Origin of the sequence: Serratia sp. CY81684, assembly GCF_052166595.1 — a bacterium.
GTDB classification, from domain to species: domain Bacteria; phylum Pseudomonadota; class Gammaproteobacteria; order Enterobacterales; family Enterobacteriaceae; genus Serratia; species Serratia nematodiphila.
The window spans coordinates 1-55,844 of the sequence record NZ_JBJNOO010000002.1 but is presented as its reverse complement, the minus strand read 5'-3'; the positions used below and the strand labels follow the sequence as shown (position 1 = coordinate 55,844).

Sequence of the window (55,844 nt, the reverse complement as noted above, 5' to 3'; positions counted from 1 at the left end):
TATCATCGCCGAAGGCGTGGAAACCGAGCAGCAGCGCCAAACGCTGTGCGAAGCCGGTTTCCATATCGGCCAGGGTTTTCTGTTCAGCCCGGCGGTGGAGTCCCAGCAGGTGCCGACGCTGCTGCAGGCGATACTTCAGCCTGCCGAAGGCGGCATGGCGAATCGTTAAATCGGCATCGCATGCCCCACATTCGGGGGGTTGATCCCCCCTCTTTTCCTCTGCTTGTTTCACGCCTCCCGCACCGGAATATTTGTGAGAGCCCTCACAAAGCATAAACGTATCTTTACATTTTTGAACGGTTAAGCTTCCGTTCTGTCAGATTTGAGTGTATTCCAGAGCGTCAAAACGATTCTTTTTCCACTCAATTGGGAACGTTACCGGAGACTTGTTAAGAAATAGTTAATTTAAATCAATGCACTACAAATAATAGCAGGAGGTACTGCGATGCACGAAAGGCAAGAGAAGAATGCAATGTTCATTTCGTTCGATGCCGTCTCGGTCTCGGGGATCACGGTGGAAGCAATGAAGATTGCCAAACGACTGCAAGCCTGTGGATTTCGCTCTTATCTTGATCTGGGATACGACATCAAGATTGATAAGGGAAACTTTAATAAACCCTATCAGCATGAGCATGACATCTACCGCGATGTCTTTACGCTGGTCCGCCTGGACGACATCACGTCGATTCCAGATTACCACCCCGCCTTTCTCGACTACGCACACGCGGCGTTGATCGGCCAGAAAACGCCCATTGACGAGCAAGAAAAAGCCGCTTTGTTGCATACCATCGCGTTGACGGCGCGGCAGCTGGCGGATCGCCTCGTCGCCCAATGGGAAGCGCTCGCAGTCAGCCATGTGGTGGTGGAAAACGGCACGCTGCCGGAAAACATCATCTATACCAAAGCGCTGTATCTGGCGATCGAAGATTATGGCCGACGTTATCGACTGACGCGTTTCGTCATCTGGCGCGATCATGACCTGATGTGGAACAGCGAAAAAAAGGTGCTCAAATACGGCCCGCCACCTTATTCTCACGCCATCAAACCTATCCCTTCAAAATACATTACCTATGTCACGCTCAATCACGATCTGAAGCAAAAGCTGGAGGCCTGGTGCAATCATGATGTCCATGTCGAGGTAAAGAAAAATACCTATGACTTCTCGGACAGTCACGAAAGAACGAATGTCAGAAAGCAGATGAATATTCGCGATAATGATCTTCTCATTGCCAGAACCACCCGCATCATCCCTCAGAAAAGATTGGACCGCGATATTATGCTGATCAGCCGGCTTAATGATTTATTTATCCGCGACCACAACACTCGACGCGCCTATTTGGCGATCGCCGGCAATGAATATGAAAACCCGTCATGTTATCTGCAACTCGCCAAATTGGCGCAGGAACTGAATGTTCTCCCCTATGTCAAATTCGTCGGCATGCTTCCCCATGTCGATATGCGCTCGGAAAACGACGCGTTTTGCATAGAGGACCTCTATCACTCTTGCGACCTGGTCTCTTTTCTCACCTCGTATGATTATGATAGCTATGGCAATCCTATCGGTGAAGCGATCAGTTGCCGCCGTTGCTATATCACCACTCGCTACGAATATTATCACGAAGTCTACGGCCGGCATGGGTTTGAAGCGCCCGTCATGCCGATCTCCGAGTTACAGGATGGGCCGCCGAACGACGAATTCATCCAGGAAGTCTACCGGTTCATTAATAACAAGGAGCAGATGAAGCGCGTGGCGGAAAAGAATTACGCGCTGGGCAAGCGAATTTTATCCAACAACGTCATGGAGTTCTTAAATATCAGCTAATCATCGAATAACGTGACATTTCATTTTCAGACAAGCCATTTCTAACTGTGGACTTTTATTAGCCCTTGGAGGATCTATGCGTGATACTGTTTTTGTGTCTGTCGTACTACCCGTTTATAATGAAAGCGACCGTATTGAGGCGGTTTTACTTTCGCTGTTCAATCAGCACACCAAGAATGAATTAATCACCCACGACACTTACGAACTGATTGTCGTTGATAACAACTCCACCGATGATTCCGTCGCTAAAATAAACGCGTTTAGTGAAAGGCATCCGGCTATGGCCATTCATGTTATCGCCGAAACGGTGCAGGGTGTCTCCTCGGCCAGAAAACGCGGCATGGACTATGCGTCGCTGCGTTCTAAAGCCCGCGACAGCCGGCTGGGAAATAAACGCAAGCACTATATCGTTTCCGCCGATGCCGATTGCACCGTGGATGCATTTTGGCTTTACGAGCTGGTGAATACCATGATCGAGCAACAAGGCGACCTGGGCACCTGCAACTATTACTACCCTCCCGCAGAGTTTGAGCACCGCCCCAACCTGTTCCGCGAGATCCAAAAAACGCTGCGTCTGCGCGAATTTTCGTTCTCCCTGTTCGGCGGCTTCCCCGATGGCAAAGGGTTCGGGGTGGAGCGCAGCCTGTATGACGCGGTAGGCGGCATCGAAATCTTCTACCAGCTCAACCATGGCCGCTTTGTCGAACACCTGTCCGACGACTGGGACTTCGGCATTAAGGTCATCGCCTACGGCGGCAAGCCGGTTTACGCTCGCCATGCTTACGTTGAGATCAACAGCCGCCGGGTGGACACCATTCTCGATGAGGTGATCAACGGCATCGCCTACGGCAAGGACGGCATCATTATCATGAAGGACGTCCGGCCGGACGTTGAGCGGCAGAAAACCGCGCTGGCGGACGCCACACCGGCGGAGGCGAAACTGGCCTGGGACTACTCGGTCAAGGATTACACGCCAAAGAATATCTTACTGCCGGTGCTGCTCAATCCGTATCTGCTGTTGGAAAACAGCGAAGTGCGCGATTTCTTCTCCGGTTCGCTGGCCGACAGCCTCTACCGCCGCATTCACGAGCTGAAACACGAGATGCGCATCATCGATTTCAAACCGATCCATGCCTACAAAACCCCCGCCTATCGGCTCTACCTCGAATTTCGCGATGCGCTGTTTGCCGCCATGCGGCGCGCCGTCGGTGACGATATCGGCTTCCCGCCCGCATTGCCGGCCTGCTTCGATACGATCAAAGACGAGGATTTCACCCGCTTTGTTTATTACTTCTGTGAAGACCGCGAGTCCGGCGAAGCCCACAACTATTTCGGCAACGGAGGGGTATTCTGATGAACGACGAAGCTTTGCACTCATTGCTGGATATCGATGAAAACTATCCCACGCCGCGGGTGAACGCGTTCCTGGCGCAACCGGAAAACCGGGCCTTTCTGGAGTACGTCCATAAGGATCCGTTCGGCTGTCACGTGTTCCCCGGCGATCTCGTCGACTACCCGCTGGCCGCGTTTTTTGCCGATATGGAGGCCGACATTCGCCAGGCGGGCAAAATCCACCTCTGGGCCTATATCCCGACCTGCCGCTATCGCTGCCATTTTTGTCAGTACCCCACGGTGATCCTCAATCCCAAGGCGCCCGCCTCTCAGGCGGTATTCCGCGATTTGGTCGATTTCAACATCAAGGAGGCGCAAATGTGGCTGGCGCGCGTGCCCAGCCTGGCCGAAGTGGAAATCGGTGAATTCAACGTCTTTGGCGGCACGCCGTCCTTGCTGCCGGAGCCGGAACTGCGCCGCATGATGGCCTTCTACTTCAGCCACTTTAACTTCGCCAACGCCACCCTGCGCTTCGAAGGGGAGCCCGGCACCCTGAACAAAGCCTATCTGGCGCTGCTGAAAGAGCTCGGCTTCAGCAAAATCAGTTTCGGCACCCAATCCTTCAATGACGACATCATCACCGCCTGCGGGCGCATGCACTCGGCCGAAGAGTGTGTGGAGACCATTCATCACGCGCGCGCGCTCGGCATTGATTGGGTCAGCGTGGATCTCATTTACGGCATGCTGGGCCAAAGCGTGGACGACGTGAAATACGACATGGAAAAAGCCCTCGAGCTGAATCTGTCGCACGTCGTCTGCACCAAGCTGCACATGGATGAGTTTATTAAAAATCGCACCGGCGTCTCGGGCGAGCGCGAAAGCCTGTGGCAGAAAAAGGGGCTGATCAGCATCAACAACCTGCGCTTCCCTGGGCTGGGCAAACAGTACCAAATGCGCGAGCTGGTCGAGAACTACCTGAATGGCGGCTATACCGAACACCCCACCATGTACTTTCACCGCAATGACCAACAGCCGGAAAAGTGGAAAGCGCTCATCACCGATCTCGACAAGCAGTATCCGGAAGTGGCGATCGGTTTGGGCGGCAGCTCCAAATCGACGCGATCCGAAGCCATCAACATCACCGGCTACAAGAAGTACAAGGAAGCGCTCAACCAAGACCGCCTGCCCATCGAGGAAAGCCGCGGCTTCTCCCCGATCCAGCGTGAAGTGAACGCCTTCAAAATGGCGCTCTCCACCTTGCTGCCGGTGGACGATCGGGTGTTTAAACGGCGCTTTGACGGCAACAGCCTGTTTGCCAACCCGGTCATCCGCCGCACGTTGAAAATCCTGGTAGATAAAGCGCTGGTCACCGTCGATGGTCCGTGCGTGACGCTCACGCCCATCGGCGTCACGCTGGTCGAAGCCATTATCAATACCCAATTTTCCGCCGCATTCGCCAATCAGGAGTGAAAGATGACGACGATAGTCTCCGATCCCAAACCGGTATTCAGCTTCTATTACATCGGCATCGATACCGAAGCCGGCGTCACGCCACAACAGTTTGAAACCTTCGTGCGCGAACAAGGCGTGCATATCCCCTGTTATCCCGGCTGGCGCTGGACGTTGCTACGCGGCCTGCGCGGCGAACGCGTCGGGCAATACCTGATGCTGTACGAGATTGACAGCGCCGAGCAGCGCGATCGTTACGTCACCGCCACCGGGCAGCGAACGGCGCACGCGCACGAATTCTGGCGGCGGCATGCCGCCGCGCAGGAAATCCTCGCCGAGTGGCGAAAACTGGGCACCTACAGCCTGCTGCCGACGCTGTTCAGCGATTATCGCCTGCTGGCTGAGAACAGAAAAAGCGACGTGCCGCCCGGCCCGCGCTACCGGGAACGGCCGGGCGAACCGCCCGAGGCGCGCATTATCGGCATCCACAATCTGGCGCTGCGCGAAGGCGTGACCCCGGCGCAATTCGAACGCTTTATCGCCGAAAATCACCATCGCATTGAGGATTATCCGGGTTGGAAGTTTCACTTGCTGAAGGGAGAGCGCGGCAATCGGCTCGACCAGTACGCGGTGATGATGGAAATCGTCAGCCTGGCGGCGCTGGACGTGTTCTATCCGGAGCCCGATATCGCCACCGCCGAAGCGGCAACCTTCGCCAAAGCGCATCGCGACACCAAGCAAATGTATGAAGAGTGGAAGCAACTGGCGTCATTTTCCGGTTCACCGCAGATTTATACCGATTATCTGTCCGTCGCACAGAGCCGATCGTCATGATGCTGCCTTGGCTAACCGGCGAGGCCGCAGAGAATCATCGCCGGCAAATCGCCACCCGAGCGATCTTCTTCCTCGCCGGGTTGGGCATGGCTGCCTGGGCGCCGTTGATCCCTTTCGTGAAAGCGCGATTGGGCATCGATGACGGCGCGCTCGGTTTGCTGCTGTTTTGCCTCGCCGCCGGCTCCATGGCGATCATGCCCTTCGCCGGTTATCTGATCGCCAAACTGGGGTGCCGCGCCGTGTTGCTGGGCGCTGGCGCCTTGCTGTGCATCGACTTGCCGCTGTTGGCGTTACTCGATGCTCCGCTGTTGATGGGGGCGGCATTGGGGGTATTTGGCGCCGTCAACGGCATCATGGATGTGGCGATGAACTCACAGGCGATAATCGTCGAGCGGGAGAGCGGCCAGGCGAAAATGTCCGGTTTTCATGGCTTCTACAGCCTTGGCGGCATTGCCGGCGCCGGCGGCGTCAGTCTGTTGCTGCTGGCGGGCCTCGCCCCGGCCCAGGCCATCGGCCTGATCGCCCTCCTCATCGCGATCCTGCTGCTGATCGTCGCCGGCGATTTACTGGCGCACGGCGGCATCGGCGAGCGGCGACGGGGCGGCGCGCGGTGGGCGCTGGCCCACGGCAAGATCCTGTTTATCGCCCTGCTCTGTTTCTTCGTGTTCCTGACCGAGGGGGCGATGCTCGACTGGTCGGCATTATTCCTGCATGCCGAGCGCGGCGTGGCCAAATCGCAGGCGGGGATCGGGTTCACGCTGTACGCCGTCGCCGTGGCCTGCGGGCGGCTGTATGGCGACAGGCTGATCGGCGCCGTCGGGCGCTTCCGCACTCTGCTGCTCGGCAGCCTGTGCGCTGCGGCAGGCGTGCTGTTGACCGTCACCGTCCCTCTGGCATCGGCCGCCTTTGGCGGGTTGATGCTCGCCGGCCTGGGCATCGCCAACATCGTTCCCATTCTGTTCAACGCCGTCGGCAATCAAAAACAGGTGCCGCCTGGCCAGGCGTTTCCGGCCGTGACGCTGGTCGGCTATCTCGGCTTATTAACCGGCCCGGCGCTGATCGGTTTTATCGCCAATTACACCAGCCTGGCCCTGGCGTTCGGCTGCACGCTGCTGTGCCTGTTGCTGGTCAGCATCAGCGCCAAAGCCGTGACGAACACATCTCACTAACTTAACTTGCGAGGATCGTTTAATGCATGCATCAACCACGCCGGTTTTCTCCCTGCACTACGTGGGAATCAACCTGAAACGGGGCGTCGCCTCGGATCGTTTCGAAGCGTTCGTTCGCCGTAAAGGCGTCGCCATCCCGGCCTATCCCGGCTGGCGATGGACGCTGCTGCGCGGCCTGCGCGGCGAGCGTGAAAATCAGTACCTGATGGTTTATCAGGCTAAAGACGCCGCCACCTACGCGCGCTATATCGACGGCAACGGCGAGCTGACCGACGAGGCGCACGCCTTTTGGCGGCAGCGTCCGGAGGCCGCCGCGCTGATTGAGGAGTGGAAAACCTTCGCGACCTTCGCCGAACTGCCGACCCTTTACACCTGTTACCGCCTGGTGGCCGAGAATAGCCGCAGTTCATTGCCGCCCGGCCCCAATTACCGCAGCGAACCGGGGAAGGAAAACATTCAGCGAGTCATCGGCATTCATAACCTGGCGCTTAAAGCGGGCGTCTCGCCCGAGCAGTTTGAACGGTTCATTATCGACAACATCCACCGCGTGGAAGACTACCCGGGCTGGAAGTTTCACCTGCTGAAGGGCCAGAGCGGCAATCGGCTGGACCAATACGCGGTGATGCTGATCATTGAAAGTCTGGCGTCGCTCAACGCGTTCCATCCGGAGCTCGATGTCTCAACCGAGCAAGCGCTCAGGTTCGTGGCCGAGCATCAGGACACCGAACGCATGTACGACGAGTGGAAAACACTGGCGTCGTTCTCCGGCGCGCCGCAAATCTACACGGATTACCTGGCGATTGGCGGCAACGAGAATGACGCCCATCCGGCGTAAACCGCGCGGCGGCGTTGAGCGCCGCCGCTTTCACGGCCGCCGTTCGCCGAACGGCGCCAGCTTCATGCCGACCAGCGTCACCACGCAGATGATCGCCCCGGCGTAAAAGGTGGAGGCGGAACCGAACAGTTCCCACAGGGTTCCGGCCCCGAGACTCGCCAGCAGCAATGCCACGCCGCTGATCAGATTGAACATGCCGAACGCGGTGCCGCGCAGGTGCGCCGGCGCAGTGTGCGCCACCATCGCCGCCAACAGTCCCTGCGTCATGCCCATGTGCACGCCCCACAGCGCCACGCCAAACAGCACGCCCGCCCAATGATCGCTCAGCGCCAATACCAGGTCGGCGGCGATCAGCACCAGCAGCCCGGCTTTCAGCAATCCTTCATGGCTCATGCGGTCGGACAATTTACCGAACGGATAGGCCGAGCAGGCGTAGACCAGATTCATGGCGACCATCACCAGCGGGATCAGCGCCAGCGGCGTGCCGCCCTGCTGCGCCTTCAACACCAGGAACGCTTCACTGAAGCGCGCCAGCGTAAAGATCGCGCCGATGCTCACCACCCACCAATAGCTGCGCCCCAACAGCCGCAGGTTGGCGCGGGTAATCGGGTTGGTGCGCTTGTGGGTTATCGCGGCGGCCGGCTCTTTCAGGCCGAAAAACAGCAGCGCAATCGCCAGCGCCGCCGGGATCGCCGCCACCCAGAAGATGGCGCGAAAATCGTTGTGCCACAGCAGCATCAGGCCGACGGCCAGCAGCGGCCCTAAAAAGGCGCCGACGGTATCCAGCGACTGGCGCAGCCCGAAAGCCGCGCCGCGGATCTCCGGCGGCGTCACGTCGGCCACCAGGGCATCGCGCGGCGCCCCGCGGATGCCTTTGCCCACGCGATCCAGCAGGCGCGCGCTCATCACCATGCCGGACGACGACGCGATGGCGAAAAACGGTTTGCTGATGGCGCCCAGCCCATAGCCCAGCAGCGCCAGCCCCTTGCGTTTGCCGAGGTAATCGCTGAGCACGCCGGAGAACACCTTGACGATTAACGCCGTCGCCTCCGCCAGCCCTTCGATCAGACCGATGACAATCACGCTGGCACCGAGCGTCGTCGCCATAAACAGCGGCAACAGGCTATGGATCATCTCCGAGGAAACGTCCATCAGCAGGCTCACGCCACCCAATACCCACACGCCGCGCGGTATGCGGCCCAACGTAGCGAAACGCGACGACATGGTTCATCCTCGATCGATTCAGCGCCGCCAGAGGCGCCTCATGATTTTTCCAAGATTGGTTAGTTGATTTTGTTCGTTCACAGATCTGCCGCCTTTAGAGATAGTGCAACGACCGTGTGACACCCATAATAATGAAGGTAATTAACATAATGATATATAGCAAAAAGATGATAGTGATTGCGGCGCTGCTGAGTTTTTCCGCCGCCGCCGCACCAGGCGTGGATCTCGTCGCCAACGAAACGCCGATCCACACGGTGAAGAGCGCCGAAGCCGTGGCCAAAATCCCCGCCGGCTTCCGGTTCGTGGAACCCGGCACGCTGACGGTTGCCATTTCTCTGCTGGGCAGCGGCCCGCCGTTCGGCCTGTACGCCCGCGACAATAAAACGGTGATCGGCAGCGAGGCGGACATTGCGCGCCTGGTGGCCGACGGTTTGGGGTTGAAACTCAAGCTGGTGCCCACCTCGTGGGAAGACTGGCCGCTGGGGGTGGCCTCCGGCAAATATGACGCCGCGGTTTACAACATCACCGTGACCAACGAACGCAAGACCAAATTCGATTTCGCCACCTATCGGCAGGATACGCTGGGTTTCTACGTCAAGTCCGACAGTAAAATCACCCAGATCAAAACCGCGCCGGATATCGCCGGTAAAAAGATCATCGTCGACTCCGGCACCAATCAGGAAGCGGTGCTGCTGGCCTGGGACAAAGAGAACCGCGCCAAGGGGCTCGCGCCGCTGCAGCCGGTGTATGTCACCGACAAGGCCGCCTCCACGCTGGCTATTCAGTCCGGCCGCGCCGACGCCACCTTCGGGCCCAACGTTTCCGGCGCTTATCAGGCGCGGCTGACCGGCAAAACCCGGCTGGTGGGTATCGTGCCCGGCGGCTGGCCGAAGACCGCCAACATCGCCGTCACGCTGAAGAAAGGCAACGGCCTGGTGGACGCGGTGCAGGCTTCGCTCAACAGCGCCATCGCCAACGGCAGCTATCTGCAGGTGCTGGATCGCTGGGCGGAGAGCGACGAGAAGATTGCCCATTCCGAGATTAACCCGCCGGGGCTGGGGGATTGAGAGAGCAACAGGCCCCGCGCAGCGGGGCCTTATCGCCGCTCAATCGCGCCGCCTTATTCCGCCGCCGTTTTCTACCTCCCCAGCTTGCGGTACAGCGTGCTGCGTGAAACGCCGAGCGCCTTCGCCGCCCGGCTGAGATTGCCGCCCGCCCTGTCGATCGCCGCCTGCAGCGCCCCCAGATCGGTATCGGCGTTCTCTTGCCGCGGCGCCAGCACCGCGATGGACTGAGGAAGATCGTCCAGGGTAAGCACCGCATGATCGTCCGCCAGCGCCAGCAGCACCTTGAGCGTACTCAACAGTTGCCGCACGTTGCCGGGCCACGGATAGCGCGCCAGCATCGCCAGCGCCTCCGGCAACAGACGAATGTCGCGCCGCTCGCCGCCCAGCTCTCGCCACAGCTGCAAAATGAAGGCCTCCAGCTGCGCCCGCTCTCTGAGCGGCGGAATGCGCAGGCTGTATTCCTGTATGCGGTACAGCAAATCCTCGCGAAACGCCCCCGCCTCTACCTGCCGATGCAGATCGTGGTGCGTGGCGCAGACCAGCGCAAATTCGACCGGATAAGCGCTGCGGCTGCCGAGCGGGGTGACCGTTTTTTCCTGTAACACCCGCAGCAGGCGCGTTTGCACGCCCGCCGGCATGTCGCCGATTTCATCGAGAAACAGCACGCCGCCGTCCGCCTCGCGGATCTTGCCGATGTAGCCTTTCGGATTGGCGCCGGTAAACGCCCCCGGCGCATAGCCAAACAGTTCGGATTCGATCAGCGGCTCAGGCAGCGCCGCGCAGTTGATCGCCACGAAGTTGCCATTACGCCAGCGGCTCTCTTGAAACAGGCGGCGGCTGAAATGCTCTTTACCGCAGCCGGTTTCGCCGGTCACGCACAGCGAAAGGCCGGCGTTGAGAATGCGCAGCGCTTTCTGATGCTGCTCGTCGTGCCGTTCCGCCGGCGGCGCAGAACGCAAAGCGCTGACGCGGCGCTGCGGCGCCTCAAGCAACGAATAATAGTGCTGTTGATTGCCGGCCAGCGTCTGGCGCGGTGCCCCGGAAGGCTGTCGCAACAGGTCGGGAAACAGCTGGGTGAACTCAACGGAGCCGAATGAGGCCGATGAGAGCTGGAACTCCATCATCGCCAGTCGATTGGCGGCGATCAGCACTTCGTCGTGAAACACCAGCAGCAGCTCTTGCGCGCTGCCCAGGCAGCGGGCATCGGCGTGCAGACGCAGCGTCCAGTGGCGGTCGGCGATCGCGCTTCTGACCCAGCGGTGTTCGATATGCCGCACCGCCTGCATGATCAGGCGCTGTGCATCGCGGTACGGGCGCTGCGCGGGTGCGGAGAGATCCAGTATGCCGGCAATGCGGCCATCCGGCCGATAGATCGGTGCGGCGGTGCAGTTCAATCCGGCATTTTGGTTGAGAAAATGCTGGTCGCCGCGCACTTCGCAGAACGCGCCCAGCGCCAGCGCGGTGCCGATGGCGTTGGTGCCCCGCTCCGCTTCTCCCCACTGGTTGCCCGGCGCCAGCGCAAAGCGCGACGCCTTATGCAGAAAGTCGGTATTGCCGCGGGTTTCCAGCACCAGCCCGGCGGCGTCGGCGATCACCACAATGGCGGGCTGGCGCGTAATTTGCGCGCCCAGCTGCTCGATCAGCGGCTGTACCCGCTGCGGCACCCAATCGTTGCGGCTGCGCAGCTCTTCGAGCAATCCGGCTTTGATAAACGGGATATGTTGATCGGTGCGCGTCAAGCCATAACCCTGGCTGCGTTGCCAGGATTCCGCCAACGGCTGGGTCAGCAAGCTGGTGCCCTCTGCGGGCAAGCGGTCGTCAGACAACATGCGTTTCTCCCCCGTTCGCGAGTGTTGCAAATGTGTATCATAAATGTGTATCAAGCGTTGCGACACGGGACACAAAAAATCATCGGCGACGGCGGCGCCGCCCGAAGTTCTCAGCCCTCTCAATGCTTAAGGTTTTAATAACTCGTTCTTTTTTTACGGATGCTACTTCTGTCGCTAATCTGGCACGCGCCGTGCTTCTCTGTGCTGCGGCGACAGGCCGCATTCACAGGCGCAGCCCAATAGCGCCGCTTTTCATCTGCAGAGAGGTGCTTAACATGAAATATGTCCACCCCGGTTTGCCTGGCTCGCTGGTTTCGTTCCGCAAACGCTATGGCAACTACATTGGCGGCAAATTCGTCGAACCGGTATCCGGCAACTACTTCACCAACACCTCGCCGGTGACCGGCCAGCCGATCGCCGAATTCCCGCGTTCCGACGCCAAAGACATCGAGCTGGCGCTTGACGCGGCGCATGCGGCGGCGGACGCCTGGGGTAAAACCAGCGTGCAGGAGCGTTCCAACGTGCTGCTGGCGATCGCCGATCGCATCGAATCGCGGCTGGAGATGCTGGCGCTGACCGAAACCTGGGACAACGGCAAACCGATCCGCGAAACCCTGAATGCCGATCTGCCGTTGGCGGTCGACCATTTCCGTTACTTTGCCGGTTGCCTGCGCGCGCAGGAAGGCACCGCGGCGGAGATCGACCAGAACACCGTGGCCTACCATATCTATGAACCGCTGGGCGTGGTCGGCCAGATCATTCCGTGGAATTTCCCGCTGCTGATGGCCGCCTGGAAACTGGCGCCAGCGCTGGCGGGCGGTAACTGCGTGGTGCTGAAACCGGCGGAACAAACGCCGCTCGGCATCAGCGTGCTGATGGAAGAGATCGGCGATCTGCTGCCGCCGGGCGTGCTCAACGTGGTACAAGGTTTCGGCGCCGAGGCCGGCGAAGCGCTGGCGCGCAGCAAACGCATCGAAAAAATCGCCTTCACCGGCTCCACGCCGGTCGGCCGCCACATCCTCGCCTGTGCGGCGGAGAACATCATCCCCAGCACCGTCGAGCTGGGCGGAAAATCGCCGAACATTTATTTTGAAGACATCATGCAGGCGGAACCGGAGTTTATCGACAAAGCGGTTGAGGGGCTGGTGCTGGGCTTCTTCAACCAGGGGGAGGTGTGCACCTGCCCTTCACGCGCGCTGATCCAGGAATCCATCTACCCGCAGTTTATGGAGAAAGTGCTGGCGCGTATCGCTACCATCCGCCAGGGCGATCCCTTCGACACCGAGACCATGATCGGCGCCCAGGCGTCAAAACAGCAGTACGACAAGATCCTGTCCTATATCGAGATCGCTAAAAACGAGGGAGGCAAAATCGTTGCGGGCGGCGAGCCCGCCCAGCGCGGCGACGAAGTGCAAAACGGTTTCTACCTGCAGCCGACGCTGATTACCGGCAACAACAGCATGCGTTTCTTCCGCGAGGAGATCTTCGGGCCGGTGATTGGCGTCACCACCTTCAAGGATGAGGCCGAAGCCCTGGCGCTGGCCAACGACACCGAGTTTGGGCTGGGCGCCGGGCTGTGGACCCGCGACATCAACCGCGCTTACCGCATGGGCCGCGCGATCAAGGCCGGCCGCGTGTGGACCAACTGCTACCACCTGTACCCGGCGCACGCCGCGTTCGGCGGCTACAAGAACTCCGGCATCGGACGCGAAACCCACAAGGCGGCGCTGTCGCACTATCAACAGGTGAAAAACCTGCTGGTCAGCTACGACGCCAAGCCGCTGGGCCTGTTCTGAATCCGGCGTAATGACAAGAAGGCCACCCGCAGGTGGCCTTCTTTTTTCGCGTGGCCTACTTCGCCATGCCGAGATCGATCACCATGCGACCGCGAATGGTGCCCGCCTTCATCTCGTCGAAGATGGCGTTGATATCCCCCAGCGGCCGCTTGGTCACTTTCGGCGTCACCTTGCCTTCGGCGGCGAACTGGAACGCCTCCTTCAGATCTTCGCGCGTGCCCACCAGCGAACCCACCACCTGAATGCCGTCCAGCACCAGGCGCGGAATGCTCAGATCCATGCTCTCCGGCGGCAGCCCCACGGCCACCACTTTACCGCCGGCGCGCACCGCATTCACCGCCGAGTTGAAGGCGGCTTTCGCCACCGCCGTCACCACCGCCGCGTGAGCGCCGCCGGTTTGCTGCTGAATGATCTCCTCCGCGTTTTGCGTTTTGGAGTTGATGGTCAGATCGGCGCCGATCTGTTTGGCGAACTCCAGCTGACCGTCGTTGACGTCGATGGCGACCACTTTGGCGTTAAACACGTTCTTGGCATACTGCAGCGCCAGGTTGCCCAGCCCGCCCAAGCCGTAGATGGCGATCCACTGCCCCGGTTTGATATCGGAAATCTTCACCGCCTTGTAGGTGGTGACGCCGGCGCAGGTGATGCTGCTGGCGGCGAAAGAATCGAGCCCATCCGGCACTTTCACCGCGTAGTCCGCCACCACGATGCACTCTTCCGCCATGCCGCCGTCAACGCTATAGCCGGCGTTTTTCACCGAGCGGCACAGGGTCTCGTTGCCGCTGACGCAGTATTCGCAATGGCCGCACCCCTGGTAAAACCAGGCGACGCTGGCGCGGTCACCCACTTTTAACGAGGTGACGCCCTCACCGACGGCGGAGACCACGCCGATGCCCTCATGCCCCAACGTAATGCCCGGCACCTCACCGAAATCGCCATTTTTCACGTGCAAATCGGTGTGGCACACCCCGCAACACTCCATTTTCAACGCCGCTTCGCCGTGCTTCAGCGGGCGCAGCACTTTATCCTGAATGTCTACGGTATGGTTTTTCGTCACTACGGCAGCTTTCATGGTGTTTTCCTTAGCAGAGTGGGAAGTACAGTTGTTAATGTAGTGACTGTATTCGGTGAGGGCAAGTACCACCTGTTTTGTGTAAAAACAAATAATTAAATATGAATCAGTCTGCTTATTTCATAAAAAACCATTAACAGACGGCGCGATCGTTTTGAGATTGGCAGCCGTGAACGATCGCGCCTCCACGGCTTGATTTATCCCTTGAAGCGATTAACTGGGATTTTGAGGTAGTGCCGCCCATCATCTTCGCAATCTGGCAGAACGCCGCCGCGAATATTGACCTGCAGCGCCATCAGCATCAATTCCGGATGCGGCAACGTGGCGTCTCGCTGCTTTCTTTGCGCGATAAATTGGGCCTTATCCATGTTGGCCACCCAGGGGTTGTTCTCGCGCTGCTCTCGCACGGTGCTTTCCCAGCGGGCCTCACGCCCCGCTGGGCGATAATCATGGCCGGTAAACAGGCGGGTATCCGCAGGCAGGCTCAAGATCCGCTGCAACGAATCCCACAGGGCTTCCGCATTTCCGCCGGGGAAATCGGCCCTTGCGGTGCCGCTGTCCGGCATGAAAAACGTATCGTGAATAAACGCCGCATCGGCGATGTGATAAGTGACGGACGCCAAGGTGTGGCCAGGAGACAGCAAGACTTCAGCACGCAGGTTGCCGATAAAAAAGACGTCCCCATCCGCAAACAGCGCATCCCACAGGGTCTCGGCGGGAGGCAGTTCCTTCAAATTATAAATGTCTTGCCACAGCCCCTGCACGGCGGTAATTTTTTCGCCTATGCCGGTGAGGGCGCCGGTTTTCTGCGCCAGCCAGGTGGCGGCAGAAAAATGGTCGGCATGCGGGTGCGTATCCAACACCCAGGCCACTCCCCATCCTTGCTGCTGGATAAAGCTTAAAATGGTGCGGGCCTGCTGATGCGAGACCGTGCCCGATCGGCGATCAAAATCCAGCACCGGGTCGATGATGGCGCAGCGACGCGCTGCGGGATCGGCGATGACATACTGCAGGCTGCCGCTTTCCGGCTCATAAAACGCGTGCACTTGCGCGTGAGGCTGAACGGCCTGATGCCGGCCATACCAGCCCAGCGCCTTATCGGCATCGGCGCCATACTCTGCACACTGGCTGCGAAATTGCGCTTCGTCTATCTGGCCTTCGCGCAGCGCATACAGCAGGGAAAGGCAGGCAGAACGCGCTCCGCTCCTGCAATGCGCCAGGGTCTTCTCACCCCGCCGCAACAGGTAATGGAAGATATAAACGGTCTCCCAGGTCAGCGTGTCGAATGTGTAAGGCAGATAGACGTAGCCCATTCCCCATTGCTCAGCCAACGCTTTTTCTTGTTGATGGTTAAGGTACTCGCCCGGCTCTTCATCTGGCCGATTGTTGACGATAAACCGATAGCCTTGTTGATGCAGGATGGCGAAATCATTCGCTGCGGGCGCCCCCGAAAAGGAGAGCTGATGATGGTAAGTACGGATGTGCATATTTTTTCCTTTTGTTTTATAGGCTTTTAAAAAGCATATAAAGGGCCAGCACCAACAACATGCCGGCATAGAGCACACGGATAATGTCCTCGCGTTTTTTCAGGCGCTCGGTGAGCGCCACCCCCACGACGCCCCCCAGAACGCCGCCGACGATGAGCCAGCAGGTAATGACCAGCGACACCTTGCCGGACATGGCATAGCTTGCGCTTGTCGATAATCCCATGGCGGAAACCACGACCAGTGAGGTCGCCACCGCTTCAACCAGCGAAAAGCGGAAGAACCAGAGCAGCGCCGGCACCACCAAAAATCCGCCGCCGATGCCCAAAAAACCGGCCACCGCGCCCAGCGCCAGCACGCTGGGCCACACGATGGCGGGATGAAATGTCGGATGGGAGGACGGTAATCCGTTGCCTGCCCGATGATTTTTTTTCAGCGTCAATCCGGCGACAACCAGCATCAGCAGAGAGAAAGGCAGGGTTAAATGGTGCCCGTCCGTCATTTTTCCCACCTGAGAGCCCGCCAGCGTTCCCACCACCGCCACCAGCGAAACGGTAACGCCGGTTTGCCACCGGACGTTTCCTTTGGCGGCATGAACAAAAAGATTGATCAGCGCGCTAATGGCAACGGACATGGCACTGGTGCCTATAACCAAGTGCGTATCCGGGATTTTCACCATATACAGCAGCAAGGGCACGCAGACGATGGATCCGCCTCCCCCGGTCAGAGCCAGGAGAAATCCGACTATTCCCCCGGTTATCACCAACAGCATCAGGGTATAAAAAGTAAAATGGAAAAAATCCAATGCATTAATTCCCTTTCGATATTTATGGCATTTATTAACGATCAGTTTGCGTTGATTGTCAAATAACTTATTACATTTAGCTATTACATATAACTAAATCGAATATGTGATTTTTAATATAACCATAAGTTCTATAAATTATCTTTAAATCTGAGCCACAACCCCCTACTTTCTTATGAAAGGAGACCTGCATGAAACCAGAAAAAATAAACACCCTGAAGAAAGTTGTTGTTATTGGCGGTGGTTCATCTGGCATCGGCGTCATCGCAAGCATAAGGAAGCGAGTTAAAGATGCGGATATAACTGTCGTTGAACCCAATGACTGTCATTATTACCAGCCGGCATGGACCCTGGTGGGCGGCGGGCTCTTTGATATCAATAAAACGCAGCGCGCCATGCGCGATGTTATTCCTTCTGGCGTCTCATGGCTCCAGGACAGCGTTGTCAGGGTTGATCCCAGTGAAAAATATATCGAGACCCGTCAGGGTAAACGCGTAAGCTATGATTTCCTTATTGTTGCCTGCGGCCTTGTTTTACGTTGGGATAAAATAGAAGGCCTTGAAGAGACGTTAGGATTTAACGGCGTCACCTCTAATTATCGTTTTGATCTTGCAGAATACACCTGGCAACTGGTCCGGGAGATGCAAGGCGGCAAGGCGATATTTTCCCAACCCACGCTTCCCATAAAATGCGCCGGCGCGCCGCAAAAAGCCTTATATCTTTCATGCGATCATTGGCGGCGGCAAGGCGTTCTGAATAATATTAACGTCAATTTCTGCCTTGCGGGCACGGTGGTTTTCGGCATTCCGCAATTTGTCCCCCCGCTGAGCGGCTATTTGGAAAAATACCGTGCACAGGTCAACTTCAATCATAATTTAATCCGTATAGATGGCGAAAATCGGCAAGCGATATTTGCCGTGGAGACAAATGAAGAAGAAAAACGCGAGTTAACCCTGCCCTTCGATATGCTTCACGTGGTGCCGCCTCAATCAGCCCCGGCGTTTATTTCGCAAAGCGGACTCGCGGATGGCGCCGGCTGGTGCGATGTGGATAAATTGACGCTGCAACATAAGCATTGGCCGGATATTTTTGCGGTAGGCGACTGTTGCTCAACGCCAAACGCCAAAACCCTGGCGGCAGCGCGAAAGCAGGTGGTAGTGGTGGCGGAAAACGTCGCGGCACGTATTCATGGCACGCCTCTCACAGCCCATTATGATGGTTATGGTTCCTGTCCATTGACGGTCGAGAAAGGCAAAGTTGTGCTGGCGGAGTTTGGCTATGATGGTAAATTGCTGCCCACGTTTCCACTGCTCGACGCAACCCAGCCCAGCCGTATGGCCTGGTGGCTGAAAGCCTGGTTTTTACCCCGGTTTTACTGGGCGGGCATGCTGCGCGGGGTTGAATGGTTTGCCGGAAGCAAGCGGCCGTGATGCACACTCGGCTCCCCTTGTCGCTCTGGCCGCAGCAGGCGCTTGACTATTTGGCGATACACAGCCACCATCGCTTGCGAGCCAGCAGGCTGATTGCAAGCCGTCACCACTAACCGGTCGATCAACGATGAAAAACGCACCCGCCGTTACGATTCACTACTGTTCACAATGCAACTGGCTGCTGCGCGCCGGCTGGATGGCGCAAGAGCTGCTGAACACCTTCGGCGACGATCTCGCCTCCGTCACCCTGATGCCGGGCACCGGCGGGGTCTACCAAATCAGCGTCGATGGCGTGATGATTTGGGATCGCAAGATTGACGGCGGCTTCCCCGATGCGGCGCAGTTAAAGCAGCGGCTGCGCGATCACAGCTTCCCCGATCGTTCACTCGGCCACAGCGACGGTAAAAAAGCCAGACACTGAAGGCCGTCAGCGCCCCGTCGGCGGCTGCGCGCCGAGAATGCGCGGCATTGTTTCTTTCATCATTTCCATGAATTTGCGTAAACGCGCGGGATAATAGCTGGCGTAGGGATACAACAGGTAAATAGGCAGTGGCTCAGCTCGCCACAGGGGTAACAGCGTCTGCAGAGCGCCTTGCGCCAATTCTTCTTTCACCACCCAAGACGACACTATCGCGACGCCCAGCCCTTCCAGCGCCGCCTTGCGCGCCGCATAAAGGCTGTCGGTGCTCAACCTCGGCGCGATGTCGAAACGCCGCTGTTCACCGCTGGTCGCGTGGGTCAAGACGACCTCATTACGATAAAAACTGTTTACCGCCAGCCACGGCAATGAGGCCAAATCGTCGAGATCGACGATCGCCGGTCGTTCAGCCAACAGCGCCGGTGACGCCACCGTGCTGCGCGGCACCTCCGCCAGCAACACCGCCACGACCGACGGATCGGTCACCGCACCGACGTGAATGGCGCAATCCACGCCTTCGGGAATAAAGTCCGGAGAATGATCGTTCAGCGTCCACTCAACGTAAGTTTGCGGGTAGCGCCGCAAATACTCGCCCAACGGACCGATCAGCTGATCCTGGCCGAATGCGTGCGGCGCCCGCACGCGCAACACGCCGACCGGTTCGTCGCGCGCGCCGCCAAGCCCTTCTTCCAGGCTTTGCCATTGTTCAATCAGCCCCCGCGCCTGGCGGTAACAGCGCTCGCCGTCGTCGGTCAGTTTGAGGGCGTGGGTGGTCCGCTGGATCAGTTTGGCGCCCAGCAGCTGTTCCAATGCCTGCAGACGCCGGCTAATCGTCGGCTGCGAAGTGCCCAGCTGCTGCGCCGCCGCCGACAGGCTGCCGCTTTTGACGATGCGCACCAGCGTATGCAGCAAAGTTATGCGGTCGCCGTTAGGTAAGTTAATTTTATTCATACGTTGAGTGTATAACAGTTTTACCTGCGAGGGGGCTACAGCGGCATGAAGCAAGCGGTAAAAATGGCCACACATTCACCTTGCAGGAATTTTTGCCATGAGCACCGCCACCACCCACGGCGCACCGTCCGCCAACGTCGTATTTCTGCTGGCCGCCGGCGCCGGCCTCAGCGTCGCATCAATCTATTACAGCCAGCCCATGCTTGGCATGATGGGCGCCGATTTCCACGCCGGCGTCGCCGATGCCGGCATGGTGCCGACGCTGACTCAGTTAGGCTATGCGCTGGGCATTTTACTGTTGGCACCGCTCGGCGACCGGTACGATCGCCGGCGGATCATTCTGGTAAAAGGCGCGCTGCTGACGCTGACGCTGTTACTCTGCGCTTTTGCTGCCTCGTTCCCGCTGTTGTTGCTCAGCAGCCTGGCGATAGGCCTGACCGCCACCGTCGCGCAGGACATTATCCCCGCCGCCGCCACGCTGGCGCCAGAGGCCAGCCGCGGCAAAACCGTCGGCGCAGTGATGACCGGGCTATTGGCCGGCATTTTGCTGTCGCGGGTGTTCAGCGGCGCGCTCGCCGAGTACGCCGGCTGGCGCAGCGTCTACGCACTCGCGGCGCTGGGCGTTTTGCCGATCACGCTGGCGATCTGGCGCATGTTGCCGCGTCTTCGCCCTCATAACGCGCTGAGTTACCCCGCGCTGCTGCGCTCGCTGGGACATCTGTGGGCCGAGTATCCCGCGCTGCGGCGCGCAACGCTGGCGCAAGGCTTTCTGTCATTGGGCTTCAGCGCTTTCTGGTCAACGCTGGCGTTGATGCTGGCGGAGCGCTACCAGATCGGCAGCGCGGCCGCCGGCGCGTTTGGCCTGGCGGGGGCGGCGGGTGCGCTGGCGGCGCCGTTGGCGGGCAGTCTGGCCGATCGGCACGGCCCTGACGTCGTGACCCGTATCGGCGCGGGACTGGTTCTGGCCTCCTTCGCCTTGATGTTTCTGCTGCCGCTGTTGCCGCTCCCGGCGCAACTGGCGCTCATTGCGCTGAGCGCCGTCGGATTCGACCTGGGCATCCAGGCTACGCTGATCGCGCACCAAACCATCGTTTACGGTCTCGATCCGGCAGCCCGCAGCCGATTGAACGCCCTCTTGTTCACCGGCGTGTTCATCGGTATGGCGACCGGCGCCGCCCTCGGCAGCCGCATTCTGGCAAGCACGGGCTGGCCGGGCGTCGTGGCGCTGGCGACGGCGGCGGGGGCCGTGGCGCTGTGGATCCGCAGCGGGCGCAAAACGGCGCGCGTAGTGGCCTGATAGCGCCCTCTGCTGGCGCAAGCGGTTGATTTCACCCAGGCCTCTTGCGCTATACTGAGCGCCCTTTTTGCTACGCATTTAAAACAATTTTATGATGGAACGCTTGCTAGAAAACGCGATGTACGCCTCCCGCTGGCTGCTCGCGCCGGTTTATTTCGGCCTTTCGCTCACTCTGGTCGCCCTGTCGATCAAGTTTTTTCAGGAAATTCTCCACGTCCTGCCAAATATTTTTGCCGTTACCGAAGCCGATCTGGTGTTGACCTTGCTGTCGCTGATCGACATGGCGCTGGTCGGCGGTCTGTTGGTGATGGTGATGTTCTCCGGCTATGAAAACTTCGTCTCGCAATTGGATATCACCGAAGGGAAAGAGAAACTGAGCTGGCTGGGCAAAATGGACGCCACCTCGCTGAAAAACAAGGTCGCCGCATCTATCGTCGCCATCTCCTCCATTCACCTGCTGCGGGTGTTTATGGACGCCAAGAACGTGCCCGACAACAAGCTGATGTGGTATGTGATCATCCACCTCACCTTTGTGCTCTCCGCCTTCGTGATGGGTTATTTGGACAAGGTGACCCGCTCCAAGCACTAAACGCGCCACCACGCCCGATCGTCAGGATCGGGTGTCTTCCCCTCCTTCACTGTTCCCCAACCGTCACCGCCGTCATGTCTTTCATCTGGCACATCTGATGATAATTTTATTATAATATCATTACACTCATTATGGACCGAACGCCGGCCACGCACCGGATTCGCCGCAGACAGGATCACGCACTTCCATGCCATTAAACGGTCACCCCCTGCAATTCAACGATATTCAGGCGATTCTGCCTCATCGTTATCCCTGCCTGTTGGTCGATCGCGTGCTGCCCGCCGGCACCTGCATTGCCGAAGGCCGGCTGAGCGCCATCAAGAACATCACCGCCAATGAGCCGACGTTCTGGAACGGCCATGCGCACTTCGCCGGTTTTCCCGGCGTGCTGTTGGTGGAAGCGCTGGCGCAAAGCACCGGGCTGCTGGCGCATTATTATCTCGGGGCGTTGAATGAAGGGGAACATTACTACTTCGCTTCCATTCAGCGGGCGCGGTTTTATCGCGCCGCCCGTCCCGGCGACCAGGTGTTGATGGAGGTCGCCTTTGTACGCCGGCGGGGCGCGATCGCCCGCTTCACCGGCCGCGCCAGCATCGATGGCCGGCGCATTTGCACCGCCGATTTCATGTGCGCCCGTAAATAGGCCGCTTGCCAAAGGAAACCTGCGAATACCATGTCTCTGGTTGACAGCTTACTCAGAACCCTCGATTTTTCCCCGCGCGGCCAGGTGATCGCTCGCGAAACCGACGCCTGGGGCGAAATCATCGTTTCCGATCACAAGGACTACCGCACGCTGCGGTTTGACGGCATCTGCGAGCAAAGCAAGATGAGCCTCAGCAACCCCGCGCAGCCGATCCACAACTACATCAAAGCGATGCTGATGGCGGTGGCCTGGCAGCCGCCGACCTCGGCGCTGATCCTGGGGTTAGGCGGCGGCAGCTTGCTGCGTGCGCTGCACGCGCTCGATCCGGCCATGCGTCTGGACGTGGTTGAACTGCGCGCCGCGGTGATCGCCGTCGCGCGCCGCTATTTTACGCTGCCGGCCACCGACACCATCAGCCTGCGTACCGCCGACGCCATGGACTTTGTGCGCCCGCCCGCCGAGACGCGTTACGATCTGATTTTCTCCGATCTCTATTCGGCGTTCGCCATGGATCCGCAGCAAGGCACCCAGACATTCCTGGAAAACTGCGCCGCGCGGCTGAACGACGGGGGCTGGCTGGTGCTCAATTACCACGATCTGCCCGATGAAAACAGCCTGCTGTACCACAGCCTGCACCGGATATTCGGCACCGTATTATTTTGCGTCGCCCCCAGCGGCAACGTGATCATTTACGCCACGCCGGCGCAGGTGACGTTGCCGCTCAGCACGCTGCGCACGCTGGCCGCCGGCAGCGGCAGGCTGTTCAACTGCGAACTCGGCTACCTGTCACGCAAAATAGAACGGCTGCATTTCCGCTAAGAACGAGCGACGACGCGGTCTGGCTGGCCGCTTCGTCCACATGGTATTATCATTCAGTCATCATTCTCTGGAGGATCCTGATGGAAAAGAAAACGGCGCGGCTAACGGTGCTGATTGACCCGGACAAGAAGAAAGCCCTGGAAGAGCTGTGCCTGCAGCAGGACGTCACCCCTTCTCAGGTGGTGCGTCAGCTGATCCGCGATTATCTGCACAAGCATCAGGTGGATTATCCCAGCCAGCCGACCCACGCCAATCCGCGCGTCGAGAGCAATTGAACGGCAGCCTGCCCCGCGAACCGTGAAGCGCGCTACACCTGCGCGCGTCCCTAATCCGAATCCTCCACGGCGGTCTGTCCATCCTGCGATATCGCTGCTACTGTTTTAGGCGTTCATTATTCTCTCTTGGGGAAGGAAACGCGCCATGTTCAGCCATATTACCGTCGGCGTCAGCGATCTGGATGCCGCCGCCGCGTTCTACGACGCCATTCTGTTGCCATTGGGCTTACAACGGCGGGAAGTGACGCCGGACGGCGGCCCCGCCGCCCGCTGCTGGGTGATGCCAGGCCAAACGCTGCCGCGTTTTTACGCCTACCAACCCTTCGACAGACAGCCCGCCAGCGCCGGCAACGGCAGCATGCTGGCCTTCCTCGCCGCCGACGAGCTGGCGGTTAAACGCGCCTACGCCGCCGGTCTGCTGGCGGGCGGCAGCAGTGAAGGCGAGCCCGGCGAGCGCGCGCACTACGGCAAAGGCTATTTCGGCGCTTACCTGCGCGATCCCGACGGCAACAAGGTGCATGTGGTTTATCGGGGAGATCTCGCCTGATGAAATGCTCGGTTTACATCGCCACCAGCGTAGACGGATTCATTGCCGGCCCGGATGGCGACATCGACTGGCTGCTGCGGCCCGAATATGCGGTTTCGCTGCTCAATGGGTTGAGTTTTGAAGCGTTTGTCGCCGACATCGACGCGCTGATGATGGGCCGCCATACCTATGATAAAGTCCGCGCCTTTCCCGAGTGGCCCTATGGCGCACTGCCGGTGGTGGTGCTGTCGACGCAGCCGCCCGCGCCGCACGCAACGGGCCACGTTCGCTGGATGAATGGCGAACCGGCGGCCATCGTGGCGCAGTTGGCCGAACAAGGCTGCCGTCACCTGTATATCGACGGCGGCCAGACCGTGCAACGCTTCCTGCAGGCCGGCTTGATCGACGAACTGACGATTACGCGCGTGCCGCTGCTGCTGGGCGGCGGTATCCCCTTATTCGGCGCCGATGGCCAGGAGCAGCGCCTGCGCCTGCTTGCCGTCACTTCATCGGACAACGGTTTCGTGCAAGAACGCTACGCGGTTCAGCGCGCGCCGTAACGCAGCATCAGGCGGCGGCCGCCGAAGGCGATGAGCAACGCCGCCAATGCCAACAGCGCCGCCACGCCGTAGGTCACCCGCATGCCGTAAGCCGCGGCGGCCGCAGTGCCCGCGACCTGCTGCGAAGCCAGATAAAACAGCGCCCCCATCGCCGACGCGCCGGTGATCGCCCCAAGATTGCGCGACAGGTTCACCATGCCGGCGATCAGCCCGCGCCGTTCAGGAAACAGATCCTTCATCAGCATGGTGTTGTTGGCCACCTGAAACAGCGCATAGCCGGCGGTCAACAGCGCGATGGGGGCGATATAGCCGAGCACGCCCCAACGGTTAAACAGCGACAGCAACGCCGCGCCTGCGGCCACCGCCGTCAGCCCAAACTGGGCGATGCGCTGCGATCCGAAGCGATCCACCAGATAGCCGGCCGGTATGCCGGTCAGGATCGCCACCGCCGGTCCCGCCGACATCACCAGCCCGACCTGCGCGGCGCTTAAGCCCAGCGCCCGCGACAGATAGAACGGCCCGACCACCAGCGTGGCGGTCATCACCGTCATCACCAGCGCACTGGCCGCCAGCCCCGCCGTCAGGGCCGGATGGCGGAACATCGACGGCGCAAGCAGCGGCGATGCGGCGCGGCGTTCCACGCTGATAAACAGTGCCCCCGCCAACAGCGCCCCCAACATCAACGCCAGGTTAAGCGCGCCGAAGTCGCCGCGCCCGAGGGTCATCGCCAGCGAATAGCAGAGCAATGCGCCGCCCAGCAGCAACGTGCCGGCGCGATCGAACGGTTCCGCGCGCGTTGCCGCGCGCGGCCCATTAGGCAAGTATCGCCAGGCAAGCCACAGCGCCAGCAGCCCCAGCGGCAGGTTGATCAGGAACATCGCCCGCCAGCCGAAACCGGCGATCAGCGCGCCGCCCAACGACGGCCCCAGCGCGGTGCCCACGGCTGACATAGTGCCGAGCAGCCCCATCGCGCGGCCGATTTTTTCCTTCCCCAGAACCTCGCCCGCCAGCGCCATGGCGATCGACATCATGACTGCGCCCCCCAGCCCCTGCGCCAGGCGCGCCGCCAGCAACAGCCACAGTTGCGGAGCCAGCGCGCAAGCCAGCGAAGCGGCGGTAAACAGCGCAATGCCCGCCAGCAGCAGGCGGCGACGATTGAGGCTGTCGCCCAAACGGCCGATGCCGATAATGCAAGTGGTGACGGCCAGCAAATAGCAGAGCAACACCCACTGCACCGCCTGGAACGAGGCATGGAACGCAGTGGCGAGCGCCGGCAGCCCGACGTTGGCAATGCTGATGCCAAGCGATGACAGCAGCATGCTCAGAGAAAGAGCGGCCAGTATGCCGCGGACGCCTTGCGGCGAAGGGTGGGATAACATGATGAACACTCCTGACATAGACTGCGGGTAAGCCTATGTCAGGGGTTAGCATGGCGGAAGACGCATGGCATGCACTGTATCCATGCGCCTGACGCCTTATCTGACGCGAGCCGTTACCAGGCGGCGATTTCCGCCTCGGTGAGCGGCAACGGCTGAGTCACACCGGTTTCCGCCGCCAGGGTGGCCGCTTCCAGCACCGCCATCACTGCCAACGCCTGCGCCGCGGTAACCGGGTTGGCGCCTGCGCCGCGCAACGCATCGCGCACCTGGAAGTAATACTGGCGCTGATCGCCATCCGGCGTCGGCAGCGTACGCATCGGCTCCGTACCGATAAACAGGCTCATCGCGTCGTCGTCTTTGCCCCACTCCGCCGAGCCCGGCGTCACGCCGGCCAGCAGCTGGCTCTCCTGCCCGTCGGCGCGCGCTTTGACCACGCTGCCTTTCTCGCCGTGCACGGTAAAACGCGCCACGCCGCCCGCCACCAGCATGCTGCCGTGCAGGATCACGCGGTGCGTCGGATAGTTGAGCACCACGTGGGCCCAGTCGTTAATCTGCGCGTTGGGGCGCAACGTGGCGATGTTGGCCTGCACGCTGTGCGGCAAACCGAACAGCTGCAGCGCCTGATCGACCATGTGCGGCCCCAGATCGAACCACAGCCCGCTGCCTGGGAGGTTTTGTTCACGCCAGCGCACCCGTACTTCAGGGCGATAGCGGTCGATATGGGACTCAAAGTGCGTCACCTTACCGATCAGCCCCTGCTCGATCACCTGTTTCACCCCCAGGAAATCGCTGTCCCAGCGACGGTTCTGGAACACCGACAGCAGGCGGCCGTGCTTCTCCGCCGCGGCAATCAGCGCGCGCGCCTGCGCCAAATCCAGCGTAAACGGCTTATCCACCACCACGTGCTTGCCCGCCTCCAGCGCGGCCAGCGCCAGCGGCGCATGGGTGTCGTTCGGCGATGCGATCACCACCAAATCCACCTCCGGCCGGCGGATGGCCTCCAGCGGATCGGCGATCACCTGCGCGTGCGGCAGATCGGCATGTACCTTGGCGGCATCGCGCGAAGCCACCACGCTCAGTTCCAACCCCGGCACCGCGTTAATCAGCGGCGCGTGAAACGCCTTGCCGACAAAGCCGTAGCCAATCAGGGCCACCTGCAACGGTCGAGCGGTATCGTTCATCAGTGTTCTCCTCTAGCGGTCGTCGGCGACGACACAAAGTTCAATCAATGATTGTTCGTCCAGGTTGTCCCACGGGCGATCGGTAAACAGGCGTTGGATCTGCGCCAGATCCGCAACGTGATGCGGCTCGCAGCGATCCAGTTTCATATGGTCGGCCACCAGCCAGCGCTCGCCGCTGTTAGCCAGCATGGCGCGTTTGACCTCTGCATCGGCCTCTTCGCCGGCGCTCAGTCCCAGCTGAGGATGCACCGCGCAGGCGCCCAGCAAGGCGATATCCGCACGGTAGCGCGCCAGCAACGCCAGCGTGGCGCTGCCGGCGAACAGCCGCTGGCGCGCATCCCACTGGCCGCCGAGCAAGATCAGATTGATCTCCGGCCTGTCGCTCAGGCACTGCGCGATATCCAGCGAAGCGGTGATCACCGTCGCCGGGCCGCGCAACGCCTGCGCCACCGCCAACAGCGTACTGCCCGCATCCAGCATCAGGGTGCTGCCGGGCGGGATCTGCGCGGCCACCGCGCGGCCAAGCCGCTGCTTGACCTGCGGCAACAGCGCAGCGCGCGCCTGGCGCGGCATGCCGGACGGTTCGAGCGCTATCGCGCCGCCGTGATGTTTCTGCGCCAACCCCTGCCGCTCGAGATCGGCCAAGTCACGGCGCACGGTATCGACCGAAACACCGATGGCGCTGGCCAATTCCGCCACCGCCGCCTGCCCGCGTTCGCTGAGCAAATCCAGTAAATGGCGCTGTCGTGCCGCTTTGTGCATGGGTCATTTCCGCAGTAAAAAGCATAAAACGGCAATATACAGCAGATAACAGCATCAGAGAAGACGCATTTGCGCGCACAGGAGATCAAACATCTTTTCGCCGCCAGGACAATGATGGAGGCAGAACGCATAACAATCAGGAGAAAGGCATGAACATCGATCTGACGTTTGAAAACCTGAACGCGCGCGCCGTGCAATACAACGCCCGCGCGTCGGTGGAGGATTTTGACGCCTGCATGGCGGAATACGCCGCGCTGGCCCAGCGCGCCAAGGCACAGACGCCCGGCATTTACGATCTGCGTTACGGCATGAGTGCCGCCGAGCGCCTCGATCTGTTCCCGGCCTGCACGCAGCCCGCCCCGCTGCTGATCTTTATTCATGGCGGCTACTGGCATTCGCAGCGCAAAGAGGAAGCCTGTTCGATGGCCGCCGCGTTTGCCCAGCGCGGCGTGGCCGTCGCCACGCTGGAATACACGCTGGCGCCAGAAGCGACGCTGGCGGAGATCGTGCACGAGGTGCGCAGCGCCGTCGCCTGGCTTTATCATCACGGGGCGCCTTTCGGCATCGATCCGGCGCGCATTTTCGTCAGCGGCAGTTCGGCCGGCGGCCACCTGTGCGGCATGCTGATCGCCGACGGCTGGCAGCAACGCTATCGTCTGCCGCCCGATGCGATCAAAGGCGCGCTGGCGCTGAGTGGCCTCTACGATTTGCGCCCGCTGTGCGATATCTACATCAACGACTGGCTGCATCTGACGCCCGAACAGGCGCAAACCCTCAGCCCGCTGTTTCTGCTGCCGGAGAAAGACCATGCGCCGCAGATCCTGCTCGACGTCGGCCAGCGCGAAACGCAAGGGTTCAAAAACCAAACGCAGGCCTATTATGACGCCTGCCTGGCGCGCGGCCTCGACGTTCAGTTGCTGGCCGATCGCCACTGCAATCACTTTACGCTGGTCAACGAACTGGCCGATGCGGAAAGCGCGATGTTCCGGCAGGTGATGGCGATGATCGACGCAACGCAGCGGTAGCCTGCCGCTGCAACCGCAGCCTGGCGGCGATCGTTATCACCGCCAGCGCGGCGAACAAGGCTCCGCACAGCAGGCTGCCCTGTAGCCCCCACGCGGTGATGGACCAGCCGCCCGCCAGCGAGCCCAGCGCCACGCCCAGATTGATAAAGGCGATATACAGCCCGGTGGCGAACGCCGGCGCCTGCGGCGCTTCGGATGTCAACCAGACCTGCGTCACGATCAAACCGCTGGTGTGCGCCGCTCCCCAATACAGACAAAGCGCCGTCATCGAACCGATATTCGCGCTACCGTAGTGATACAGCAGCGCATAAGCCGCAATCAAGGCTAGCGGGTGCAGCAGCACCGTCAGCGCTCGATGGCGGCTCAACCCCTTGCCGGCCAACAGGTTGCCCGCGACACCGCCCACGCCGAACGCCACCAGAAGAAAGCCGATGACGCCGCCGCTGAGGCCGATTTCACGGCTGAGATATGCAGCCGCGTAAGCATAGACGGCGAACATGGCGGCAAAGATCAGCACGCAGGTGATGATATTCAGCCACAGCGTCCCGCTGCGCAGGATCATCAGCTGTTTGCCATAACTGAGGCGTTGAACGGCGACGTCGGGCAACCGCATCAGCAATCCCGCCGCTGCCAGGAGATTGACCCACGCACAGAACCGGAACGAGGCTTCATAGCTGAACTGCCCGGCGATCCATTGCGTCAACGGTATCCCCAACACCATGCCCATGCTGGTACCGATGAACGCATAGGCGGTTGCTTTGGTGGCCTGATGCGGCGGATAAAGCGCCGCGGCCGCCACCATGGCCAGCGAAAAATAGATCGGATGAAACAACGCCGGCACAATGCGCAGCAACATGAGCATGGCGAAGCTGTCCGTCTGAGCGGACAGCGCGCTGGCCGCCGCGAACACGGTCAACGCGATCAACAACATGCGTTTGCGATTGAATCGCGACGCCAGCAGCACCAACAGCGGCCCGAGCAGCGCGATGGTCAGGGCGAAGATCCCGACCAGCCAGCCGGCCTGCGCCGTGGAGATGCCATACCGCGCGATGATCTGCGGCAAAATGCCCACCACGCCAAACTCGATGCAGTAAACGCCGAACAGCCCCAGCGCGATGAAGAAAATCGGTGGCATCAGACGCATGACATCGCTCCCGTCGCGGCATAGACCGCCTGACAAATCTCGCCGACAAAGGCGCCGGACATGCCCTCGAGCGCCGTGTTGGTAAACGCCACCACGCTCAGTTGCCGGGCGGGATCGACGAACCACGAGTGGCCATAGGTGCCGCCCATTCGCCAGCTGCCAACGGACTCCGGCGTTTGCGCGGCGATGGGGTCTTTCAGTACGGTAATGCCGAGGCCGAAACCGCGCCCTGGCCAAAACGGCATCGGCAGATCGCCGATTTGGTTGGTGGTCAGCGCCGTCACCCATTCGGCCGGCAGCACCTGCCCGCCCCCCTGGCGCAACGTTTCCAGCAGGCGCAGGAAATCCTCCGCCGAACCGACCATGCCGGCGCCGCCGGAGGCGTAAGCCAACGGATCCAACGCTCGCGCCGGCGACAGATGAAAACCGGCGCTGCCATCGATAAAGGGTAAATGATCCGGTTGGCGCAAACGGCGCGGCTCGCCGGGATGATCGGCGTAAGCGGCCGCCAAACGTGCGGGATCCACCGCCAGGAAATCGGTATCCGTCATCGCCAGCGGCCCGGTCACCCATTTTTTTACTGCCTGCGCCAGCGGCAGGCCGCTCGCCTGTTCGATCGCCGCGCCCATGACATCGGTGGCGATGGAATAGCGCCACGCCGCGCCGGGCGGAGCCAGCAAAGGGGCGCAGGCAATACGCCGCACGTTCTCCTGCAGGCTGACAGACGCTTCATCCATGCCGTCGGAGACGCCCAACTGGGCATAGAATCCCCCTTCCGGCTGGAAAAAACGGTAGCTTAGTCCGGCGGTGTGGGTCATGAGATGCCGTAGCGTCATCAACGGAGTGGTGCCGTCCGCCAGCCGCGGGCGAAAATTCGGCAGCCAACGGGTGATCGGATCGTCTAACCGCATGGCGCCTTGCGCCATCAATGCCAGCGCCGCCGTGGACACGATCGGTTTGGATACCGAGGCCAGACGAAACAGCGTATTGAGCGCCATCGGCTTGCCCGCTTCGCGATCTGCCATGCCCGCCGCGCGGTGATAAACGATCTCACCGCCCTGCGCCACCAAAACGACCGCGCCAACCAATCGTTTTTCACGCAAGGCTTGCTCTATCGCGCCGTCAATCGCGTTGGCAGAGGATCCGTATTCATTCATTTTTATTACCCCAGGTAGTCAGCCCATGCTGTCGCCACCGAGCATAGAGCGTGGTGATTAACGAAAAAACAGGCTAGATTTCCTTTCATAGCGGACACTCAAGTCCGCAATGGGGCAAGCAATGGATAATCTGTCTGGGGTGAACGTCTTTGTGCAGGCCGCAGAGACGCTGAGTTTCGTAGAGGCCGGGCGCGTGCTCGGCATTTCCGCTTCCGCGGTGGGGAAAAGCATCGCCCGCCTGGAAAATCGGCTGGGCGCGAGTCTGTTCCACCGCAGCACGCGCAGCATGACGCTGACCGCCGAAGGCCGGCTGTTTCTGCACCGCTGCCAGCGCATTCTCGGGGAATTGGCGGCGGCGGAACGGGAAATCAGCGATACGCACAGCGCGCCGCGCGGCAAGCTGCGTGTCAGTTTGCCGCTGGTGGGCGACCTGCTGAATCCGGTGCTGGCGGAATTTGTCCGGCGTTACCCGGAGATTGAGCTGGAAACCGATTTTTCCGACCGTCGAGTCGCGGTGATCGAAGAAGGGTTCGATGCGGTGATCCGCGTGGGCGATACCGAGGACTCTCGCTTAATGAGCCGCCAACTGGGCACGTTTCACCTACAGCTGGTGGCGGCGCCAGAGTATCTGCGCCGAGCGGGAATACCCCGCCAGCCGGCAGAACTGCGCGATCACGCCTGCCTGTTATACAGATTCCCCACCACCGGCAAAATCGAGACCTGGCCGGTGGCGGGCGGAGATAAACTGCTCGACGAAGGCCTGGGCAAGCGCACGGTATGCAACACCGTCGACACGCTGATTTACCTGGTGGAACAGGGCCTGGGCATCGCCTGCTTGCCCGATTTCGCGGTGCGAGAGGCGCTGGAGCGACGGCGGCTCCAACCGGTGCTTGGCGACCACTGCCGACACAGTGGCAGTCTCAAAATTCTCTGGCCTTCAAGCAAACATCTTACACCGCGTCTCAGGGCATTTATCGACATCATGAGCGTTCGCCTTTTCTCGGCCTGAGTCCTCTATCGTGCTAGAGCAAATACAGCTTTGCTTTGCACAAAAATAGCTAAGGCGCAGCCTGCCGCGCCTGCCAGCAGCTCTGACGGCGGCGCAGTGCCGTCGTTATATTCCATTCAGAGATATGGAAGCGCCGTTCGTTCTTTCGGGACAACGAAAATCGCCACACAATACCTTTCACCCCGCACTCGTGCATAACCGTATATAAATTCAGGTGTTAACGCCTTGTCATTACCGATAACCGCCCAATTCGCCCATCTGATATTGAACAGCCAGCCGGATGAAAACGCCCTGTCAGCCGCTCGCCGCGGCGTGAAAGATTACTTCGCCTGCGCGCTGCCGATTGCCCGCGGGGCGTTGAGCGATGCCGGTCTGGCAGCGATCGGTAAGACGTTTCCGCCGAACGGCAGCGAGAACCGCGCACTGCGCTATGGCTATGTCAGCCACGCGTTGGACTTCGATGATTACCATCCTGCGCTGCGTGGCCATCCGAGCACCGTAGTGCTCTCGGCCCTGCTGGCGCTGAACGGCGAGAGTGACAATGTCACTGAGCTGTTAACCGCCTATGTCATCGGCGTAGAGGCCGCTGGCCGGCTGGGATTGGCCGCTGGCACGCAACATTACGTGCTGGGTTTTCACAGCACCGCCACCCTGGGCGCGGTCGCCGCCTGCGCCGCCGTGGCGCGTTATCTGCAGCTTGACCAGCGGCAGACGCAGATTGCTCTGGGCCTGGCGGCCACGCAGGCAGCGGGCCTGCGCAGCCAGTTCGGTTCGGCGGCCAAACCGCTGCACGCCGGGTTGGCGGCACGCAACGCGGTCAACGCTGCCCTTCTGGCTCAGGCCGGTTTCATCGGCCAACCGGAGGGCGTGCTGGACAGCCTGCTGACTTCCCACGGCGGCGGCCGGCAAAAACCGGAATGCCTGACCGCCGGCTGGGGTACGCCCTGGCGCATCCTGCAGCCGGGGCTGGAGTTCAAGCGGTACCCGACTTGCGGTGGCACTCACAGCGCGGCCGAGGCGGCGCTCGCCCTGCGCGCGCGGCTGCTGGCACAAGGCGACACCCTTGCGGAGATCGCACAGGTTGAGGTCAGTTTTCCGCCCGGCGCAGATACTGCGCCCTTTATTCGCCAACCGGCCACCGGTGTGGAAGCGCGCTTTAGCCTCGAATACGTCATTGCCGATGCGCTATACCACGGCGAGGTCCCGCTGACGCATTACGGCGAACAGCCTGTCGATGCGGCTATCGCCGCCCTGGCGGCAAAAGTTGAGCGCCATGCCGATCCCGCGGCCCCGCCGGACGCGCTCGATCCGGAGATGCGCTTCCATCGCCTGACCCTGACGCTGCAGGACGGGAGGCAAATAAGTGACATAGTCACAAGAAAGCAAACCGCCGCCCGGCCGACAGACCTCGACGCCAAGCTGCGCGCCATTCTGCAGCTGCTTCCGGGCCTCGAAGGCGAGAGCGTTATCCGCGACTGCGCGCTTATGTCCCCTGGCGCGCTGCCGCGACTGATTGCATTGTTAAATTAATAATAAAACAGGAATAATTATGAGTACTTCACCTTCAACACCATCGCGCCAACTCCGTCTCGGCCTGTTCGTTCAGGCGCTGGGGCACCACATCGGGGGATGGCGCGCAGAAGGCGCCAGCGGTTCACCGACCGATATCGACTGGTTCACCTGGATCGCAAAAAAAGCCGAAGAAGGCACCTTCGATATGTTCTTCGTCGGCGACGCGTTGGCAACCAGCGTGCACCGCCTGCCCTCGACGATGTCACGCCTGGAGCCGCTGACGCTGCTCGCGGCGCTGGCGGTCAACACCCGCCATATCGGGCTGGCGGCGACCGCCTCCACCACGTTCGATCAACCCTTCCACCTGGCACGCGCCATGGCCTCCATCGACCATATCAGCCACGGCCGCGCCGCCTGGAACGTCGTGACCTCTTTCTCCAGCGATGCGGCGCGCAACTTCAGCCGTGAAGATCTGCCGTCGCACGCCGAACGCTATGAAGTGGCGCGGGAATTCCTCGAAGCCAGCTACAAACTGTGGGACGGCTGGGAAAAAGACGCCATCGTGCGCGACAAGCAAAATGGCGTGTACGCCATCGACGAGAAAATCCACGCCGCCAACCATAAGGGCAAGCATTTCTCGGTGCAGGGCCCGCTGAACATTTCCCGCTCGCCGCAGGGACGGCCGGTGATCATTGAGGCCGGCTCTTCTCCGGCCGGTCAGCAGCTGGCGGCGGAAACCGCCGAAGTGGTGTTCACCGCCGCCGCCAGCCTGGAAGAAGGACAAGCTTTCTACCGCAGTCAGAAAAAATACGTGGCCGACGCCGGCCGCAACCCGGACCACCTGCTGATCCTGCCAGGTGTGATGCCGATTGTCGGGCGTACCAAAGAAGAAGCGCAGGAAACCTGGTATCAGCTGAATCAACTGGTGGATATCGATAACGGCATTGAGCAGCTGTCGGCGCGCTTTGGTTTCGATTTGAGCGATTATCCGCTGGACGGCCCGGTGCCGAACGTGGGCGCCACCGAAGGCGGCCAAAGCCGCGTGAAACTGCTGACCGATCTGGCCGCGCGGGAAAACCTGACGCTGCGTGAGCTGGCGGCCGTCGCGGCCGGTTCGCGCGGCCACCGCGTGGTGGTAGGCACCGCCGAAGAGATCGCCGACGACTTCCAGCTGTGGCTGGAACAGCAAGGCGCAGACGGCTTCAACATCATGCCGGCGGTATTGCCCAACCAGCTGGAACTGTTCGTCGAGCTGGTGATCCCGGAGCTGCGTCGCCGTGGCCTGTTCCGTGAAGAGTATCAGCATGCAACCCTGCGTGAAAACCTGGGTCTGCCGGAACCGGCAATCAACTTCGCTAACGTAAAATCGGCTTAATCCGCAGGGAAATCATGATGAAAACCACATTCAAACGCACCGTACTGTCCCTGCTGTTGGCTTCCTCCACGCTGGCGCCGTTGGCAGCCGGTCATGCCGCTGAAGGCGATGTTCCCTTCAAGGCGGCGGTGAAAGCTGCCGTCGATCCGGCGCTGCACGACAGCCTGCCTGAAGCGATCAAAAAGGCCGGCTATATCGTTGCCGGCACCAACCCGAACACCCCGCCGACCACCTTTTACCAGGCGGACAACAAAACGCTGGCCGGGCGTGAAATCGACGTGATGAGCGCGATTGCCGATCGCCTGGGCGTGGCGATCCACTGGAAGGACACCGGCGGCTTCGACAACATCATCCCCGGCCTGAAGTCCGGCCGTTATGACGTCGCGTTGGCCAACATTGACGCCAACAAAAAGCGCTTCCAGCAGGTGGACTTCGTCGGCTATTACAACGCTTCCAAGCTGGCCTTGATCGCCCGCAAAGACGCTGCGCTAGGCCCTTACACCGAGCTGGCGCAGCTGTGCGGCCAGACCGTCGGCGCCGGCGCAGGCACCTCGCAGATCACCCGCCTGCAGCAGGCCAGCGATCAATGCGTCGCCGCCGGCAAGCCGGCCATCACCATGCCGATCTTCCCGGACCGCCCGGCCGGGGTGCAAGCGGTGATCAGCGGCCGCGTACCGATGTTTTTCGGCCCGTATGAAGGGTTGCGCTACCAGGCCACCCACGTTAAACCGCTGACGCTGGCCGGTGATATCAACATTGACGGCACCACGGTGGCCATTGCCCTGCCGAAAGGCTCCGAACTGGTGAAACCGGTGCAGGCGGCGCTGAATTCTCTGATCGCCGACGGCAGTTACCAGAAAATCCTCGACGGCTGGGATATCGGTTTTGGTGCAGTGAAAACCGCCGGCATCAATGAAGAGATCGCCAAATGAGTGGGCAACCCCCTGTCGACGACGCGGAACTGAGCATCGTCGGCCATCGGCATTACGGGCGTTGGCTCAGCGCCCTGGTTGTGCTGTTGATCGTCGGCGTTATCATCAATTCCATGCTGCACAACCCGCGCTTTGAATGGGCGGTGGTGGCGGAAAACCTCACCGAGGCTTCCATCCTCAACGGCGTGCTCATGACGCTTAAGCTGACGGTGATTTCGGTAGTGTTCGGCTTCGCCGGTGGCGTGCTGCTGGCGCTGATGCGCCTGTCGGCCAATCCGGTATTGGTTGCGGTAAGCTGGTTCTACACCTGGTTCTTCCGTGCGGTGCCGATGCTGGTGCAGCTGTTCCTTTGGTACAACATCGCCGCGCTTTATCCGCGCATCAGCCTGTGGATCCCGTTTCTTGGCGAAGTCGCCAGCGCGCCGACCAATACCCTTATCAGCACCTTCAGCGCGGCGGTGATCGCGCTGGTGATGCATCAGTCGGCCTATGCGGCGGAGATCGTGCGCGCAGGCATCCAAAGCGTCGGCAGCGGCCAGCTGGAAGCCGCCAAAGCGCTGGGATACCGTCGTGGGCAAATCCTGTGGCGCGTGGTATTGCCGCAGGCGATGCGCACCATCCTGCCGCCGGCGGGCAATGAGGTGATCGGGCAGTTGAAAACCACCGCGGTGGTGTCGGTGATTGCCCTGCAGGACGTGCTGTATTCAGCGCAGATCATTTACCAACGCACCTACGAGGTCATCCCGCTGCTGCTGGTCGCCACCCTGTGGTATCTGGCCATGACTTCGATTCTGTCGATTGGCCAATACTACGTGGAGCGCTATTTTGGCCGCGGCACGCAGGCAACGCGCCGCGGCGGGTTCTTCCTCAACCGCAAAGCCCCTCAGGGAGGTGAACAATGAGCGCATCCATCCACATCAACCGGGTGCGGAAATCCTTTTCCGGCACCGACGTGTTGAAAAACATCAGCCTAACCATCCCGGCAGGCTCGGTGACGGTGATCCTCGGCCCTTCCGGCTCCGGCAAATCCACCCTGTTGCGCTGCATCAACCACCTGGAAAAGCTGGACGGCGGCACCATTCGCGTCGGCGAACAGCTGATCGGCTATCGTCAAAAAGGCCGGCATCTGTACGAGCTGAAAGAAGCCGAGGTGGCCGAACAGCGTAAAAGCATCGGCATGGTATTTCAGCAGTTCAACTTGTTTGCGCACCGCACCGTGTTGCAAAACGTCAGCGACGCGCCGCTGCGGGTGAAAAAGGAAAAAAAAGCCGAGGTGCAGGAACGGGCGAAGCAGCTGCTGGCCCGCGTCGGGCTGGAACATCGCATCAACGCCTGGCCGCGAGAACTGTCCGGCGGCCAGCAACAACGCGTCGCCATCGCCCGCGCGCTGGCGATGAACCCGCAGGTGTTACTGTTTGATGAACCGACCTCCGCCCTCGATCCTGAATTGGTTGGCGAAGTGCTGCAGGTGATGAAAGACTTGGCGCATTCGGGCATGACCATGGTGGTGGTCACGCACGAAATCGGCTTCGCCCGCGAAGTGGCCGACCAGATTGTCTTTATGGATCAGGGAAAGGTGGTTGAAACGGGCAGCGTGCAGCAGGTTCTGGATGCGCCGGGACATGAGAGGACGCGCAACTTCCTGGCGACGGTATTGTAGTCCTGCGTCAGGGGGCGTTGCGTCCCCTGACGTTCAAATTCAGCCGTTATTTTTGCGGCCGATAGCGGAAAAGACGTTGAACACTTCACCCAAGCCGTAAATCGCGCCGAGCAAGACGGCCACCATTACCGGCACCAGGACCACCACGGTGGCCAAGCTTTCAAGCATTTCTAACATCGTTCTCTCCTGGTTTATAAGCACAGCGAATCTGCGCCGGAAGAAAAGGTTTCCGGCCAATCGATCGATTATCGTGGGGAGGCAGTCTAAAACGTGAGCCACATCACACTTGATGCGAGCTAATGTAACTTACACAATTACATTAACGCAATGCAAAAAATGCTCTGCGGGAAGACGGAATTGGCGTGGGTTTTTATTGCGTATCCGCTTGATATTGCGCTGAACAAGGGACAAAAGGATAGCCGGCTTGCCGCTCGACCTGCCCGGCCATTTCGGCGATGCTGGTTTGCGCCAGGCTGGCCTCCAGAGCGTGACCAACGCGCGCAAACTCTTGCTCCAGCACCGGGGTAATCGCGTGGCCGATATAACACGCATCGTTAGGCCGGGCGCGGTGCAGCATGAAATAGGGTTGATCCTCCACCGCGCGATACACGTCCAGCAGCGAGATCGCTTCTGCCGGCCGCGCCAGCAGCGCCCCGCCGCCTTGCCCCATCTGCGAATAGGTCAGCCCGGCCTCCGCCAGCGCGCCGAGGATCCGCCGCACCACCGTCGGGTTGGTGTTGACGCTGCGCGCGATATCTTCGGAACGCACCGTCTGGCCACGACACAGCGTGATGTTGGTCAGGATATGGATGGCAACGGCAAATCGCGTAGAGGTAGACACCTTGGCACCTGCTCAGAGTTTCGTTTATGTCGGATTAAAACATAAGGAAAGCGTATCAGTTTCCAGTAATACACATAATGAGTAGGGATAAGCGGAATGTCAACCTGCCCCCGCCCGGCGGCGGCGGCGGCAGGTCAGGCTTCAGTACTGATTTCTGTCACTTTGTCGGGATAAAATGCCAGATAATCCTTGATCGCCACCACGGCGTTGTAAGGCATTTCATAGCTCCAGGCCGTATTGGCCCCCTGTGCGCCGTTCAGCGCGAAGGTGAAATAACTGCAGTCGCCCTTATACGGGCAGTAGCTGACGTGCTCGTTTTTCTGCAACAGCACCATCTTCACATCCTCACGCGGAAAGTAAAACACCGGCGGATAGGTGGCTTCCTGCAGGATGAGCGCATTGCGACTGTCGGCCAGGGTTTTCCCGGCAGCACGCACCACGACCCGCGTCGGATGACGAGTCAAGGTGATCGGGTGATCCGGGCCGGGGATTTTCACCGGTTTGCCGGACGCGGAAACGAGATCGGACATGGCGGCCTCCAGAGTGTGTGCCCCGCCCCCGCGAGGCGTCTTCCCAGTATAGACCAGCGGTTTTGTCGGTGGCCGCACATTCGGCGAGCAATCGCTTTTCACCGCCGCAAAATTAAGAATTTTTACCTGTTCGATTTTCTTTCGGAGGAATACATTCATCCCAACTTCTACCGGTGGGTTAATCGGATTATTTTTAATCCATTAATCAGCCAATTTACCAGGAACTCATTATGAATATTAAACGTGCCGCAGGTGTGTTGGTGGTGGTGATGGCAACGCTTTCCGTTACCGCATGTGGGCATATGTCCAATCGCGATCGCAACACGGCGATCGGCGCGGGCGTCGGCGCGGTCGGCGGCGCAGTGCTGACCGACGGCAGCACGCTGGGCACCCTCGGCGGCGCAGCGCTGGGCGGCATTATCGGCCACCAGACCAGCCGTTAATCCTCCCGTTAAAATAATCTCTGCAGGGCGGCGCTTTTTTAATCCATAAGCGCCGGCCTGTTTTTATTTATCGAAATAACGTCCCTCAGCACAGGGAAATAATGAATAACATTAAGCGCAGCTTTATTATTCATTAACCCGCGTCAGGGTGATTTATTGCACCGGCAGCCTGAAGCGCGCCATCGCTTTATCCAATCGTTCCGACTCCCCCTGCAGCAACTGCGAAGCCTCGGTCACCGCGCTCACCACGGCGCCGGTTTGCTGCGCCACCTGATTCAGCGCGGTGATGCGCGCCGTCACGTCCTGGATGCTCTCCCCTTGATTGAACGACGCCAGCGAGATTTCCCCCATCAGCGCACTGCATTTGTTCACCAGATCGATAATTTTGCGCAGGTTGCCCGTCAGCCGTTCGACCGCCTGCGAACCTTGATCGATTTGCTGCAATGAGCGGCCGATCAACTGCTGAATATCGCGCGTCGAATGGCTGCTCTTTTGCGCCAGCAAGCCCACTTCTTTAGCCACGATGGCGAAACCGCGGCCGTGAACGCCGGCGTGCGCGGCCTCGATCGCCGCATTCAACGCCAGAATATGGGTCTGAAACGCCACGCTGTCGATCAGCGCGACAATGCCGCGCATCTCGGCCGATTGGTTGACGATCCCGAGCATCGAAACATTGACGGTTTGCATCATCTGCTCACCGGCGCCGGCGCACTGCCGGGCCTGTTCGGTTCGTTGGCTGGCCTGCTGCGCGTATTGGCCGTTTTCTTCCACCCGCGCCGCCAACTGCTGCACGTGCTCGGTCGCCAACTGCAGTTCCCTGTCCTGCTTTGCCGACTGTGCCGTCAACTGTCGATTGCCGTCCGCCAGCCGCTCGACGCCGTTCAGGATCCCGCTCGCCGCATCGCGCACCTCGCTTACCAGGCGCTGCAGACCGCCCTGCATGTGGCCAATGCTGGTTTGTAGCTGACGCATCTCGCGGTTCAACGCCCGCTCAGGCGGCAGCGGCCGCGAAAGATCGCCGGCGGCCAGCACGTTGAGGTGGACAATTGCCCGCTGCAGCGGTGCTATCACCCAGCGGGCGACGCCGAACCACACCCCCACGGCGATCAGCACCAGCGCGGCCAATGCGCCAAGCGCAAAGGTATTGGCCTGCTCCAGCGCCGCCAATTGCCGCACGTTGACGTCATTGCCATGCTGTTCGTTCAGCGCCTGATAAGCGAGGTACTTTTCGTTGAAATCCGCCTGAAACGCCTGGATCGGCACGGCGAAAAACGCATCGATGCTGGCGCTGCTTTGCAACCCTTGCGCCTGTTCCTTCAGACCGTCATAGAACAGGCGATAACTGTCTTTCAGGGCGCCCGCCGCTTCGGGCGCGGCCGCGCTCAAGCGCTCGAACCGGGCAAAGGCCTGCTTTGAAGTCTCCAACGCCGCCAACGATTCATCCAGCAGGCTATGCCAACTGCCGTCGGAGCCGGTGACTTTGTCCTGCAGATAATAGATGCCCGCACGGTTCAGGGTGTCGCTGGCCGTCAGCAGCGACAGTCTGGCGCGATCCATCGTCGCCTGCTGGCGATGCAACCCGTCTCCCGTCACCAGGTTAACCTTGGCGTCGTGCAGAATAGTGGAAATAAATACGGTGGAAAACAATTGCAGCAGAGAAAATAGCGCAATAACGCAAATTACGCCGCCTAATAAGCCCATGCTCTTGCCGATGCCAAACGCGTGCGGCAGCGCTGCCGCAGGTTTTACCCGGCGGCCAAGTGTCAGTTTCATGTTCATGATTTTTAGCCAGTAATGCCAGAATGCCGCGAGTCTAACGCGCATTTATGACACGACTATTTCAGCCTGCTTTGTGTCGCCCCCGCAAACCAGGGCGACCCAATAATCGGAATTTCTCGTCAACGCTCATTTTTATTTCTTGACTTGTTCAATACCGGATTTATAGTTTTCCCATTAAACAAGAAACAAAGTTTCATATATTAACCGGAAATGAATTTAATATATGAAACGCACAATGAAACGTCTCAAATATAAAACAAACGAGCAATAGCGCCTTATTCACAGGTAAACCCCGCTCGTCTTAATAAAAACCAAATATTCACCAGGGGCAAAGCATGCGCAAGATCACCCTTTGTTTTTTTCTTGTTTCACCAGTGAGTTACGCGACTACCGTCGCATTACCCAGCGACGCTGCTGCCACCGTGGCGCCGGTAAAAAAAAACCGCCCGGCCTTTCCGCATATTCATTGGCAAAGCGAGGATAATAAAAAGAATATTGATATCGGCGGCGCGCTGCGCGCCAATTATCGCTATGAAGACTGGCACAGCAGCAATTATCGGCATCCGCCGCATTTACGCTTTGACGCCTTTCGCATCGATGCCGCCGGCCAGATAAACGACGCGTTTTTTGATAGCGGATTCTGGTTTCAGGATCGGCGTAAATACGCCATCGACCGCGCCTATGTCGGCTACCACCTGTCTGAGCGCTCCACCGTGCAGCTGGGCGCGCCGTTCAAACCGTTCGGCCTGATGCCCTATCCGCAGTTCGGCTGGTCGTACGGCATTCCGTTTTACCTCGGCTTTGGCGTCAACACCGGGCTCGGCGCCAAATACCAATACCAACGGGGCGATTGGGCCTTTGACGCCGCCTACTACCCGCGCATGATGCCGACCGGCGTGCGTTACGCCCCCGACGTCGCCAGCTACGACGATCTGAAGAACACCAACTTTGCCTCACAGCATCTGCAGCGCAACGAAAAACGCGATCAGGTAAACCTGCGGCTGACGCGGGCTTTCCACCAGGGCGGCTGGGACAATGAGCTCGGCGGTTCGCTGGCGGCCTCGCGGCTCTACAACCAGGCGACCGGCGATAACGGCAGCTTCTGGGCGGCGGGCCTGCATACGCTGGTGAATCGGGATGCCTGGCATCTGTCCGGCCAGGTGATCCGCTACGGTTACGACGCCAAAGGCCCGGCCGGCGCCAGCAATTCGGTGATCCTGATGGGCGGCAACGGCCTGACGCCGGCCTATCTGATCCCGTCGCAGGCCACCACTGCCGCCATCAACCTGGCGCGCGACGTCGAGGTGCCCTGGGGACCGGTGAAAAAGCTGCGCTTCTACAACGACTACAGCGTGCTCTGGAAGGACAGGCACGGCGGCTCCGACTCCAAAATGAATACGCTCGGGGTGCAGGTGTTCGCCATGCCGGTGATGCTGTGGGTGGATCTGACCTGGGCGCAGAACGCCAATCCGTGGGGCGGCGTGGAAAACGCCACCGGCTGGACCGGCACCCAGTCCTCCGGCAGCAATAAATGGTATTTTCGCACCAACGTAAACATCGGTTACTACTTCTGAGCGCGGCGGGATCTACACTGAAGTATCGCCGTCAACCGGAGAAATCATGATGCTGAGCGCGCAAACGCTGCATGTCGCCATCAACCGCCCCTGTGACGAGGTGTACGCCTTTCTCAGCCGCCCGGAAAACTTCCCGTTGTGGGCCAAAGGATTAACCAATAGCTTACGGCGGGAAGGTGAAGATTGGATGGCGGAGACCCCGCAGGGGCGGATCCGCATTCGATTTAGCGCGCCCAATGCCTTCGGCGTGCTGGATCATTGGGTGACGCTGCCGGACGGCGGCGTAGTCTACGTGCCGCTGCGCGCGCTCGCCAACCGACAAGGCGCCGAGGTGATCTTCACCCTGTTCCGCCAGCCGGACATGGACGACGCGCTGTTCGCCCGCGACGTCGGGCTGGTGAACGCCGATCTGCAGGCGCTGAAGCGCCTGCTGGAATCGCGCTAATCCCCTTACCCCTTGACCGACGACACCACGTTAAGCGGCTGGGCATCCGGCAGAATATTCATGTGCTCCAGCACCTGGGCCATGATCTTGCCGAACACCGGCCCGGCCACCGAACCGCCGAAGTGCTTGCCGGCTTTCGGGTTGTTGACCATCACCACCAGCGCCACCTGCGGATCGCTGGCCGGCGCCACGCCGGCGGTGTAGTTGATGTAGCCGCCGTCGTATTTGCCGCTCGGGCCCATTTTCTCGGCGGTACCGGTTTTGATCGCCAGCCGGTAGCCCGGCACTGCGGCGCTCACCCCGCTGCCGCCCGGCAAGGCGTCGCTCTCCATCATATGCACCACGGACCGAACCGTATCCGCCGGCAGAATACGTTGCCCCATCACCGGCGGCGTCACCTTGGTGATCGACAGCGGCCGATAAATGCCGAAGGAACCGATCGCGGCATACTCGCGCGCCATCTGCAGCGGCGTCACGCGCAGCCCATAGCCGAAGGAGAAGGTAGCGCGTTCGATATCGGCCCAGCGTTCGCGATGCTGCGGCAAGTAGCCGCTGCTCTCGTTACCGATGCCGAGCTCGGTCGGTCGCCCCAGGCCAAAGCTGCGGTAGACCGCCGGCAGCACCGTGGCCGGCAGCGCCAGCGCAATGTGCGATACCGCGATGTCGCTCGATTTTTGCAGCACGCCGGTGATGGTCAGTTTCGACCAATGGCCGACGTCTTTGATCAGGTGACCGTTCACCCGATACGGCGTGGTGTCCAGCACCGTATCCGGCCGGATCAGCTTATGCTCCAGCCCCACCATTACCACCACCGGTTTCACCGTCGAGCCCGGTTCGAAGCTGTCGCTGCTGCACACGTTGCGAATATCCTTCGCCGGGGTGCTGCCATAGTTGTTCGGGTTGAACGACGGGTAGCTGGCCATGCCGAGGACCTCGCCGGTGTCGATCTTGACCAGCACCGCACAGCCGGAGTCGGCCTGGTTAGCCACCACGCCGTCGCGGATCTGCGCATAGAGCACGTACTGAATAAATTTATCGATGCTGAGCGTCACGTTCGGCGGCGGCACCGGATCCACGCTTTTAAGCACGCCGATCACCGCGCCGCTGCCGTCCTTCTGGTAGACCCGCAGGCCGTTTTTGCCCTGCAACAGCGGGTTGAAGCCCAGCTCGATGCCCTCCAGCCCCTGATTGTCCTGGCCGACGATGCCGATCAGTCCGGCCGCGTCCTGGCCCATCGGATAGAAGCGGCTGAAATCCTGCTCGGTGCTGACGCCGGTCAGGTGCAGCTTACTGATGTAGGCGGCGTTATCGTCCTCCACCTTGCGCGCCAGATAAACGAAGCGTTTGCGCGCGTTGCTCTGGATCAGGTGCTGGATGTCCGCCAGCGGGATCTTCAACACGTTGGCCATGCTCTGCCAGCGTTCGTTGCCGGTATCGGTCTGGGTATCGAGAATATGCTTCGGATCCAGCACGATGTCTTTGGACGACACGCTGACCGCCAGCGCCTCATCGTTGCGATCGGTGATCATGGCGCGGTTGGTCGGCACCACCTGGGTGCGGATCGAACGTTGGTCAGCCTGATTGGCCAACTGCTGGTGTTCCAGCAGTTGCAGGTAGCCGACCCTGAACGCCAACAGAAAAAAACAGACCAGCATGCCGGCGCAAATCCAGCCGAAACGAACTGTGGAATAGGTTTTACCGCTCTTTTTGGTCGATGGCGCCACTGTTGTGTTAACCCTACGTTTTTATTCAGTTTATGGTGTTATTTCAGTCTACCTTGCCGGAAATGGTCAGGAGATTGCAGTTTGTAAGAAAGTAAAAACAAACCGCATCACCGTTGCACATCCGCGCTGTCGTTTAACTGCGGTTTACTTTGCGGCGTATCGCCGGGCTGTGGCGCGTTGGCCGGGTCAAAAATGTGGTCGAGGATCGCGCGCGCGGTCGGCCCCGCCACCACGCCGTCGCCGCCGCCGTTTTCCAGGATCAGCGCCATCGCCACCCGGGGATTTTTGTAGGGCGCAAACAGCGTATAAAAGATGTGATCGCGCAGCCGCACCGGGATCATTTTGGCGTTGTAAGTCTGGTTTTGCTTCAGGCTGAACACTTGCGAGGTGCCGGATTTGGCGGCGATCTGATACGGCGCGGTGTGGAACAGCTTGTAACCGGTGCCGTTCGGCAAGTTGGCCATGCCGTACATGCCGTTGCGCACGATGCCCCAATAAGGCGAGTTGGGATCGCCGATCTGCGCCGTTTGCGCCGGCGGCTGGTAGCGCATCACCCGGTTGCCCTGCTGCAGCGAATACAACAGATGCGGCGTTTTCACCCGGCCGTTGTTGAGCAGCGTGCTCAAGGCTTTCACCATCTGGATCGGCGTCGCCACCCAATACCCCTGGCCGATGCCCACCGAGACCGTATCCCCCTGATACCAGCCCTTTTTGTGCACCTTCAGCTTCCAGTCGCGGCTCGGCAGCACGCCGCGGTACTCTTCGTTCAGATCGATGCCGGTGGACTGGCCATAACCGAACTGGCTCAGCCAGTGGTGAATGCGATCGATGCCCATCTCATACGCCACCTGATAAAAGAAGGTATCGGCGGACTCTTCAATCGCTTTGGTGACGTTGAGCATGCCGTGGCCGGTTTTCAGCCAGTCGCGGTAGCGCCGCTCGGTGCCGGGCAGCGTCCAGGTCGGCGCGCCGAAAAAGGTGGTGGTGGGCGTGATCACCCCGGCGAACAGCGCCGAAACGGCCATGTAGGGCTTCACCGTGGAAGCCGGCGGGTACAACCCCTGGGTAACGCGGTTGATGAGCGGCAGATCCGGGTTGCCCAGCAGCGCCTTATAGGCCTGATAGCCGATGCCTTTGACGAAGGGATTGGGATCGTAACTGGGGCTGGAGACCATCGCCAGAATGCCGCCGTCGCGCGGATCTTCCACCACCACCGCGGCGCGTTGCCCCTTCAGCACCGATTCGATGTACTGCTGCAGCGGCAGATCCAGCGTCAGGTAAATGTTTTTGCCGGCCTTCGGCGGCTGTTCCTTCAGCAAGCGGATCACCCGCCCATGGTTATCCACCTCCACCTCCTGATAGCCGGTGGTGCCGTGCAGTTCGGATTCGTAATAGGCCTCGATACCCTGTTTGCCGATGTTGCGGTCGGCGGCATAGTTCTCGCTCAGGCCGGCCTTGTCCAGGCGCTTGAGATCGCTGTCGTTGATCTTCGACACATAGCCCAGCACGTGCGCCAGCTGGGCGCCGTAAGGATATTCACGCTGCTGATAGGTATCGATGGTCACCCCGTCGAAACGGTATTGATTGACGGCAAAGCGCGCCACCTCAGTGTCACTCAGCCCGGTTTTTAGCGTCACCGGCTTGTAGCGGCTGTTGTGGTGCATATCGTCGCGAAACGCGCTGATGTCCTCCGGCGTCAGATCGACGATCGGCGTCAGCGCCTGCAGCAGCGCCGCCATGTCGGTGATTTTGCTGGGCGTGATTTCGACACGATACAGTGTCACGTTTCGCACCAGCGGAGTGCCATTGCGATCGAAGATTAACCCGCGGCTGGGCGCGAGCGGCAGCATTTTGATGTCGTTCTGGTTGGAACGCGTCTGGTAAAAGCCGTGCTGGCGGATTTGCAGCCGGTAGAGGTTAACGATCAGCGCGCCGAAACAGACCACCACCAGCGCCAGCGCTACGCCTGCCCGGCGGATAAACAGCCTCTCTTCCGCAGAGTGGTCGCGAATTTTTTCTTTTAACAGGGCCATGCGGTGCCGATACCTTTTGCGTCACATTTCCCCGTAAAATCAGGGAACTGAAAAGCCGGCAAGCATAGCGTTATCGAGCGCGCCGCCCCATGAAAAGGTTGCTAATGAAATGGCATAACTGTTTCAGCATATTGGAATGTTACCGTCGGCGATTTTTTCACCGCGCTGCCCATTGAGCCGCCGTTCGCCCCAATGCTACAATGTGATCTGAATCACATTATTCCCGTTATTCCCCCGCATTTCCCTGTCGGCGCCCTGCCGGATGCGGCTTTTTGTTACATAGGATCGAGTTCGATGAGTACCATTGCCACCGGTTTAGTCATGATGCGCTGGGAGTTGCTGAGCGCCGTGATGATGTTCTTCGCCAGCCAGTTAAACGTCGTTTGCCGTAAAACCAGCCGCAACGGCATGGCGTTCATGTTCAGCAGCCTGGGCCTGTTTACCGCCTGCTGGTTCGTGATGGGCCTGATGGGCATCCACCTCACCCTGGAAGCCTTCACCCAATTCTGGTCATCGGCCTGGGATCGCTACGTGGACGTCGTCAGCACCATGCCGGCCGATTGGCCGATGCCGTAACCTCGCTGCACGGGCGGCGCATCTGCCGCCCCGCCGATTATTCCGCGTCCGTTGACGGCGCCGCCGCCAGCCGCGCCATCAACGCCCCCGCTTCGATCAGCTGCGCCTGTTCTTGCTCCGTTAAACAGCTTTCCATCGCCGCCAGCAGCCACGCCTCGCGCCGGCTGCGGCTTTGCTGCAACAGGCCCAGACCGGCGGGCGTCAGGCGCACCCGTACCCGGCGTTTGTCTTCGGCATCCGGCGTGCGCACCAGCAGCCCATCGGCCTCCAGCTCCCGTAAGGCGGCCGCCAGGTTAGAGGAACGCATGCGCTCCGACTCCGCCAGCAGCGACGGCGTCGCCTCGCCGCCGTGACGATCGATAGCTCCCAGCAGCATCAGCTGGGCCCAGGATTTTTCGTCGCTGCGCGACTCGCGCCGCAAACGGCGCACCAGCGACATTAATTGCGTGCGCAGCAGCGTCACGTCTTCAGGATGATCTTTTTTCATTGGCGTCAATAGATAACGATAGATTTGTCCGTACTTTCACACCGAGACCGGGAACGGTCAACCGAAATTGGCGGACGAAATATGCCAGCTCGCTATTGGCGGGTGCCGGCGTTGAGCGGCAACACCGCATGCACCACCAAAGCGAACAGCAGACCGACGCCACCGCCCAGCAACACATTGACCACCCTTTCTGCGGCGATCGACGGCGCTTTTCCGGCAATCACCAACGCGCAGGCGATGCAGGCGCAACGGGCGCCAAATCCCAAGGTATAACGATGAAAAGACACCAGGGTGAGCATCGTCACCACGCTCAGCAGTTCATAACCCACATTGCCATGCGGCATGAGGCTGCCCAGCAAAATACCGACGGGCACGCCCAGCAATGCGCCTGACGCACGCTGGCGGAGTTTGTTGCGCGTACCGGCCATATCGCCGCTGATCACGCTGACGGCCGACCAGATCACCCATTGCCCGTAATCGAGGTGTTGCCACTCAACGATCGCGGCCGACAGTGCAACGGCACAACTTACGGCGAGCAAAGCCTCGCCGCAGGCCACGCGAGCGCCAAGCTCATCGCTGCGACGCAGCTGGAGATAATGATGCAGGCTGTCACTCGTCGACAGCCGCGCTAGCCGCCGATGCTCTGCCAGTGCAAGCATCAGCACCGGCAAGACGGCTGCCCCCAGAAAAGGGAGTAGCGCCCAGCCGCATTGGGCTAATGGCGCGCCGGCGCCACCTTCAGCGGTTTCACACGCCAGATAAAGAGCCGGAATAAAAATAAAATTCCCCAGGGATCGCAGCTTGCCGCCGAACGCGGAGATCCCAACCGCCGCCGCCGCTGCCAACACGCACGCCAAAATGAAGATGACCGGCGAGTGCATGGCGCACAGCAGCGCCATAAAGAGCAGCAGCAATGCCGCCGCATGTAGCGCCACGCCGAGCGGCGCCAGTTCAAGGCGCTCACAAACGACAAACAGCGATATGGTGACCACCGAAGCCTTCAGCCAGTTGGCATTGCCTGTCGCCAGGCTCAGGGCCAGCAACGGCGCCAACACCCATGCTCCCCGTCGCAGCTGACGCCAAGCGATTTCTTCACGCAGCAGCTTCACAATGCGCTCAGCTGTTCCAGCGTGACGATATCGGCAATAGTGGCAAGCGTTTCCATCGAGATCCGGTGCTCTTCCGCCGTGGCCGCCGCGCAAGCCTCTTCCAGTATCAGCACCTGATAATCGCGATCGTGCGCGTCGCGCGCCGTCGCCTGTACAGCCCAGGTGCTGCTGACCCCACAGATCACCAACCGTTCAATGCGGCGGGCGCGCAGCGTCGCATCCAGATTGGTGCCATAAAACGCGCTGACGCGCGGTTTTACGATGGTTAACTCCCCCAAATCAGACGCTAAATCAGGATGAAAATCCGTGCCCGGCTGGCCCAGTGCGATAGCGCCAAATTGATGCGCCTGCCCAAACATCCGCGAGTATTTGGGTTGATCGACATAGCCGGCCGCGAAACCGACTTTAACCAATATGCGCAGCCAATCCTTGCGCTGCGCGAGAGACAATGCGCTATTTGCCCGCGCGATAGCATCGCGCTCGATGACCTGCTGCGCCGAGCGCGCAATTTTTCCTTCCGGGTGGGAGATATCCACGATGTAATCCAGAGCGATCAGTGCGGTATTCATAGAAAGCGTCTCCTTGCCGCCGACACGGCGAAATGGGTAGAGAGAGTGTGGCGCCGCCGAATTGTTGAGCGGCTTGGTGGAGTAGCTTAAAATAAATACCTATGATAATATAGCTATTAATTTATAGCGAAATGTAACAACACCGCCGACGAGCTTTACGTTTTCTCACGCATTTCCCCCGCGCCGGCCAGTTCGCGGTGTTATTATTATCTTGCTTAACAAATCCCTCCAAATTCAAAGTGGTACGACAAGTCGATGGAAGCGTGGAAAGTCAATCTGATCTCGGTCTGGCTCGGGTGTTTCTTCACCGGGCTGGCGATGAGCCAAATCCTCCCTTTTCTGCCGCTGTACGTCGAACAGCTCGGCGTCAGCGATCATCAATCCCTCAGCCTGTGGTCCGGGCTGGTGTTCAGCGGCACCTTTTTGGTCTCGGCGGTGGTGTCGCCGCTGTGGGGCAGCCTGGCCGACCGCAAAGGCCGCAAGCTGATGCTGCTGCGCGCCTCGCTGGGCATGGCGATCGTCATCGCCCTGCAGGGGCTGGCCACCAACGTCTGGCAGCTGTTCGCGCTGCGCGCCCTGATGGGGCTGACGTCCGGCTATATTCCCAACGCCATGGCGCTGGTCGCCTCGCAGGCGCCGCGCGATAAAAGCGGCTGGGCGCTGGGCACGCTCTCTACCGGGCAGATCTCCGGCGTGATCGCCGGGCCGCTGCTGGGCGGGCTGATGGCCGACCATCTGGGGCTGCGGGTGGTGTTTTTCGTCACCGCCGGGCTGATGTTCGTCAGCTTCCTGGTGACGCTGTTCCTGATTAAAGAACGGCGCATCACGGTGAAAAAAGCGGATCAGCTAAGCGGCAAGGCGGTATTCCGTTCGCTGCCTTATCCAACGCTGATCGTCACGCTGTTCGTTTGTACCCTGATGATCCAGCTGGCTAACTCCTCCATCAGCCCGATCCTGACGCTGTTCATCCGCGAACTGTCGGGCGACGTCAGCAATATCGCCTTTGTCAGCGGCATGATTGCCGCCGTGCCCGGCATTGCGGCGCTGATCTCGGCGCCACGCCTCGGGCGGCTCGGCGATCGCATCGGCACCGCGCGCATCCTGATCGCCGCGCTGCTGTTCACCACCGGTCTGTTCGCCGTGATGGCCTGGGTGAATACGCCGCTGCAGCTGGGCATTCTGCGCTTCCTGCTGGGGTTCGCCGACGGCGCGCTGATGCCGGCGGTGCAGGCGCTGCTGCTGAAGTATTCCTCCGATCAGGTGACCGGGCGCATCTTCGGCTATAACCAATCCTTTATGTACCTGGGCAACGTGGTTGGCCCGCTGCTGGGATCGGGCATTTCGGCGATGATGGGGTTCCGCTGGGTGTTCGCCGTCACGGCGGTATTGGTGCTTTGCAATGCGCTGCAGCTGCGACATCAGTTCAAAAAAGTGGAAAATCAACGCGCGGGATAACGAGGAATGTGGGGAAACGCCTCAAGCAGTGGCGGGACAATGACGCCCATCAACCGTGCCACCACTGCCAAAGGCGGCCGTAGCCTACTCGACACGATGAACGTTTGGTATTTATGTAAGTAAATAAAGTGTTACCGGCATGTAGAGGGCCGCCGCAGCGGCCCTTTTGGATCAGAACATGGTATTGTCGTTGGCCGATTTTTCCGGCACATCCTGATTGACGTCCCAATGCTCGGTGATTTTACCCTGATCGTTCACCCGATAAATATCCACGCTGGCGGTGCCGCGATCCTGCGGGTTATTTTGGTATTGGACGTGAACGTAGACCAGATCGCCGTTGACCGCGCTGCGGTATATTTTGGCGCTGTACTGCGGATTGTCTTTGAAGGTCTGGCTGAAGAAATCCAGGAACGGCTTGATGCCGTCGCCGACGAACGGGTTATGCTGCTTGTAGTTCTCCACAATCAGCTTTTGCGCCACGCTGATGTCATGACGGTTGAAAAAGCCCGCATACAGATCTTCCACCACCTTCAGCTTTTGCTGGGCATGATGATAACCGCCCTTGCCGGCCGACTTGTAAGACGCCGCCTGATCCGTTGACAGCGCCGGGTAACTCGCCAGCAAACCGCCGACGATCGCACAGGTGATCAATACCTTTTTCATAACTGCTCCTTATTTTCCTGAGTGACCTACGATTTTCAGCTGCCCTTTCAGATGGGTGAAGCTGCCGTCCCTGGCGGCGATGTTGGTGTACACCTCGCCGCGCTCAAAGTCCTCGACATGCGTCACGTTGTCGCCGGACTGCGGTTCATGCCAATAGACCATGTAGACCTTCGGCCGAATCTCCACCGCGGTGTACTGCACGGTATCGGTGATGCCCTGCGAAGCTTCGCCGATACCGGTGAAGGTCATGGTCTTGTCATCGGTAAAATCCAGCTTGAAGGCGAAATCGCCGAAGGTCACCTGCACCACTTTACCGACCGCAATAAACTGCCCGTGTTTTTCCGTCATCGTCGCCGCCTTACTGTTTGTCAGGGTGGTTTGCGCCGCCAAAGCGGCAGGCAATGCCAGGGGGAAAGTCAGGGCTATCGCCAGCGCGATGCCCGTTCGTTTCACTGTTTTCATCGTTCCTTCTCCTTTCCGTGGTTGAAAACGAGAATCATTATTATTTCTTAACGGTTGGCGGAAATATAAGAATAATCTCTATTCCTATCAGGCACCTGGCGGCGAAAAAAGCGGGCGAAAAATCGCCGTAAAATGGCATAGCAATAGCGCGTTCTGGCCATTGGTTTTTACGCAATGAACGGAATTACTGCTTTCAGGAAGGGAAACCACTCGGGGATTTGATGGGTCTATAGCGCAGATCGCTTTAAGCTAATGCGTATTTATTCTTAAGCCGCCCGCCGCAGGGAAACGGCGGCGAACGGCGTGGCGTTTAACGCAGCCAGGGTGTATAGGTGACGCCAACCAGCAACCCTTCCGGGCTGAGCAAACGGGTAACGCTTTGCCCCCACGGCTCTTCACGATTGGCGACCAGCAGCCGATAACCGCGATCGATCAGTCCCTGGGTGGCGGCCGCCATGTCGGCCACGTCGAACTCGATCCATGCCTGCGGCACCGCGAGATCCGCCGGCCAGCGATCGTCGCCAAAGCAGGACTGCGCCGCCTGCGCCAGCGGCCACAGGGCGAAGTGTTTCACCCCGTCCAGCGCGCCCTGCTCGGCCAGCAGATAGGTTTCGTTGCCCGGCATCGGCTTGAGCGGCAACCCCAGCGCCTCGACATAAAACGCCTTGCTCTCGTCGCTCTCACGCGTGATCGGCCCGAATCCGGCGACGAACAACACGCCCAGCCCGGCAAATGGTTGATCCATGCTTGCACTCCCTTCCGGTTAGCGCCCCTGCCGCACCTGCAGCGGAGCAAGTCCATAGGCCGCCTTGAAGCGGTTGCTGAAATGGCTGGCGGAGCTGAAGCCGCACGCCAGCGCGATCTCGGTGATCGGCTGTTGGCTATGCCGCAACAGCTGTTCCGCCCGCTGCAGCCGCGCGCGCATCACAAACTGGTGCGGCGCAAGGCCGGTCGAATGTTTGAACATGCGGGCAAAATGGTATTCGCTCAACCCGGCCTGCGCCGCCAGATCGGCCAACAACAAAGGCCGATCCAGGTGGCTTGCGATATATTCCCGCACCCGCCTGGCTGCCGCGGGAGCAAGGCCGCCGCGCGCCGCCGGCAGCTTCCACTGCAGCTGGCTGTAGCGCTGGATCAGGTGCGACATCAGCAGGTTCGAGGCGCTGCTGAGCGCCAGCAGGTTGGCGCTGTCCCGCCAGTCGCAGTTGAGCAAAAACTGGCGATACAGCAGCGTGATCTGCGGATCTTCGCCGAAGCTGCGCGGCTCCACGTTGATCGCCGCCGGGCTGCGATCCCAGGTTTGCTCCGCCAGCCGGCGCAGATGCCCGTCGGTACAATACAGATGCACGAACGACAGATCGCTGCGCACATCCCAGGTGGAAGCGTACTGGCGCGGCATGATGCAGAAGCGATCCGGCCCGCCGCCGTTGCGCCAGCCGCCCGGCACCTGCTGGTAGCACTCATAGCCGTCGGCGACGTACAGGCTCAGGGTATGGTGGTCGGCGCTTTCCTGCGTGACGCGATCGTTGCAGTTAGACCAGGCCGCCAGCTCCACGCCGGTGCCCAGCAGCACGCTGCCGTGCAGCCGCGCCTTGTGCTCTCGCAGTGTTTCAAACGCCTGATAGTTGGACATCGCCGGCCCCGTTGTTCGACATGCTGACAGTGTAAAGAGTGGCGCCGCGGCATGCCAGCGGCCGCCCCGCGCTTTTGGCAAAAAAAGCGCAAGAATATGCAACTGGGCGCAAAGCGCTGCAAGCGCCGCCGCGCGCCAAAGCGGATACTGCGCCATCGGTTTTTTCGGAGTGAATAGAATGAATGCGCTGTTGTACCTCGCCGTGGTGCTGATTTGGGGCACCACCTGGATAGCGATTACCCTGCAACAGGAAGGCCCGGTGGCCATTCCTGTGTCGATCGCTTACCGTTTCGCCATTTCCGCCGCGGTGATGTTCGCCGTGCTGTTGCTAACGCGCCGCCTGCGCCGCATCGCCCCGCGCGATCATCTGTTCTGCGTGCTGCAGGGCTGCTGCGTGTTCGGCTTCAACTTCTTCTGCTTTTACCACGCGGCGGCTTATATCAGCAGCGGGCTGGAATCGGTGATTTTCTCGATGGCGGTACTGTTCAACGCCCTCAACAGCCTGCTGTTCTTCCGCCAGCGCCCCAGCCCCAACCTGCTGCCGGCGGCGCTGCTGGGGTTGACCGGCATCGTGGCGCTGTTCTGGCAAGATCTGGCCGCCACCCGCATGGCGCCGGAGCTGCTTAAAGGCATCGGCCTGAGCGCGCTCGGCACCTACGGCTTCTCGCTGGGCAACATGATCAGCGCGCGCCATCAGCGCCGCGGGCTGGATATTTTTTCCACCAATACCTATGCCATGACCTACGGCGCGCTGCTGATGGCGCTGATCGCCCTGGCGCAGGGCGTATCGTTCCAGATGGAATACAGCAGCCGCTATATTGGATCCCTGTTGTATCTGGCGATCTTCGGATCGGTGATCGCCTTCGCCGCCTACTTCAGCCTGCTCGGCCGCATCGGCGCCGGCGCGGCGGCCTACAGCACCCTGCTGTTCCCGCTGGTGGCGCTGACCATCTCAACGATCTACGAAGGCTACCAGTGGCACTTCAACGCCGTGCTGGGCCTGTGCCTGATTTTGCTGGGCAACCTGGTGATGTTCGCCAAGCCGGGGCTGAAGTGGCGACGGGCGGGTATCTCAAAACAAAACTCAACCCTTTGAAGCCATTGGCGAATATCGTTATTATCAGGTTTTGTTGATAACGGACGATGGCAAATGCTCAGAAGTGATGATGTGACACCCCGCGCCTACCAACAGGTGGACGTGTTTACCGCCACGCCGCTGCTCGGCAATCCCGTGGCGGTGGTGCTGGAAGCCGAAGGGCTGAACGACGAGCAGATGCTGGCATTGGCCCGTTGGACCAACCTTTCGGAAACCACCTTTGTGCTTAAACCGACGCACCCGGCGGCGGATTATAAGGTGCGCATTTTCACCACCGAAAAAGAGCTGCCCTTCGCCGGCCACCCAACGCTGGGCACCGCCCACGCCTTGCTGAAAGCCGGATTGACGCCTAAACGCCCTGGAACGGTGATGCAGGAATGCGGCGTCGGCCTGGTGGCGGTCAATATCCAGCCGGAAGGCGCATTGGCCTTCGCCGCGCCCGAAGTAGAGTTCCGCCCCATGGCGGCCGAGGAAACCAAACGGTTGACGGCCGCTTTACGGCCTGCAGTGATTGCAGCAGGCACCCCGCCGGTGATTGCCGAGATGGGCATTCGCTGGCTGATGGTGCGCCTGCCGGACGCGCAGTCCTGCCTGGCGGTAACGCCGGATCAGGCCACGATTAAACAGCTGCAAACCGCCTGTGATGTGGATGGCGTAGTGATTTATGGCGCCTGCTCCGCAACCGAACCGGCCGATTACGAAATGCGCGCGTTTATGGTGGAATGCGGTGTTTTGATTGAAGATCCGGTAACCGGCAGCGCCAACGCCTGCCTGGCGCGCTTATTGAAGGCCAGCCGCTTCCCCGACGGCGGCCAGACCGCACAGGGTTACCAGGTGCGCCAGGGCACCCAACTGAAGCGAGATGGCCGCGTGAGCGTGCGCTTTATTGACGGCGAGCCCTGGATCGGCGGGCAGTGCTGCACCCTGATTAATGGTACATTGGGTATTTAGTTTGGGGGGTAACAGGTTGGAGGGAGTGGTTTTATCTGCCCCTTCGGCTTGCCCTAATGAGGCTCAGTAATTATCTCTCGCGGAAAGAAGTTCAGCTAGCGCCTGGTTCTGT

At 60.2% G+C, this 55,844-nt stretch carries 56 protein-coding genes (1 of these 56 running past the window's edge); 32 read left to right on the top strand and 24 right to left on the bottom strand.

Annotation, left to right across the window (positions count from 1 at the left end; all coding sequences use genetic code 11):
• The 7 genes from ACJ8QF_RS07800 to ACJ8QF_RS07770 all read left to right on the top strand — a co-directional run.
• Positions 1–169, top strand: the 3' end of a protein-coding gene (locus tag ACJ8QF_RS07800; RefSeq protein WP_131164200.1) for a putative bifunctional diguanylate cyclase/phosphodiesterase. Its footprint begins 1,937 nt before the window's first position; the window shows 169 of its 2,106 coding nt (coding positions 1,938–2,106); its start codon lies off the left edge, out of view; it ends in the stop codon at positions 167–169.
• A 276-nt stretch (positions 170–445) separates the two neighbouring features.
• Entirely contained in the window at positions 446–1,822 is a 1,377-nt protein-coding gene (locus ACJ8QF_RS07795; protein WP_033645489.1) for a glycosyl transferase family 2, read from the top strand.
• Between the two features lie 76 nt (positions 1,823–1,898).
• Complete coding sequence (locus ACJ8QF_RS07790) at positions 1,899–3,176, top strand: glycosyltransferase family 2 protein (protein WP_031299974.1); 1,278 nt, start codon at positions 1,899–1,901, stop codon at positions 3,174–3,176.
• Entirely contained in the window at positions 3,176–4,624 is a 1,449-nt protein-coding gene (locus ACJ8QF_RS07785; RefSeq protein ID WP_049188827.1) for a radical SAM protein, read from the top strand. The genes ACJ8QF_RS07790 and ACJ8QF_RS07785 overlap by 1 nt, the downstream gene beginning before the upstream one ends.
• A 3-nt stretch (positions 4,625–4,627) precedes the next feature.
• Positions 4,628–5,437, top strand: coding sequence for a hypothetical protein (locus ACJ8QF_RS07780; protein ID WP_049188829.1), 810 nt, complete (start codon positions 4,628–4,630; stop codon positions 5,435–5,437).
• Positions 5,434–6,606, top strand: a complete 1,173-nt coding sequence (locus ACJ8QF_RS07775; RefSeq protein ID WP_044031248.1) for an MFS transporter — start codon at positions 5,434–5,436, stop codon at positions 6,604–6,606. Before ACJ8QF_RS07780 ends, ACJ8QF_RS07775 begins: the two co-directional genes overlap by 4 nt.
• Before the next feature lie 22 nt (positions 6,607–6,628).
• Positions 6,629–7,441, top strand: coding sequence for a hypothetical protein (locus ACJ8QF_RS07770; protein ID WP_004928526.1), 813 nt, complete (start codon positions 6,629–6,631; stop codon positions 7,439–7,441).
• Positions 7,442–7,471: 30 nt separating this feature from the next.
• On the opposite strand, the gene ACJ8QF_RS07765 is transcribed toward ACJ8QF_RS07770, so the two are convergent.
• Positions 7,472–8,665, bottom strand: coding sequence for an MFS transporter (locus tag ACJ8QF_RS07765; protein ID WP_197753963.1), 1,194 nt, complete (start codon positions 8,663–8,665; stop codon positions 7,472–7,474).
• Positions 8,666–8,814: 149 nt separating this feature from the next.
• On the opposite strand from ACJ8QF_RS07765, the gene ACJ8QF_RS07760 reads away from it, so the two are divergent.
• Positions 8,815–9,732 carry an ABC transporter substrate-binding protein gene (locus tag ACJ8QF_RS07760; protein WP_021504584.1) on the top strand — a complete coding sequence of 306 codons (918 nt, stop codon included), beginning with the start codon at positions 8,815–8,817 and terminating at the stop codon, positions 9,730–9,732.
• A gap of 71 nt (positions 9,733–9,803) precedes the next feature.
• On the opposite strand, the gene ACJ8QF_RS07755 is transcribed toward ACJ8QF_RS07760, so the two are convergent.
• Entirely contained in the window at positions 9,804–11,561 is a 1,758-nt protein-coding gene (locus tag ACJ8QF_RS07755; RefSeq protein ID WP_131164205.1) for a sigma-54-dependent Fis family transcriptional regulator, read from the bottom strand.
• Between the two features lie 275 nt (positions 11,562–11,836).
• Between ACJ8QF_RS07755 and exaC the strand changes: the two genes are divergently transcribed.
• Complete coding sequence (exaC, locus tag ACJ8QF_RS07750) at positions 11,837–13,357, top strand: acetaldehyde dehydrogenase ExaC (protein WP_015377854.1); 1,521 nt, start codon at positions 11,837–11,839, stop codon at positions 13,355–13,357.
• A 55-nt stretch (positions 13,358–13,412) separates the two neighbouring features.
• Here exaC and adhP read toward each other — a convergent pair whose 3' ends face one another.
• From adhP to ACJ8QF_RS07735, 3 genes are all read right to left on the bottom strand, one after another.
• Positions 13,413–14,429: an alcohol dehydrogenase AdhP gene (gene adhP, locus ACJ8QF_RS07745; protein ID WP_437188897.1), complete on the bottom strand. Its 1,017-nt coding sequence runs from the start codon at positions 14,427–14,429 to the stop codon at positions 13,413–13,415.
• Between the two features lie 197 nt (positions 14,430–14,626).
• Positions 14,627–15,916, bottom strand: a complete 1,290-nt coding sequence (blh, locus tag ACJ8QF_RS07740; RefSeq protein ID WP_442537427.1) for a bifunctional sulfur transferase/dioxygenase Blh — start codon at positions 15,914–15,916, stop codon at positions 14,627–14,629.
• 16 nt (positions 15,917–15,932) lie between these two features.
• Positions 15,933–16,718: a sulfite exporter TauE/SafE family protein gene (locus ACJ8QF_RS07735; protein ID WP_080352427.1), complete on the bottom strand. Its 786-nt coding sequence runs from the start codon at positions 16,716–16,718 to the stop codon at positions 15,933–15,935.
• A 191-nt stretch (positions 16,719–16,909) separates the two neighbouring features.
• Here ACJ8QF_RS07735 and ACJ8QF_RS07730 point away from each other — a divergent pair, with 191 nt between their 5' ends.
• Positions 16,910–18,148, top strand: coding sequence for an NAD(P)/FAD-dependent oxidoreductase (locus ACJ8QF_RS07730; protein WP_342579375.1), 1,239 nt, complete (start codon positions 16,910–16,912; stop codon positions 18,146–18,148).
• 127 nt (positions 18,149–18,275) lie between these two features.
• Entirely contained in the window at positions 18,276–18,569 is a 294-nt protein-coding gene (locus ACJ8QF_RS07725; RefSeq protein ID WP_004928553.1) for a SelT/SelW/SelH family protein, read from the top strand.
• 6 nt (positions 18,570–18,575) lie between these two features.
• Here the strand turns inward: ACJ8QF_RS07725 and ACJ8QF_RS07720 are convergent, their stop codons facing one another.
• On the bottom strand, positions 18,576–19,517 hold the full coding sequence (locus ACJ8QF_RS07720; protein ID WP_442537426.1) for a LysR family transcriptional regulator: 942 nt from the start codon (positions 19,515–19,517) through the stop codon (positions 18,576–18,578).
• A 97-nt stretch (positions 19,518–19,614) separates the two neighbouring features.
• On the opposite strand from ACJ8QF_RS07720, the gene ACJ8QF_RS07715 reads away from it, so the two are divergent.
• The 7 genes from ACJ8QF_RS07715 (at position 19,615) to ACJ8QF_RS07685 (ending at position 24,226) form a co-directional block, all read left to right on the top strand.
• Positions 19,615–20,814, top strand: coding sequence for an MFS transporter (locus tag ACJ8QF_RS07715; RefSeq protein WP_442537425.1), 1,200 nt, complete (start codon positions 19,615–19,617; stop codon positions 20,812–20,814).
• Between the two features lie 94 nt (positions 20,815–20,908).
• On the top strand, positions 20,909–21,403 hold the full coding sequence (locus ACJ8QF_RS07710) for a TIGR00645 family protein (protein WP_004928561.1): 495 nt from the start codon (positions 20,909–20,911) through the stop codon (positions 21,401–21,403).
• Positions 21,404–21,590: 187 nt separating this feature from the next.
• Entirely contained in the window at positions 21,591–22,046 is a 456-nt protein-coding gene (fabZ, locus tag ACJ8QF_RS07705) for a 3-hydroxyacyl-ACP dehydratase FabZ (protein ID WP_004928563.1), read from the top strand.
• Between the two features lie 30 nt (positions 22,047–22,076).
• Entirely contained in the window at positions 22,077–22,865 is a 789-nt protein-coding gene (locus ACJ8QF_RS07700; protein WP_442537424.1) for a spermidine synthase, read from the top strand.
• 80 nt (positions 22,866–22,945) lie between these two features.
• Entirely contained in the window at positions 22,946–23,140 is a 195-nt protein-coding gene (locus tag ACJ8QF_RS07695) for a ribbon-helix-helix protein, CopG family (protein WP_004928567.1), read from the top strand.
• Between the two features lie 145 nt (positions 23,141–23,285).
• The gene (locus tag ACJ8QF_RS07690; protein WP_015377846.1) at positions 23,286–23,687 is read left to right on the top strand and encodes a VOC family protein; all 402 of its coding nucleotides are present in this window, start codon (positions 23,286–23,288) and stop codon (positions 23,685–23,687) included.
• Positions 23,687–24,226 (top strand): dihydrofolate reductase family protein, encoded by a 540-nt coding sequence (locus tag ACJ8QF_RS07685; RefSeq protein ID WP_442537423.1) that lies wholly within the window; start codon positions 23,687–23,689, stop codon positions 24,224–24,226. The genes ACJ8QF_RS07690 and ACJ8QF_RS07685 overlap by 1 nt, the downstream gene beginning before the upstream one ends.
• Here ACJ8QF_RS07685 and ACJ8QF_RS07680 read toward each other — a convergent pair.
• From ACJ8QF_RS07680 to ACJ8QF_RS07670, 3 genes are all read right to left on the bottom strand, one after another.
• Positions 24,211–25,605 carry an MFS transporter gene (locus ACJ8QF_RS07680; protein ID WP_442537422.1) on the bottom strand — a complete coding sequence of 465 codons (1,395 nt, stop codon included), beginning with the start codon at positions 25,603–25,605 and terminating at the stop codon, positions 24,211–24,213. The genes ACJ8QF_RS07685 and ACJ8QF_RS07680 overlap by 16 nt on opposite strands.
• 113 nt (positions 25,606–25,718) lie before the next feature.
• Positions 25,719–26,786, bottom strand: coding sequence for an oxidoreductase (locus ACJ8QF_RS07675; RefSeq protein ID WP_004940680.1), 1,068 nt, complete (start codon positions 26,784–26,786; stop codon positions 25,719–25,721).
• 12 nt (positions 26,787–26,798) lie between these two features.
• On the bottom strand, positions 26,799–27,548 hold the full coding sequence (locus ACJ8QF_RS07670; protein ID WP_033645883.1) for a DeoR/GlpR family DNA-binding transcription regulator: 750 nt from the start codon (positions 27,546–27,548) through the stop codon (positions 26,799–26,801).
• Between the two features lie 149 nt (positions 27,549–27,697).
• Here ACJ8QF_RS07670 and ACJ8QF_RS07665 point away from each other — a divergent pair, with 149 nt between their 5' ends.
• Positions 27,698–28,573 (top strand): alpha/beta hydrolase, encoded by an 876-nt coding sequence (locus ACJ8QF_RS07665; RefSeq protein WP_049188846.1) that lies wholly within the window; start codon positions 27,698–27,700, stop codon positions 28,571–28,573.
• Here the strand turns inward: ACJ8QF_RS07665 and ACJ8QF_RS07660 are convergent.
• A complete protein-coding gene (locus ACJ8QF_RS07660) occupies positions 28,500–29,717 on the bottom strand; it encodes an MFS transporter (RefSeq protein WP_154870421.1) in 1,218 nt (405 codons plus the stop codon). The genes ACJ8QF_RS07665 and ACJ8QF_RS07660 overlap by 74 nt on opposite strands.
• Entirely contained in the window at positions 29,708–30,874 is a 1,167-nt protein-coding gene (locus ACJ8QF_RS07655; protein WP_442537421.1) for a serine hydrolase domain-containing protein, read from the bottom strand. Before ACJ8QF_RS07655 ends, ACJ8QF_RS07660 begins: the two co-directional genes overlap by 10 nt.
• Before the next feature lie 121 nt (positions 30,875–30,995).
• Between ACJ8QF_RS07655 and ACJ8QF_RS07650 the strand changes: the two genes are divergently transcribed.
• The 6 genes from ACJ8QF_RS07650 to ACJ8QF_RS07625 all read left to right on the top strand — a co-directional run bounded on the left by ACJ8QF_RS07650 (position 30,996) and on the right by ACJ8QF_RS07625 (position 37,362).
• Positions 30,996–31,883 carry a LysR family transcriptional regulator gene (locus ACJ8QF_RS07650; RefSeq protein WP_442537420.1) on the top strand — a complete coding sequence of 296 codons (888 nt, stop codon included), beginning with the start codon at positions 30,996–30,998 and terminating at the stop codon, positions 31,881–31,883.
• 225 nt (positions 31,884–32,108) lie between these two features.
• On the top strand, positions 32,109–33,413 hold the full coding sequence (locus tag ACJ8QF_RS07645) for an MmgE/PrpD family protein (RefSeq protein ID WP_286094139.1): 1,305 nt from the start codon (positions 32,109–32,111) through the stop codon (positions 33,411–33,413).
• A 19-nt stretch (positions 33,414–33,432) separates the two neighbouring features.
• Entirely contained in the window at positions 33,433–34,770 is a 1,338-nt protein-coding gene (locus ACJ8QF_RS07640) for an LLM class flavin-dependent oxidoreductase (protein WP_048795820.1), read from the top strand.
• Between the two features lie 17 nt (positions 34,771–34,787).
• Positions 34,788–35,702, top strand: a complete 915-nt coding sequence (locus ACJ8QF_RS07635) for an ABC transporter substrate-binding protein (RefSeq protein WP_049188854.1) — start codon at positions 34,788–34,790, stop codon at positions 35,700–35,702.
• On the top strand, positions 35,699–36,604 hold the full coding sequence (locus ACJ8QF_RS07630; RefSeq protein ID WP_004940691.1) for an amino acid ABC transporter permease: 906 nt from the start codon (positions 35,699–35,701) through the stop codon (positions 36,602–36,604). Before ACJ8QF_RS07635 ends, ACJ8QF_RS07630 begins: the two co-directional genes overlap by 4 nt.
• On the top strand, positions 36,601–37,362 hold the full coding sequence (locus ACJ8QF_RS07625) for an amino acid ABC transporter ATP-binding protein (RefSeq protein ID WP_004940693.1): 762 nt from the start codon (positions 36,601–36,603) through the stop codon (positions 37,360–37,362). Before ACJ8QF_RS07630 ends, ACJ8QF_RS07625 begins: the two co-directional genes overlap by 4 nt.
• Positions 37,363–37,401: 39 nt before the next feature.
• Here ACJ8QF_RS07625 and ACJ8QF_RS07620 read toward each other — a convergent pair whose 3' ends face one another.
• From ACJ8QF_RS07620 to ACJ8QF_RS07610, 3 genes are all read right to left on the bottom strand, one after another.
• On the bottom strand, positions 37,402–37,539 hold the full coding sequence (locus ACJ8QF_RS07620) for an AcrZ family multidrug efflux pump-associated protein (protein WP_004940695.1): 138 nt from the start codon (positions 37,537–37,539) through the stop codon (positions 37,402–37,404).
• 193 nt (positions 37,540–37,732) lie between these two features.
• The gene (locus tag ACJ8QF_RS07615) at positions 37,733–38,203 is read right to left on the bottom strand and encodes an Rrf2 family transcriptional regulator (RefSeq protein WP_004940698.1); all 471 of its coding nucleotides are present in this window, start codon (positions 38,201–38,203) and stop codon (positions 37,733–37,735) included.
• A gap of 134 nt (positions 38,204–38,337) precedes the next feature.
• The gene (locus ACJ8QF_RS07610) at positions 38,338–38,733 is read right to left on the bottom strand and encodes a DUF427 domain-containing protein (RefSeq protein ID WP_440484152.1); all 396 of its coding nucleotides are present in this window, start codon (positions 38,731–38,733) and stop codon (positions 38,338–38,340) included.
• A 230-nt stretch (positions 38,734–38,963) separates the two neighbouring features.
• Here ACJ8QF_RS07610 and osmB point away from each other — a divergent pair, with 230 nt between their 5' ends.
• A complete protein-coding gene (gene osmB, locus ACJ8QF_RS07605; RefSeq protein ID WP_004940700.1) occupies positions 38,964–39,176 on the top strand; it encodes an osmotically-inducible lipoprotein OsmB in 213 nt (70 codons plus the stop codon).
• Between the two features lie 153 nt (positions 39,177–39,329).
• Here the strand turns inward: osmB and ACJ8QF_RS07600 are convergent, their stop codons facing one another.
• Positions 39,330–40,955: a methyl-accepting chemotaxis protein gene (locus tag ACJ8QF_RS07600; protein ID WP_442537419.1), complete on the bottom strand. Its 1,626-nt coding sequence runs from the start codon at positions 40,953–40,955 to the stop codon at positions 39,330–39,332.
• Positions 40,956–41,290: 335 nt separating this feature from the next.
• Between ACJ8QF_RS07600 and ACJ8QF_RS07595 the strand changes: the two genes are divergently transcribed.
• Complete coding sequence (locus ACJ8QF_RS07595; protein WP_085336921.1) at positions 41,291–42,529, top strand: hypothetical protein; 1,239 nt, start codon at positions 41,291–41,293, stop codon at positions 42,527–42,529.
• Positions 42,530–42,575: 46 nt separating this feature from the next.
• Complete coding sequence (locus ACJ8QF_RS07590) at positions 42,576–42,974, top strand: SRPBCC family protein (RefSeq protein ID WP_131164220.1); 399 nt, start codon at positions 42,576–42,578, stop codon at positions 42,972–42,974.
• A 5-nt stretch (positions 42,975–42,979) separates the two neighbouring features.
• Here ACJ8QF_RS07590 and ACJ8QF_RS07585 read toward each other — a convergent pair whose 3' ends face one another.
• Both ACJ8QF_RS07585 and mrdA read right to left on the bottom strand, forming a co-directional pair.
• Complete coding sequence (locus ACJ8QF_RS07585) at positions 42,980–44,698, bottom strand: penicillin-binding transpeptidase domain-containing protein (protein WP_033633091.1); 1,719 nt, start codon at positions 44,696–44,698, stop codon at positions 42,980–42,982.
• 107 nt (positions 44,699–44,805) lie between these two features.
• Positions 44,806–46,731, bottom strand: coding sequence for a penicillin-binding protein 2 (gene mrdA / locus ACJ8QF_RS07580; protein WP_442537418.1), 1,926 nt, complete (start codon positions 46,729–46,731; stop codon positions 44,806–44,808).
• A 294-nt stretch (positions 46,732–47,025) separates the two neighbouring features.
• Between mrdA and ACJ8QF_RS07575 the strand changes: the two genes are divergently transcribed.
• The gene (locus tag ACJ8QF_RS07575) at positions 47,026–47,307 is read left to right on the top strand and encodes a YjcB family protein (protein ID WP_004940713.1); all 282 of its coding nucleotides are present in this window, start codon (positions 47,026–47,028) and stop codon (positions 47,305–47,307) included.
• A gap of 37 nt (positions 47,308–47,344) precedes the next feature.
• On the opposite strand, the gene ACJ8QF_RS07570 is transcribed toward ACJ8QF_RS07575, so the two are convergent.
• From ACJ8QF_RS07570 to ACJ8QF_RS07560, 3 genes are all read right to left on the bottom strand, one after another.
• Positions 47,345–47,794 (bottom strand): MarR family winged helix-turn-helix transcriptional regulator, encoded by a 450-nt coding sequence (locus ACJ8QF_RS07570; protein WP_004940714.1) that lies wholly within the window; start codon positions 47,792–47,794, stop codon positions 47,345–47,347.
• A 92-nt stretch (positions 47,795–47,886) separates the two neighbouring features.
• On the bottom strand, positions 47,887–48,903 hold the full coding sequence (locus tag ACJ8QF_RS07565) for an FUSC family protein (RefSeq protein ID WP_131164222.1): 1,017 nt from the start codon (positions 48,901–48,903) through the stop codon (positions 47,887–47,889).
• Entirely contained in the window at positions 48,900–49,472 is a 573-nt protein-coding gene (locus ACJ8QF_RS07560) for an isochorismatase family cysteine hydrolase (protein WP_033633093.1), read from the bottom strand. Before ACJ8QF_RS07560 ends, ACJ8QF_RS07565 begins: the two co-directional genes overlap by 4 nt.
• A 255-nt stretch (positions 49,473–49,727) precedes the next feature.
• Here ACJ8QF_RS07560 and ACJ8QF_RS07555 point away from each other — a divergent pair, with 255 nt between their 5' ends.
• Positions 49,728–50,927 carry a multidrug efflux MFS transporter gene (locus tag ACJ8QF_RS07555; RefSeq protein WP_004940721.1) on the top strand — a complete coding sequence of 400 codons (1,200 nt, stop codon included), beginning with the start codon at positions 49,728–49,730 and terminating at the stop codon, positions 50,925–50,927.
• Between the two features lie 171 nt (positions 50,928–51,098).
• Here ACJ8QF_RS07555 and ACJ8QF_RS07550 read toward each other — a convergent pair whose 3' ends face one another.
• The 4 genes from ACJ8QF_RS07550 to ACJ8QF_RS07535 all read right to left on the bottom strand — a co-directional run bounded on the left by ACJ8QF_RS07550 (position 51,099) and on the right by ACJ8QF_RS07535 (position 53,685).
• Entirely contained in the window at positions 51,099–51,590 is a 492-nt protein-coding gene (locus tag ACJ8QF_RS07550) for a nuclear transport factor 2 family protein (RefSeq protein WP_004940723.1), read from the bottom strand.
• Between the two features lie 9 nt (positions 51,591–51,599).
• Positions 51,600–52,052 (bottom strand): MoaF-related domain-containing protein, encoded by a 453-nt coding sequence (locus ACJ8QF_RS07545; protein ID WP_004940725.1) that lies wholly within the window; start codon positions 52,050–52,052, stop codon positions 51,600–51,602.
• 310 nt (positions 52,053–52,362) lie between these two features.
• The gene (locus ACJ8QF_RS07540) at positions 52,363–52,797 is read right to left on the bottom strand and encodes a glyoxalase/bleomycin resistance/dioxygenase family protein (protein WP_004940727.1); all 435 of its coding nucleotides are present in this window, start codon (positions 52,795–52,797) and stop codon (positions 52,363–52,365) included.
• An 18-nt stretch (positions 52,798–52,815) separates the two neighbouring features.
• Entirely contained in the window at positions 52,816–53,685 is an 870-nt protein-coding gene (locus tag ACJ8QF_RS07535; RefSeq protein WP_004940729.1) for a helix-turn-helix domain-containing protein, read from the bottom strand.
• Positions 53,686–53,863: 178 nt separating this feature from the next.
• On the opposite strand from ACJ8QF_RS07535, the gene ACJ8QF_RS07530 reads away from it, so the two are divergent.
• The gene (locus tag ACJ8QF_RS07530) at positions 53,864–54,781 is read left to right on the top strand and encodes a DMT family transporter (RefSeq protein ID WP_004940731.1); all 918 of its coding nucleotides are present in this window, start codon (positions 53,864–53,866) and stop codon (positions 54,779–54,781) included.
• Between the two features lie 54 nt (positions 54,782–54,835).
• Positions 54,836–55,732, top strand: coding sequence for a PhzF family phenazine biosynthesis protein (locus ACJ8QF_RS07525; protein ID WP_280631620.1), 897 nt, complete (start codon positions 54,836–54,838; stop codon positions 55,730–55,732).
• Positions 55,733–55,844 lie beyond the last annotated feature (112 nt).

Bases quoted from the DNA above. Each gene is read 5' to 3' on its own strand.
- ACJ8QF_RS07540 (WP_004940727.1), bottom strand. From the start codon at position 52,797: ATGGATCAACCATTTGCCGGGCTGGGCGTGTTGTTCGTCGCCGGATTC.
- ACJ8QF_RS07595 (WP_085336921.1), top strand. From the start codon at position 41,291: ATGCGCAAGATCACCCTTTGTTTTTTTCTTGTTTCACCAGTGAGTTAC.
- ACJ8QF_RS07795 (WP_033645489.1), top strand. From the start codon at position 446: ATGCACGAAAGGCAAGAGAAGAATGCAATGTTCATTTCGTTCGATGCC.
- ACJ8QF_RS07535 (WP_004940729.1), bottom strand. From the start codon at position 53,685: ATGTCCAACTATCAGGCGTTTGAAACACTGCGAGAGCACAAGGCGCGG.
- ACJ8QF_RS07770 (WP_004928526.1), top strand. From the start codon at position 6,629: ATGCATGCATCAACCACGCCGGTTTTCTCCCTGCACTACGTGGGAATC.
- ACJ8QF_RS07600 (WP_442537419.1), bottom strand. From the start codon at position 40,955: ATGAACATGAAACTGACACTTGGCCGCCGGGTAAAACCTGCGGCAGCG.
- ACJ8QF_RS07695 (WP_004928567.1), top strand. From the start codon at position 22,946: ATGGAAAAGAAAACGGCGCGGCTAACGGTGCTGATTGACCCGGACAAG.
- ACJ8QF_RS07730 (WP_342579375.1), top strand. From the start codon at position 16,910: ATGAAACCAGAAAAAATAAACACCCTGAAGAAAGTTGTTGTTATTGGC.
- ACJ8QF_RS07760 (WP_021504584.1), top strand. From the start codon at position 8,815: ATGATATATAGCAAAAAGATGATAGTGATTGCGGCGCTGCTGAGTTTT.
- ACJ8QF_RS07630 (WP_004940691.1), top strand. From the start codon at position 35,699: ATGAGTGGGCAACCCCCTGTCGACGACGCGGAACTGAGCATCGTCGGC.
- ACJ8QF_RS07790 (WP_031299974.1), top strand. From the start codon at position 1,899: ATGCGTGATACTGTTTTTGTGTCTGTCGTACTACCCGTTTATAATGAA.
- blh (WP_442537427.1), bottom strand. From the start codon at position 15,916: ATGCACATCCGTACTTACCATCATCAGCTCTCCTTTTCGGGGGCGCCC.
- ACJ8QF_RS07700 (WP_442537424.1), top strand. From the start codon at position 22,077: ATGTCTCTGGTTGACAGCTTACTCAGAACCCTCGATTTTTCCCCGCGC.
- ACJ8QF_RS07610 (WP_440484152.1), bottom strand. From the start codon at position 38,733: ATGTCCGATCTCGTTTCCGCGTCCGGCAAACCGGTGAAAATCCCCGGC.
- ACJ8QF_RS07625 (WP_004940693.1), top strand. From the start codon at position 36,601: ATGAGCGCATCCATCCACATCAACCGGGTGCGGAAATCCTTTTCCGGC.
- adhP (WP_437188897.1), bottom strand. From the start codon at position 14,429: ATGAAAGCTGCCGTAGTGACGAAAAACCATACCGTAGACATTCAGGAT.
- ACJ8QF_RS07635 (WP_049188854.1), top strand. From the start codon at position 34,788: ATGAAAACCACATTCAAACGCACCGTACTGTCCCTGCTGTTGGCTTCC.
- ACJ8QF_RS07780 (WP_049188829.1), top strand. From the start codon at position 4,628: ATGACGACGATAGTCTCCGATCCCAAACCGGTATTCAGCTTCTATTAC.
- ACJ8QF_RS07725 (WP_004928553.1), top strand. From the start codon at position 18,276: ATGAAAAACGCACCCGCCGTTACGATTCACTACTGTTCACAATGCAAC.
- ACJ8QF_RS07590 (WP_131164220.1), top strand. From the start codon at position 42,576: ATGATGCTGAGCGCGCAAACGCTGCATGTCGCCATCAACCGCCCCTGT.
- ACJ8QF_RS07715 (WP_442537425.1), top strand. From the start codon at position 19,615: ATGAGCACCGCCACCACCCACGGCGCACCGTCCGCCAACGTCGTATTT.
- ACJ8QF_RS07655 (WP_442537421.1), bottom strand. From the start codon at position 30,874: ATGAATGAATACGGATCCTCTGCCAACGCGATTGACGGCGCGATAGAG.
- ACJ8QF_RS07665 (WP_049188846.1), top strand. From the start codon at position 27,698: ATGAACATCGATCTGACGTTTGAAAACCTGAACGCGCGCGCCGTGCAA.
- ACJ8QF_RS07685 (WP_442537423.1), top strand. From the start codon at position 23,687: ATGAAATGCTCGGTTTACATCGCCACCAGCGTAGACGGATTCATTGCC.
- fabZ (WP_004928563.1), top strand. From the start codon at position 21,591: ATGCCATTAAACGGTCACCCCCTGCAATTCAACGATATTCAGGCGATT.
- ACJ8QF_RS07570 (WP_004940714.1), bottom strand. From the start codon at position 47,794: ATGAAAAAAGATCATCCTGAAGACGTGACGCTGCTGCGCACGCAATTA.
- ACJ8QF_RS07555 (WP_004940721.1), top strand. From the start codon at position 49,728: ATGGAAGCGTGGAAAGTCAATCTGATCTCGGTCTGGCTCGGGTGTTTC.
- ACJ8QF_RS07765 (WP_197753963.1), bottom strand. From the start codon at position 8,665: ATGTCGTCGCGTTTCGCTACGTTGGGCCGCATACCGCGCGGCGTGTGG.
- ACJ8QF_RS07650 (WP_442537420.1), top strand. From the start codon at position 30,996: ATGGATAATCTGTCTGGGGTGAACGTCTTTGTGCAGGCCGCAGAGACG.
- exaC (WP_015377854.1), top strand. From the start codon at position 11,837: ATGAAATATGTCCACCCCGGTTTGCCTGGCTCGCTGGTTTCGTTCCGC.
- ACJ8QF_RS07545 (WP_004940725.1), bottom strand. From the start codon at position 52,052: ATGAAAACAGTGAAACGAACGGGCATCGCGCTGGCGATAGCCCTGACT.
- ACJ8QF_RS07755 (WP_131164205.1), bottom strand. From the start codon at position 11,561: ATGTTGTCTGACGACCGCTTGCCCGCAGAGGGCACCAGCTTGCTGACC.
- ACJ8QF_RS07550 (WP_004940723.1), bottom strand. From the start codon at position 51,590: ATGAAAAAGGTATTGATCACCTGTGCGATCGTCGGCGGTTTGCTGGCG.
- ACJ8QF_RS07660 (WP_154870421.1), bottom strand. From the start codon at position 29,717: ATGCGTCTGATGCCACCGATTTTCTTCATCGCGCTGGGGCTGTTCGGC.
- ACJ8QF_RS07525 (WP_280631620.1), top strand. From the start codon at position 54,836: ATGCTCAGAAGTGATGATGTGACACCCCGCGCCTACCAACAGGTGGAC.
- ACJ8QF_RS07710 (WP_004928561.1), top strand. From the start codon at position 20,909: ATGGAACGCTTGCTAGAAAACGCGATGTACGCCTCCCGCTGGCTGCTC.
- ACJ8QF_RS07680 (WP_442537422.1), bottom strand. From the start codon at position 25,605: ATGTTATCCCACCCTTCGCCGCAAGGCGTCCGCGGCATACTGGCCGCT.
- ACJ8QF_RS07640 (WP_048795820.1), top strand. From the start codon at position 33,433: ATGAGTACTTCACCTTCAACACCATCGCGCCAACTCCGTCTCGGCCTG.
- mrdA (WP_442537418.1), bottom strand. From the start codon at position 46,731: ATGGCCCTGTTAAAAGAAAAAATTCGCGACCACTCTGCGGAAGAGAGG.
- ACJ8QF_RS07785 (WP_049188827.1), top strand. From the start codon at position 3,176: ATGAACGACGAAGCTTTGCACTCATTGCTGGATATCGATGAAAACTAT.
- ACJ8QF_RS07690 (WP_015377846.1), top strand. From the start codon at position 23,286: ATGTTCAGCCATATTACCGTCGGCGTCAGCGATCTGGATGCCGCCGCC.
- ACJ8QF_RS07775 (WP_044031248.1), top strand. From the start codon at position 5,434: ATGATGCTGCCTTGGCTAACCGGCGAGGCCGCAGAGAATCATCGCCGG.
- osmB (WP_004940700.1), top strand. From the start codon at position 38,964: ATGAATATTAAACGTGCCGCAGGTGTGTTGGTGGTGGTGATGGCAACG.
- ACJ8QF_RS07670 (WP_033645883.1), bottom strand. From the start codon at position 27,548: ATGCACAAAGCGGCACGACAGCGCCATTTACTGGATTTGCTCAGCGAA.
- ACJ8QF_RS07720 (WP_442537426.1), bottom strand. From the start codon at position 19,517: ATGAATAAAATTAACTTACCTAACGGCGACCGCATAACTTTGCTGCAT.
- ACJ8QF_RS07675 (WP_004940680.1), bottom strand. From the start codon at position 26,786: ATGAACGATACCGCTCGACCGTTGCAGGTGGCCCTGATTGGCTACGGC.
- ACJ8QF_RS07620 (WP_004940695.1), bottom strand. From the start codon at position 37,539: ATGTTAGAAATGCTTGAAAGCTTGGCCACCGTGGTGGTCCTGGTGCCG.
- ACJ8QF_RS07575 (WP_004940713.1), top strand. From the start codon at position 47,026: ATGAGTACCATTGCCACCGGTTTAGTCATGATGCGCTGGGAGTTGCTG.
- ACJ8QF_RS07560 (WP_033633093.1), bottom strand. From the start codon at position 49,472: ATGAATACCGCACTGATCGCTCTGGATTACATCGTGGATATCTCCCAC.
- ACJ8QF_RS07530 (WP_004940731.1), top strand. From the start codon at position 53,864: ATGAATGCGCTGTTGTACCTCGCCGTGGTGCTGATTTGGGGCACCACC.